General features: G+C 42.8%; 43 protein-coding genes (2 of these 43 cut by a window edge). 39 read left to right on the forward strand and 4 right to left on the reverse strand.

Features of this window, described 5'->3' with window-relative positions:
- The 3 genes from ACFSMW_RS16245 to ACFSMW_RS16255 all read left to right on the forward strand — a co-directional run.
- A protein-coding gene (locus ACFSMW_RS16245; protein WP_390357347.1) for a TetR/AcrR family transcriptional regulator crosses the window boundary here: on the forward strand, positions 1-720 show its 3' portion. 153 nt of this gene lie to the left of the window's left edge; only the last 720 of its 873 coding nucleotides appear in the window; its start codon lies beyond the left edge, outside the window; its stop codon occupies positions 718-720.
- Between the two features lie 255 nt (positions 721-975).
- On the forward strand, positions 976-1,611 hold the full coding sequence (locus ACFSMW_RS16250; RefSeq protein ID WP_390357348.1) for an HlyD family secretion protein: 636 nt from the start codon (positions 976-978) through the stop codon (positions 1,609-1,611).
- Positions 1,612-1,623: 12 nt separating this feature from the next.
- Positions 1,624-3,492: a DHA2 family efflux MFS transporter permease subunit gene (locus ACFSMW_RS16255; RefSeq protein ID WP_390357349.1), complete on the forward strand. Its 1,869-nt coding sequence runs from the start codon at positions 1,624-1,626 to the stop codon at positions 3,490-3,492.
- Positions 3,493-3,858: 366 nt separating this feature from the next.
- Here the strand turns inward: ACFSMW_RS16255 and ACFSMW_RS16260 are convergent, their stop codons facing one another.
- Positions 3,859-4,707, reverse strand: coding sequence for an MBL fold metallo-hydrolase (locus ACFSMW_RS16260; protein ID WP_390357350.1), 849 nt, complete (start codon positions 4,705-4,707; stop codon positions 3,859-3,861).
- A gap of 646 nt (positions 4,708-5,353) precedes the next feature.
- Here ACFSMW_RS16260 and ACFSMW_RS16265 point away from each other — a divergent pair.
- The 8 genes from ACFSMW_RS16265 (at position 5,354) to ACFSMW_RS16300 (ending at position 11,785) form a co-directional block, all read left to right on the forward strand.
- Positions 5,354-5,953, forward strand: a complete 600-nt coding sequence (locus ACFSMW_RS16265; protein ID WP_390357351.1) for a TetR/AcrR family transcriptional regulator — start codon at positions 5,354-5,356, stop codon at positions 5,951-5,953.
- Positions 5,954-5,964: 11 nt separating this feature from the next.
- Positions 5,965-6,435, forward strand: coding sequence for a DUF2269 family protein (locus tag ACFSMW_RS16270; protein ID WP_390357352.1), 471 nt, complete (start codon positions 5,965-5,967; stop codon positions 6,433-6,435).
- A 14-nt stretch (positions 6,436-6,449) separates the two neighbouring features.
- Positions 6,450-6,893, forward strand: a complete 444-nt coding sequence (locus ACFSMW_RS16275) for a DoxX family protein (RefSeq protein WP_390357353.1) — start codon at positions 6,450-6,452, stop codon at positions 6,891-6,893.
- A 382-nt stretch (positions 6,894-7,275) separates the two neighbouring features.
- Positions 7,276-7,695, forward strand: coding sequence for a cytidine deaminase (locus ACFSMW_RS16280; protein WP_390357354.1), 420 nt, complete (start codon positions 7,276-7,278; stop codon positions 7,693-7,695).
- A gap of 348 nt (positions 7,696-8,043) precedes the next feature.
- Positions 8,044-8,247: a hypothetical protein gene (locus ACFSMW_RS16285; protein WP_390357355.1), complete on the forward strand. Its 204-nt coding sequence runs from the start codon at positions 8,044-8,046 to the stop codon at positions 8,245-8,247.
- 289 nt (positions 8,248-8,536) lie between these two features.
- Positions 8,537-9,823 carry an ABC transporter substrate-binding protein gene (locus tag ACFSMW_RS16290; RefSeq protein WP_390357356.1) on the forward strand — a complete coding sequence of 429 codons (1,287 nt, stop codon included), beginning with the start codon at positions 8,537-8,539 and terminating at the stop codon, positions 9,821-9,823.
- 205 nt (positions 9,824-10,028) lie between these two features.
- Positions 10,029-10,970: a carbohydrate ABC transporter permease gene (locus ACFSMW_RS16295; RefSeq protein WP_390357668.1), complete on the forward strand. Its 942-nt coding sequence runs from the start codon at positions 10,029-10,031 to the stop codon at positions 10,968-10,970.
- On the forward strand, positions 10,967-11,785 hold the full coding sequence (locus ACFSMW_RS16300) for a carbohydrate ABC transporter permease (RefSeq protein WP_390357357.1): 819 nt from the start codon (positions 10,967-10,969) through the stop codon (positions 11,783-11,785). Before ACFSMW_RS16295 ends, ACFSMW_RS16300 begins: the two co-directional genes overlap by 4 nt.
- 266 nt (positions 11,786-12,051) lie before the next feature.
- Here ACFSMW_RS16300 and ACFSMW_RS16305 read toward each other — a convergent pair whose 3' ends face one another.
- Together ACFSMW_RS16305 and ACFSMW_RS16310 are read right to left on the reverse strand one after the other, a co-directional pair.
- Entirely contained in the window at positions 12,052-13,086 is a 1,035-nt protein-coding gene (locus tag ACFSMW_RS16305) for an aldose epimerase family protein (protein WP_390357358.1), read from the reverse strand.
- A 702-nt stretch (positions 13,087-13,788) separates the two neighbouring features.
- Positions 13,789-14,673: a fructose bisphosphate aldolase gene (locus ACFSMW_RS16310; protein WP_390357359.1), complete on the reverse strand. Its 885-nt coding sequence runs from the start codon at positions 14,671-14,673 to the stop codon at positions 13,789-13,791.
- Between the two features lie 475 nt (positions 14,674-15,148).
- On the opposite strand from ACFSMW_RS16310, the gene ACFSMW_RS16315 reads away from it, so the two are divergent.
- The 13 genes from ACFSMW_RS16315 (at position 15,149) to ACFSMW_RS16375 (ending at position 36,572) form a co-directional block, all read left to right on the forward strand.
- Positions 15,149-19,261, forward strand: coding sequence for an endo-alpha-N-acetylgalactosaminidase family protein (locus tag ACFSMW_RS16315; RefSeq protein ID WP_390357360.1), 4,113 nt, complete (start codon positions 15,149-15,151; stop codon positions 19,259-19,261).
- A 95-nt stretch (positions 19,262-19,356) separates the two neighbouring features.
- Entirely contained in the window at positions 19,357-19,947 is a 591-nt protein-coding gene (locus ACFSMW_RS16320) for a TasA family protein (RefSeq protein ID WP_390357361.1), read from the forward strand.
- 61 nt (positions 19,948-20,008) lie between these two features.
- Positions 20,009-20,593: a hypothetical protein gene (locus ACFSMW_RS16325; protein ID WP_390357362.1), complete on the forward strand. Its 585-nt coding sequence runs from the start codon at positions 20,009-20,011 to the stop codon at positions 20,591-20,593.
- A gap of 30 nt (positions 20,594-20,623) precedes the next feature.
- Positions 20,624-21,199: a signal peptidase I SipW gene (sipW, locus tag ACFSMW_RS16330; protein WP_390357363.1), complete on the forward strand. Its 576-nt coding sequence runs from the start codon at positions 20,624-20,626 to the stop codon at positions 21,197-21,199.
- Positions 21,200-21,403: 204 nt separating this feature from the next.
- Entirely contained in the window at positions 21,404-25,156 is a 3,753-nt protein-coding gene (locus ACFSMW_RS16335) for a beta-N-acetylglucosaminidase domain-containing protein (protein ID WP_390357364.1), read from the forward strand.
- A 54-nt stretch (positions 25,157-25,210) separates the two neighbouring features.
- Positions 25,211-29,596, forward strand: a complete 4,386-nt coding sequence (gene lacZ, locus ACFSMW_RS16340) for a beta-galactosidase, LacZ type (protein WP_390357365.1) — start codon at positions 25,211-25,213, stop codon at positions 29,594-29,596.
- Positions 29,597-30,193: 597 nt separating this feature from the next.
- Positions 30,194-30,808, forward strand: coding sequence for a TasA family protein (locus tag ACFSMW_RS16345; protein ID WP_390357366.1), 615 nt, complete (start codon positions 30,194-30,196; stop codon positions 30,806-30,808).
- A gap of 190 nt (positions 30,809-30,998) precedes the next feature.
- Positions 30,999-31,922 carry an amyloid fiber anchoring/assembly protein TapA gene (gene tapA / locus ACFSMW_RS16350; RefSeq protein WP_390357367.1) on the forward strand — a complete coding sequence of 308 codons (924 nt, stop codon included), beginning with the start codon at positions 30,999-31,001 and terminating at the stop codon, positions 31,920-31,922.
- Positions 31,888-32,481: a signal peptidase I SipW gene (gene sipW / locus ACFSMW_RS16355; RefSeq protein WP_390357368.1), complete on the forward strand. Its 594-nt coding sequence runs from the start codon at positions 31,888-31,890 to the stop codon at positions 32,479-32,481. The genes tapA and sipW (ACFSMW_RS16355) overlap by 35 nt, the downstream gene beginning before the upstream one ends.
- A gap of 33 nt (positions 32,482-32,514) precedes the next feature.
- Complete coding sequence (locus ACFSMW_RS16360) at positions 32,515-33,174, forward strand: hypothetical protein (protein ID WP_390357369.1); 660 nt, start codon at positions 32,515-32,517, stop codon at positions 33,172-33,174.
- Between the two features lie 170 nt (positions 33,175-33,344).
- A complete protein-coding gene (locus ACFSMW_RS16365; RefSeq protein WP_390357370.1) occupies positions 33,345-33,929 on the forward strand; it encodes a class D sortase in 585 nt (194 codons plus the stop codon).
- A 175-nt stretch (positions 33,930-34,104) separates the two neighbouring features.
- A complete protein-coding gene (locus ACFSMW_RS16370; protein WP_390357371.1) occupies positions 34,105-35,565 on the forward strand; it encodes an arylsulfatase in 1,461 nt (486 codons plus the stop codon).
- Positions 35,566-35,600: 35 nt separating this feature from the next.
- Positions 35,601-36,572: a formylglycine-generating enzyme family protein gene (locus ACFSMW_RS16375; protein ID WP_390357669.1), complete on the forward strand. Its 972-nt coding sequence runs from the start codon at positions 35,601-35,603 to the stop codon at positions 36,570-36,572.
- 65 nt (positions 36,573-36,637) lie between these two features.
- On the opposite strand, the gene ACFSMW_RS16380 is transcribed toward ACFSMW_RS16375, so the two are convergent.
- Positions 36,638-37,474, reverse strand: a complete 837-nt coding sequence (locus ACFSMW_RS16380; RefSeq protein WP_390357372.1) for an AraC family transcriptional regulator — start codon at positions 37,472-37,474, stop codon at positions 36,638-36,640.
- A 164-nt stretch (positions 37,475-37,638) separates the two neighbouring features.
- Here ACFSMW_RS16380 and ACFSMW_RS16385 point away from each other — a divergent pair, with 164 nt between their 5' ends.
- The 15 genes from ACFSMW_RS16385 to ACFSMW_RS16455 all read left to right on the forward strand — a co-directional run.
- Entirely contained in the window at positions 37,639-38,985 is a 1,347-nt protein-coding gene (locus ACFSMW_RS16385) for a carbohydrate ABC transporter substrate-binding protein (RefSeq protein WP_390357373.1), read from the forward strand.
- Positions 38,986-39,279: 294 nt separating this feature from the next.
- On the forward strand, positions 39,280-40,065 hold the full coding sequence (locus tag ACFSMW_RS16390; RefSeq protein WP_465332220.1) for a carbohydrate ABC transporter permease: 786 nt from the start codon (positions 39,280-39,282) through the stop codon (positions 40,063-40,065).
- A gap of 17 nt (positions 40,066-40,082) precedes the next feature.
- Positions 40,083-40,955: a carbohydrate ABC transporter permease gene (locus ACFSMW_RS16395; protein ID WP_390357375.1), complete on the forward strand. Its 873-nt coding sequence runs from the start codon at positions 40,083-40,085 to the stop codon at positions 40,953-40,955.
- Complete coding sequence (gene gnpA, locus ACFSMW_RS16400; protein WP_390357376.1) at positions 40,956-43,124, forward strand: 1,3-beta-galactosyl-N-acetylhexosamine phosphorylase; 2,169 nt, start codon at positions 40,956-40,958, stop codon at positions 43,122-43,124.
- Positions 43,124-43,291: a DUF6903 family protein gene (locus ACFSMW_RS16405; RefSeq protein WP_390357377.1), complete on the forward strand. Its 168-nt coding sequence runs from the start codon at positions 43,124-43,126 to the stop codon at positions 43,289-43,291. Before gnpA ends, ACFSMW_RS16405 begins: the two co-directional genes overlap by 1 nt.
- A 48-nt stretch (positions 43,292-43,339) precedes the next feature.
- Positions 43,340-44,245: an ROK family protein gene (locus ACFSMW_RS16410; RefSeq protein WP_390357378.1), complete on the forward strand. Its 906-nt coding sequence runs from the start codon at positions 43,340-43,342 to the stop codon at positions 44,243-44,245.
- 328 nt (positions 44,246-44,573) lie between these two features.
- Entirely contained in the window at positions 44,574-45,494 is a 921-nt protein-coding gene (locus tag ACFSMW_RS16415) for an ROK family protein (RefSeq protein ID WP_390357379.1), read from the forward strand.
- Positions 45,495-45,554: 60 nt separating this feature from the next.
- On the forward strand, positions 45,555-46,811 hold the full coding sequence (locus ACFSMW_RS16420; protein WP_390357380.1) for an ABC transporter substrate-binding protein: 1,257 nt from the start codon (positions 45,555-45,557) through the stop codon (positions 46,809-46,811).
- A 76-nt stretch (positions 46,812-46,887) separates the two neighbouring features.
- Complete coding sequence (locus ACFSMW_RS16425) at positions 46,888-47,745, forward strand: carbohydrate ABC transporter permease (RefSeq protein ID WP_390357670.1); 858 nt, start codon at positions 46,888-46,890, stop codon at positions 47,743-47,745.
- Between the two features lie 19 nt (positions 47,746-47,764).
- Entirely contained in the window at positions 47,765-48,592 is an 828-nt protein-coding gene (locus tag ACFSMW_RS16430; RefSeq protein WP_390357381.1) for a carbohydrate ABC transporter permease, read from the forward strand.
- A 25-nt stretch (positions 48,593-48,617) separates the two neighbouring features.
- Positions 48,618-49,880 (forward strand): Gfo/Idh/MocA family protein, encoded by a 1,263-nt coding sequence (locus ACFSMW_RS16435; RefSeq protein ID WP_390357382.1) that lies wholly within the window; start codon positions 48,618-48,620, stop codon positions 49,878-49,880.
- A gap of 148 nt (positions 49,881-50,028) precedes the next feature.
- Positions 50,029-51,021: a LacI family DNA-binding transcriptional regulator gene (locus ACFSMW_RS16440; protein ID WP_390357383.1), complete on the forward strand. Its 993-nt coding sequence runs from the start codon at positions 50,029-50,031 to the stop codon at positions 51,019-51,021.
- A gap of 113 nt (positions 51,022-51,134) precedes the next feature.
- A complete protein-coding gene (locus ACFSMW_RS16445) occupies positions 51,135-51,866 on the forward strand; it encodes a GntR family transcriptional regulator (RefSeq protein ID WP_390357384.1) in 732 nt (243 codons plus the stop codon).
- Between the two features lie 408 nt (positions 51,867-52,274).
- On the forward strand, positions 52,275-56,408 hold the full coding sequence (locus tag ACFSMW_RS16450; protein WP_390357385.1) for a discoidin domain-containing protein: 4,134 nt from the start codon (positions 52,275-52,277) through the stop codon (positions 56,406-56,408).
- Positions 56,409-56,507: 99 nt separating this feature from the next.
- Positions 56,508-57,671, forward strand: partial view of a discoidin domain-containing protein gene (locus ACFSMW_RS16455; RefSeq protein ID WP_390357386.1) — the 5' portion only. Its footprint extends 3,138 nt past the window's final position; only the first 1,164 of its 4,302 coding nucleotides appear in the window; the start codon lies at positions 56,508-56,510; its stop codon lies beyond the right edge, outside the window.

Here is a 57,671-nt window from a genome sequence, read left to right on the forward strand (position 1 = left end):
AAAAAATTGCTGCAAAATGCATTAAATGTCAATTTGGAATCCACGTTATCCCCAAAAGAGAAGCTGATCAAGAAAATGCTGATACAGATGGAGGGTTTTTTGGAGAACAAGCATTTTATCTCGATGTTGCTGCAGACCATTCCGGATCAGCATGACACACAAATCATTCATCTGATCAGACGAATAAAAATGACCATGTTGAATTGGTATAAAGAGTGCTTGACAGAGGCTTATGGAACCAAGGTGAAACCGTATATTTGGGATTTTTCCATCATGTTCCAGGGAGTGGTTCGGGAATATACTTCCTTGTCTTTAAAGGAGAATAAGGATATTGATTTTCATCGCGTTGCATATTTTGTCGTGGAAGCCTTCGAAAGGATGATTGATCATTCAACAGGTTTAACCCCTGTTTTAACATCACGCGAAATGGCAGATTACGAACACTTTGGGTTAGGCATGGAGCCGGCACCTCCTGTTGAGCAGTTCCGTGAATTATTGACAGAACTTCAAAACAAGATACGACAGTCACAAGTGGCTGCACAGACCAGGGAAGAGTTGCTCGCAGCGGTTGCATGTTTGCAGCAAGAAGTGCAGGCACCACATCCGAGGGGATTTTTAATACAATCGTTATTACTGTATTTGAAGAAAATACAAACCTATGAGCCGGTTGTCCGCCGTATAGAGGTGGTTTTACAGGCTGTGTTTACTGAAGAAAAGTGAATGCTTGGCAGCTGCGACTTGTAATCTGCTAATCTCGCAATGAACGTATTGCCAAGAGAGGTCTCCTGCATAGCAATACTTGGGCATGGCATTTGGCAGTATAGGAGATTGGCAAAATGACATGGTATACATGAAAAAATCCTGATGCAGAAATTAAAATGGGCCTGACGGTAAAAATTGAAAATGGCCTGCAAACTTTCTGCATCAATGATATATATGGAATTTAGCAAAAAGGAAATGAAGGGAATGGCGTGTATGAGTGCTAAGAAAATGATCATGATTAATATCATCGTATTAATCATTTTAATTGGTGGCGGGATCGCAGGCTACTATTTCTATTATCAAGCTGCCAATTATGTGAAAACCGATGATGCGAAAATCGAAGGAAAAATGATCACGATAGGTTCTCCAGCAGATGGGAAGCTGTCTGATTGGGATGCCGTTGTAGGTAAGAAATATGAAAAAGGTGAAAAAATCGGTGAAATAGAAGCTGCATCGGGAAATGGTGTCGCAAAGAAGGCTATTACAATACCACAGGATGCAACCATTGTTAAAGAGGATGGCGTGAAAAATGCGATGATCGGCGCGGGTACAAAATTGGCGCAGGCGTTCGATTTAAAAGATTTGTGGATTACAGCCAATATTGATGAAAGCGACATTGACCATGTGAAAACTGGTAAATCTGTAGACATTGTCGTGGATGCGTATAATGACACAACCCTGACCGGTAAGGTAGAACAGATTGGTCTTGCTACGAAAGACACGTTTTCTCTGCTGCCATCCAGCGGGGATAATGACGATAATGTCATTCCAGTCAAAATATCGATAGACGATTACAAAGGACTTCGCCTTGTTCCAGGAATTAACGCACACGTCAAGATTGACCGATAGGAGGGTGACTGCATGTCCTTCATGATGACAGGATACATTATATTTGCATTGCTTGTGCTTGTTTTGGTCAATATTGCTCTGCGTGTATCAAGTAAAAAAAAGGCGGCACATGCGAAACAACAAGAAATGAACCGCTTGATGGACGATGATCCAGCGAAAAATACGATACAAGAAATACAACAGGAAGATGAGCAAGAGCCGTTTTACAGGAAGACTGAGCGGAGAAATAAGCCTTCTGTAGAAAACGATTTGAATGATAAAAATCAGCGAGTAAATAAAGAAGAGGATGAATCTGTTTCAGACCCCAGAGCGATTAAAAAAGGTCCGCTGATGACGGTCATGCTGCTCGGGGCGTTTGCGGCAATTTTAAACCAGACGCTGTTAAATGTCGCAGTACCGAAAATTATGGAAGACTTCGATGTTTCCGCCAGCACTGCACAATGGCTGACAACGGCATATATGCTTGTCAATGGGGTATTAATTCCCGTAACAGCCTTTTTGATGCGGTCGTTTTCTACTAGGAAAATATTCATTACTGCGATGGGCTTGTTTGCGGTTGGTACGATCCTTTGCAGTTTTTCCCCGACGTTCTTCGTTTTGCTTTTAGGAAGGATTGTTCAGGCGTCAGGTGCAGGAATGCTGATGCCATTGTTAATGAATGTGTTTTTAACCATTTTTCCTCCCGAAAAACGCGGCGCAGCGATGGGAACGGTCGGTATTGTAATCATGTTTGCACCAGCTATCGGCCCGACGCTTTCCGGCTGGATTGTGGAGCATTATTCATGGCGTGTCTTATTCTACGTCGTGCTGCCATTTGTCATTGTTGACATTATCTTGGCGTATTTTCTATTGAAGAATGTACTGAAATTGACCTATCCAAAGATCGATATTTCGGGGATCATTCTTTCTACCATTGCTCTCGGTGGACTGCTGTATGGATTCAGCGAAGCTGGAAATGATGGCTGGGGCGCAACAAAGGTTGTTCTCTGGTTTGTCATCGGCGGGATTGCACTTCTGTTATTTATCTGGCGTGAATTAGTTGCAGATGAGCCAATGCTGGAACTTCGCGTTTTTAAGTACAATATGTTTACACTTTCAAGCATTATCCGCCTCATTGCTGTAATGGCGATGTTTTCAGCTATGCTGCTGATTCCGATTTATATGCAGACCATTCGTGGGTATACTCCATTGGAATCCGGATTGCTTCTGTTGCCAGGTGCAATTCTGATGGGGATTTTTCAGCCGATTACCGGGATATTGTTCGATAAAATCGGAGCGCGTCCACTGGCTTTGGTTGGTTTGGCATTGACTGTTTGGACAACATGGGAATTGCATGATTTATCCGCGACCACATCTTTTTCGTTCATCATGGTCATTTATGCACTTCGCATGGTTGGACTGGCCGGTGTGATGATGCCGATTATGACAACGGGCCTCAACCAGCTTCCACAGCGCCTAAGTGCTCACGGAACTGCCATGGCTAACACGCTGCAGCAGGTTGCTGGATCCGTTGGGACAGCTGTGATGGTTTCTATTTATACGGCGCAGACGAAAACGCATATGGGAATGATCGGCAACAAGATGACATCAGAACATACGCACCAACAGTTCTCAGATCTCGTCCACCAGCTGATGGGAGCGATGGGGATGTCAGCCGATGCTGCGGGTGCTGCCGGGCAACAGATGATTTACGGCCAGGCATATAAACAGGCATTGATTGAGGGAATGAACGATTCATTCTTTGTTGCCACCATTTTGGCTGCTATCGCGTTTGTTTTGTCGTTGTTCCTAAAGCGCACCTATCCGCCTGATGAGGATTTGGCAACAGATTCTCCGAAAGAAAAAGAAACAACTGACACACCAATGGCCAACGAAGGGTAGCACAACAGTGTTCCTGTGTTGGTAAATAAACGGGGCTCTAGCATTCATGATGCTGGGGCTTCTTTTTAAAATAATGATATATGTAGCAGTTCCTTTATACGGTTTTTCCAGGCGTAAAAGATGGGCAAGCGAGGTGTGGTTGGAAAAATGCAATGACAGGTTAGTTATCAGGATGATCTGACTGAATGACTGTAGGTGCAGTGAACCGGAGCCATGTCAATACAATGTATAAACAGTAACTCCAATCGTTTATGTACAGGGAGTTACTGTTTTTATATACAGTGCATTATTGTAGTTATGAAAGAAAGTGTGCATGAAAAGCCATCTCATGTTAAATGGAGATGGCTGCTGTGGAAATATATAGGATTAATCTAAGTGCATAACATGGTCATTCACAAATGCTTTTATGAAGAATAATTCATTATCATTTGGGTTTCTTTTATTTTCTAACTTAAAACACTGTAAAGCTTTCTCTAGTGATGAAGATTTTACAGCTTGACTGGATGCTGTTAACTCATTCCAATATATATTCATTTCATCTGAATCGCAAATAGATTCATGCCCAAGCAGGAACATGTCAGCATCATATTTTTGAATATCTTTAATCATGGGCAATAACTGTGATTGTTTAAAATGAAATAAAGAATTTGTGGTCGTCCCATATGCACAATCACCTAAAAAAACAACTTTTTCATCAGGTATATAAGCGATTGTAGCGTCTTCTGTATGGGTGCTTTTGATTTTTTCAAGCATGCAAATTTTATTTCCCAAATCGATAGTTAATGTATTTTCAAAGACTATCTCTGGGGATTTCAACTTGAAATTATCTCTGTTCGGTATATCAGCTCGTATTATCTTCATGCACATCGAGTTCATCTGGTTAGTATTCACGTACTTTTCCAGTGAACTGTCATCATAGGAATAGTTTTGCCATTCTTTTATTATTTCGTTTGTTTGACTGTTAACGATAACAGTTGCATCAAATTCATTCATACCTAGGAAATGGTCCCAATGAGCATGTGTTATAACCACGTATTTAACCGGCGGTACATTTAGTTTCTCAATTTCCAGTTGAAAATCTTTAGCATGTTGAGCTGAATTACCAGGGTCTATGATTAGACTATATCGGTTACCACATACCAATCCCAATGTTGGACGTTCCCTGTCATCTTGATTGGATAAATAATAAATAGTATCGCTTAATTTATTTAACATGTTATATCTCCTCATTCCATTAATAATAATTCCATGAAAGAGAAAATCTGCATGTGTATGCTAAAGCCAAAAAAGTAACATAAGATTTTCTCATTTTACTTTTTTACCATTGGACTTGTACCTCCCTAATTTATTAAAGAGAATTATAACATGCCAGGTATGCTATAGGTATCATTTTTATGAAAAATTTGAATTTTTTATTTCGAGCAGCAAACAAAGCGCGGCAGTAGTTTTAGTATTTTTCAACATTTCTTGTGCATATTATAAATCTTTAACATTGCAAAACCTCATTAAAAGGGATGGCAATGACCGTGCATTGCGTTTATGATGGCGTTGCCACTGCAAAGACTAATCGAATGGGAACTTAATAAAGTGTTTTAGCTGTCTCGGGTGCAAGGGAGAAATTGTCTAAACGGTAATCACTGATCTTGCTTGCCCAAGCGGGATTTCCCAACAAGGTACTGCCTGTTTGTAAGATCGTATTCTCCGCGTTACACATTTTCTGCGGTAATTAATGTTAAACAGGTAATCGGATAAGAAAAAAGATTTATTTCAATTTTTATTTTATTACTTTACAAACCGCCGGTCGGTATGTAATAATGACCTTACAAATTTAAAAAATGCTAGCAATAAAGGATGAAATGTATTGGATCGGGAATCGAAACGAAAAAGGACAAAAGAGTTACTATTGGACACAACAAAAGATTTAGTACAAGAAAAAGGGTGTAACAATATGACCCTGAACGACATTATCAAACGTACGAAACTTTCCAAAGGAGCTATATACCATTATGTAAGGAGCAAGGATGAACTATTGGCATTAGTTTTACAGGAGAGAATGGAAAAAATTAATGATCGTTTTTTTGAAAAAGTAAATGAAGGTAAAAAAGAATTTGAGGGGCCTATGAAAGAAATCGTTAGAAAACTGCCGTCACTTCAAGACCCCCTCGATGCGACAAATCGAATCTTTCTTTATTTGTTATCGAAGCACAATCAGCCAATTGTCAGTGAAATCATCAATAAATTTTACGACCAGGCCGTTCGGCTATCCAAACAATGGATTACAGCTGGTCAGCATGCTGGGGTCATCCCCTTATCAGTCAATGCAGATAGGACAGCAGAATTATTCATATTGATTTCCTACGGGTTCCGTGTGCGAAATTCCATTTCCAATGATTCTCATGCATTCAGTACAGATGATTTTTCAATACTTATGGCGGACTTGCTGGAAGCGAAACAAACATAAAAGAAAGGGGGGTGGACTCTTTGAACGTTTTGTTGTTTTTGCATATTTTTGGAGTAGTTATTTTTCTTGGGAACATTGTCACGGCAGCGTTTTGGAAAGTTAGAGCTGATATGAAAAGGGATCCTGAGTTTATCCATCACACTGTGAAAAACATTATGTTGGCTGATTTCCTCTTTACACTGCCTGGATTAATCTTAATCATTGTTTCCGGTATTCTAATGTCTGTCCAATCAGGCTATTCCATGATGACTTTCAATTGGCTAACCTTGTCAATATTCCTGTTCGTATTAACCGGCATCCTTTGGCTGGCGATACTCATCCCCATACAGCGAAGTATGATCCGTCACAGTAGCTGTGCCATAGACAATGGCATCATCTCGAATAAGTATAGAAGAGCATCTCGTTATTGGGCAATCTTTGGAATTGCAGCTACCTTATTACCTGTGGTTATTTTGTATATGATGGTTACAAAAACATTTTAATTTAACGAGAGGGGATGAATGAAATAGCTCCATTTATTGTTCTAATTGTTTCATTTCTGATGTTTAGTGTCATTGGTTTTTTTGAATTTCCTTTGGACGAATGGCAGACATCATTGCGCCTGGCCATTGCTGTTATGTTTCTATTTACGGCAATGGCTCATTGGGGAAAAAGACGTGCAGGTCTTATTAACATGGTGCCTCCATCGTTGCCAAATCCTAATTTCATCGTAACATTGACGGGAATACTAGAGATTATTGGTGCTATAGGTCTACTAATACCGCTCACTTCTAAAATCGCTTCGATATGCCTGGCAATTTTACTAATTGTTATGTTTCCAGCTAATATTCATGCTGCAAAGTTAAGTGTAAAGATTGGTGAAAGCCCCGTAACGTCTTTGTTACCTAGAACTGTCCTTCAAATAATCTTTGTGACAACGGTGATTTTAGCAGGAACATAATAAAAATAAATTTCAAATAAATGTTTAAAAACATACAGCATCTTTGGATCACAATGGTAAACTTGTATGTACAGATTATGGTATGACAAAAAGTTATATGAAGAGGAATGGGCTCCTTTGGCTGAAGCAGGCATACTTCCGCAGATATACTTTGATTGCTGCAACACTTGTGGTATAGAAAAGGAGCTGCGTATGTACGGTGATAACGATATAGACAAACAGTGCTTTGAGTGTGGAAAGGAGTAGGCGAGACAACTTGCTAATCAGACATCAACCTTGTATCAATCTGGTATGCCATTGGATATATAAGAGGTATTGAATTGAATAATATGTAGAATGAAAAGGAGTTTGAAGCAATTTTTTTTAGAAAGAGGGAGATAAAATGAACATTGAACAAAAACTCTATGATGAAGCAATTGATTTGTTGAAAAACAGATATCCTTCCGGTTGGGGTGGTGCAGCAGCAATGTATACTGAGGATGGTCAGGTACTAACGAGTGTAGCGCCAGATGTGATCAACGCCTCAACGGAACTATGTATTGAAACAGGTGCAATTCTCGAAGCACATAAGTTAAATAAAAAGATTACCCATTCTTTGTGCGTAGTGCGGGATGATGAGAATTCTGGGTTTAAAATTCTAACGCCTTGTGGCGTTTGCCAAGAAAGACTGCTTTATTGGGGAACAGATGTCAAAGCAGCGATAACTTCTGAAGATAAGAACCTAACGTTTAAAACCTTAAAGGAAATACAGCCATTTCATTGGACACGGGCTTATGATGATAAAGATTTATATGATGAATAAGTTCAGAAAACGGACGTTTTAACGGAATAAAGGGTTGCTCTCAGCCAAATTGCGAAGTAAGGTATATAACATACGAATAATCGGTTGGATAGAGGAATATCACAGTGTATTCGAATATGAAGGGGGAGCGTAAAATTGGGTGAGTGGAAGGGACTTATAAAGGATTCAAAACCCTGTTGGGAACAGAATGCTGCCCCCGTTATCCTCTTTCGTTTCAAAAAGATAAACCATCCATCTTTTTTATAAATGGTTCAGAGCATATTAGTAATAGCAAATGCCTTCTTGGGCCAATAAGGCCCTGCCTAAGAATCAGGTCAGATTATGTAACAAGGGTGTGGGGGTGGAGGTATGTCCAAGGGTTTAAAAATAATGTTGTTTTGGTCAGTAGCAGCCCCTGTTATGATTACAATCATTCGTATTATCAAAGATTATTTTATGGGCGAGGATTTTGATTTGATATCATATTCAGCTATTTTCCTGGGCTTTGCTTTCGGAGGGGTACTATTTATGGGACCGATAAATTATTTTATATCAAAATCTAAAGGAGACTGATTACATATTCGATTTTGGAATAAGACATCAACGCACGTTATTGAACAAGTGAGCTATATGATGGCAAGCTAAATATAAAACCTAGTTTGCTGTGGTTTTTTTGATCAGACTTTAGCCAGCCCAATTAACAATCCTCCTGGCTGAAATCTTAAAATAGTGAAGCAAATAGTAAAAAAGTACAGTAATTTTTCCGTCCAGGCTGGGCGGTTTTCTTTTATAATGATATTTGTAAGCGTTATCAGCAAAGGGGTACGTTTATAGAATCAGTAAACAAAAGGGGGAATATGCATTGAAAAAGCTTTATGGACTTATAGTATTGCTTGCCCTGGCGATGGTAGTGGCTGCTTGTGGCTCAGATGATGCCGGCGGAAAATCCGCTGACAAAGATAAGAAAAGCGGCGGCAAGAACCAGGTAGAAATTTTCAGTTGGTGGACAGGAGCGGGTGAAGAAGATGGCTTGCTGGCGCTGATTGACAAATTTCAGGAAGAAAACTCTGATCTGAAGGTCAAAAATGCAGCTGTTGCCGGAGGTGCCGGAACGAATGCGAAGGCAGTTCTTGCGACTAGAATGCAGGGCGATGATCCGCCATCGACTTTCCAGGTGCACGGTGGGGAAGAATTGAACAAGAGTTGGGTCGCGGCAGACAAGATGGAGACGCTCGATGGCTTATACAAAGAAAATGATTGGATGGATAAGTTTCCGAAAGACTTGATCGACTTGGTCAGCAGTGATGGCAAAATTTATTCCGTGCCAGTGGATATCCACCGCGGTAATGTCATTTTCTATAACAAGAAAGTATTTAAAGACAACGGTATCGATGTGCCAAAAACATTCGATGAGTTTGTTGCTGCGGCTGACAAACTGAAAAAAGCAGATATCACACCGCTTGCAATGGGTGACAAAGAATCATGGACGGCTACGATGATTTTTGAAAATGTGCTGCTTGCGGAACTTGGCCCTGATGATTATCAGAAGCTGTTCAAAGGCGATATCGCATTTGATGACAAGCGTGTCGTAAACGCTGCCAAAAAGTTTGGCAAATTGCTTGATTATATCAATGATGATCATGCATCACGCAACTGGCAAGACTCAGCACAGCTTGTTGCCAATGGCGATGCAGCGATGCTAAACATGGGTGACTGGGCAAAAGGTTATTTCGTCAATGATCTTGATTTGAAAACAAATGAAGATTTCGGTTACTTTGCCTTCCCTGATACAGATAAAGATTTCACCATTATCACAGACACATTCGGCTTGCCTAAAGGGGTAGACAATCCGGATCAAGTCAAGAAATTCTTGACTTTCCTGGGATCAACTGAAGCACAGGATATCTTCAACCCGCTGAAAGGATCCATCCCGGCACGTGTTGATGCGGATGAGTCCAAGTATGATGATTATGGCAAGGATACGATGAAAGATTTCAAAGAAACCACATTGGTTCCAAGTCTTGCTCACGGTTCAGCTGCATCAGAAGGTTTCCTGACAAAAGCGAACCAGGCAGTCAATATCTTCGTTACACAAAAAGATGTTGATACATTGATTCAAGCACTGAAGAACGCGGCACCGGAAATGTAAAGAATTACCGGTCGCCTCAAGTTGTACAATCGGCATGGCACTTGAGGAGACAGGGCTGAAGGTGCTGGTTGAAAAAAAGGTGGAGCTGCCGGCAAGCAAGGCAGCTCCTCGTTTTTTTAAGCGGAAAGAAGAGGGCAGCGCAGTAATTCACTTTACGCTTGGCGAACGCCAAATTTTCAAGCTGGCTATAGCAAGGAGGTTGTATATGGCTAAGGCAGTACAAGCAAAACGTAAAAAGAAAATCACCAAAGACCAATGGACAGCATTTGGCTTTTTAATGCCTTCATTCATTTTAATTCTCGTATTTGTGTACGGGTTCATCAGCTGGACCGGTTATGTATCACTTAGTAATTATAATACGATCGTACCGGATTTTTCATTTGCCGGATTGAAAAACTACATCTATTTATTCCATGATTTTCGCTTCCAGTCAGATTTGCGCAATACCGTTTTCTTCACGATCTTTTTCATCTTGATGGTCATTGTATTGGGGGGCGGGTTTGCCATCCTGATCGATCAGAAGCTGAAAGGGGAAAGCTTCTTCCGTAATATATTCCTGTTCCCGATGGCACTTTCTTTCATCGTTACAGGGGTAGTGTGGCAATGGCTTTTGAATCCTTCTACAGGTTTCAATAAATTTTTAAGTGTGTTCGGTATTCATCCGAAATGGTATACGGATACGAATATTTTGGCTGGATTCAAATGGGGGAGCATCGAATTCGGTGTTCCGGTCGCCATTATTGCTGTTGTCATTGCTGCTGTGTGGCAAATGACCGGCTTTTCGATGGCGATGTATCTTGCAGGTCTGCGCGGAATACCGGACGAACTTAGGGAAGCGGCACGCATGGACGGAGCGTCGGAATTTCAAGTATATCGCAAAGTCGTACTGCCAATGCTGGCACCGATAACGGTCAGCGTCATCATTATCATGGCACATATATCTTTGAAAATTTTCGACCTGATTTATGCAATGACCGGAGCAGGTGCGAATTTTGTCACCGATGTTCCCGGGGTTTACATGTTTGAAACGACTTTCCGCGGTAATTATTACGCCAATGGTGCGGCAATCGCGATCATTATGCTGCTGCTTGTAGCAGTGTTCATCGTGCCATATCTATGGTCGGCAAGAAAGGGTGATAAGGCATGAGGGCTTATATCGGCAAGCCAATAAAATACGGTATTTTGATACTGTTTTCCATTATATTCCTGATGCCTGTCTACGTCATCATTGTCACCAGTTTGAAGCCAAATAGCGAGGTTTCCTTGGAGAACATGTGGAAGCTGCCGACAGCGATTGATTTTCATGCATATGCGGACGCTTTTTCCCATCTGGCTCCGAATTTGCTGAACAGCCTCTACCTCGTGATTCCGGCAACTTTATTGTCGGCTTTGCTTGGCGCAATGAACGGCTATGTGCTGTCCAAGTGGCGATTCAAAGGCTCTGAAACACTATTTACGATCATTTTGTTCGGGATGTTCATCCCATATCAGAGCATTTTGATTCCGATGATCCAGTTTCTGCGCAACATCGAATTGTATAACACGATTCCAGGACTGATCCTGGTTCACGTCGTGTATGGAATCCCGATCACGACGTTGATGTTCCGCAATTTTTATGCCAATATCCCTGATGAAATGCTGGAGTCCGCACAGATTGACGGAGCAAATTTCCTTGGGATTTTTCGGCATATCATTGTTCCGCTGTCGATCACAGGATTCGTCGTGGTGGCCATCTGGCAGTTTACGAATATCTGGAATGAATTCCTGTTTGCTGTGACAGTGACCACATCAGATAATCAGCCTGTCATGGTAGCCCTGCAAAATCTATCCGGCAGTCAGATCGTTCAGTGGAACGTGCAAATGGCCGGAGCGCTGATTGCTGCCCTGCCGACATTGATCGTCTATATTTTATTGGGTAAATATTTTGTAAGAGGATTGCTGGCAGGATCCGTGAAAGGATAATGCTTGAAGTGTTGGGCGCTGGGATGGTATCGGGCAAAGCCTTTCGCAACAGCGACAGTCGATAGAATGGGTACTTCACGGGCGTCGAGCAATCGGGCGAGTTTCGAGCGGAATCGCGTTGAACTTAAGTAGTGAACATTGGAAAAAGAGCAGCGCTCAATAGAACCGGGAGAACTTTTAAATTAGAAACAGGCCATCTTAAAAACCATGCTGTTTACAAGCCAATAAAGATTTCTGGCTTTTAACAGCATGGTTTTTTTATTCTATTAATGTATTCCAAATTGAAAAACTGTCTGGTGCTGGTATGTTTCTTCCGGCCTCAGTAAAATTTCCGGAAAGTCTGTATGATTCAAAGCTGCTGGGTGGGCCTGTGTTTCCAAACAAAATCCTAAGTGCTTTCTGGAACGTCCACTCTGGAGCGGGAGTCCATCCTCCAGTCCGTTAGCAGTATACAAGACTACCCCGGGCTGCGTAGTGGTAACGGTCATTGTCCGGCCGCTGATTGGCTCCGTGACGAGCATTTCGTGGGCTGCATGATTATCAAAAATGAAAAAGTGATCGTATCCGCCGCCGACAATTTGATTTTGACTGTCCCCGTTCAACAAGCCGTCCTCGAAAAACTTTCCACTGCGAAAATCAAAAGGTGTGCCCTCAGTTGAGAGCAATTTTCCAGTCGGAATCAGCTCATTGTCGAGCTCCGCAAAGTTGTTGGCCGGCATTTGCACATGGTGTCTGCCGACTGTATCTTGCAAATTCCCGCTTAGATTAAAGTAGGAATGATTGGTAAGCGCCAGGGGAGTTGTTTTGTCTGTTGTTGCGTGATAGTCGATCGTCAACTTGTTGGCATTGTCGAGTGTGTATGTCACTTGAGCGCTAACTGTACCAGGGTAGCCTCCTTCGCCATCGGGGCTAGTATGACGGAGAGTGACTCCAACTTTGTCATTCTCCCGAAACGGCTTCGCGTCCCAAACGGTTTGCTGAAAGCCGTGTTTGCCGCTATGTAAATGATGACTTCCTTCATTTTGTTCGAGGCTGTAAGTTTGGCCCTCGATAGTGAATCTGGCGTCTTTGATCCGGCCAGCCACTCTGCCGATGGTCGCCCCGAAACAGTTCGGGTTTTCTTCGTAATCATGGTAGTTTTCATATCCCAGCACAACATTTTCGAGGTGTCCACGTTTGTCCGGTACAAGCATTTTAGTAATAATGCCGCCAAAATCCAGGACACCCACTTGCATGCCATGGTCATTTTCCAATAGGTATTCATGCCATTTGCCATTCATCAAGTGTATCGTTACATCCATTTTATGGCCTCCTTTTGTAGGTGGTTTCGTATTCTTTTATCTTTATTGTACACGGCGAGAAATACCGGTTCAATTTTTTAGTAGAAGTTGCGCTTTGAAGAATCGTGGAGAAATACTCAAAGCGATAACTTTCGTAAACTAGCATCCCAATTGTTGATAGAGCGCTTCTATGAGCAATAACTCTATGAAAACGGCGTTGCAGTTGATGATAGAGCCTTCTATAAGCAATAACTCTACGAAAACGGCGTTGCAATTGTTGATAGAGCGCTTCTATGAGCAATAACTCTATGAAAACGGCGTTGCAGTTGTTGATAGAGCCCTTCTATAAGCAATAACTCTACGAAAACGGCGTTGCAATTGTTGATAGAGCGCTTCTATAAGCAATAACTCTACGAAAACGGCGTTGCAATTGTTGATAGAGCCCTTCTATAAGCAATAACTCCTTCAAACTTGCATTCTAATTGCTGATAGAGCCCTGCTCAAAGCAATAACCTCTGCAAAACAGCATCCTAATTGTTGATAGCCCCTCGCTCAAAGCAATGCCTACCCCAAAACCCATGCGCCAATTGTTGATAGAGTCTCTGTCAGAACAATCCCCGCAAAAAAACACCCGCACTTCAATTTTCGCCAAAGCCCAAAAAAAACGCAAAAAAAAACGGGCTGCTTATCAAAACAGTCCGTTTTTCAATATGATCAATCCGATTAGATAGAAGCCTCATAAATGGATTGAACAGCTTTTTCCAATTCAGCATTGAATTCTTCTTCGCTTTGGTTGACGTTCAAATCCTGGCTCAACGCTCTGGAGAAGCTGGCGATCAGGCCGTCGTTTTCTTTCAATTTTTCGTTTGCCACGTCTGTGGAGTATCCGCCGGAAAGTGCGACAACACGTACCACGCGTGGGTGGTCGATTAATTCTTTGTAAGTGTTGGTTTTTGTAGGAATTGTCACTTTCAGCATGACATTCTGGTCTTCACTTAAGTTGTTGAGGTGGTCCAGAATTTCCGCTTTCAGCATTTCTTCGCATTTTTCTTTTTCAGGGCTGTTGATGTCTACTTCAGGTTCGATGATCGGAACAAGGCCGGCTGCAATAATTTGTTTGCCGACTTCAAACTGCTGATCAACGACAGCTTTAATGCCCTCTGCGTTTGGTTCTTTAATGACGGAACGCATTTTTGTACCAAAAATATGGCGTTCGTTCGCGCGCTTCAGCAGCTCGTCCAATTCTGGCATTGGTTTCATAACCTGTACACCGTTGGATTCTTCTGCAAGGCCTTTGTCTACTTTCAAGAAAGGAACGATGCCTTTTTTCTCTGCAAGATAGTCTGCAGTGTAAAGGCCTTCGATTTTGCTGTCCATTGTTTGTTCAAACAGGATAGCACCCAAAATGTATTTTGGATCAAATGCAGGGGACGTGATGATTCTTGTTCGCATTTGGTGTACGAGATCGAACATTTCCTCCTGGTTTGAAAATGCATCTTCTGAAACACCGTATGCAGCAAGTGCTTTTGGTGTACTGCCGCCGCTTTGGTCCAAAGCTGCGATGAAACCTTTGTCGTTTTTGATTCTGTCAAATTGACTTTGTTGCATCAATTCCACTCCTCTATAATAATTAAATGAATTTCATCCGTGCATAAAAATTATGCTGAAATGTGTGTAATACATCCTCACAGTGTTATTTTAGCATTAATTTAAGAAATAATGTAGTGTTCTGAACGAGAAAAAACAAGCAAGCGATTTCATTGTTGGATATACATAACTTTCATTTTTACATTTCTTTTTTATTTGACATTCTTTGCATATAATCATTAGGTCCTAAACGAAAATTCTTCAAGAGTCTTTTCCCCTAAATGTATCAATAAATCATGTGGGCCTTTTAACCTAATTTTTAGATTAGTCAATCAAAAAACAATATTAATAAAAAATAAAACAATATTCTTATTGTGAAAGCGTTTTATTTCATGTACGTTTGCCTTGTAGCGAAAAGAGAAGATGGGGGAAGGGGGTGCAGGTTTTTAATTTTGGAAACCGCATCAAGAAGCACATATTTTTGGGAGGGAATACGGTGAAAGGAATTTCCAAGAAAGTAATTTCACTGTTTTTTGCCTGTATGCTACTTTTCCCAAGCATCATGACTGGTAATGGCATAGCCCATGCTGAAGGAAAATCTGACACGAAGAAAATGACGTCGGTGGACAAGCATACAGAAAAAAGTGAAACAGCACAAACATTTCAAACAAAAGCAAGGACATCTTCCAAACAGATATCAACATTTCAAGATGGGGATGCAGAAGTCATCCAGGGTGACGGGAAACTTACATATAACGATGACGGATCAGTCACGTTCGGGGTCACCTCAACAGGTAAAAATAAAGTCATTTTTAACAGCATCAAGGAAATGAAAAATGGCATTTTTGAAGCAGATATCAAGTCCGACAAGGATTTGAATCGTTTCGGCTTCATTTATCGTGTACAAAGTGAATCTACTTATAAGTATGTTGGAACAGGGGATACGAATGAGCAGTATTTTAGTGAAATATTCGGCCCAGCCAACGAATGGACGAGCATGACAAAAGGAACGCCGTTGAAGGCGGACAAGACCTACCATTTACGCATCAAATTCGTTGATGATACGGCAACACTTTATGTAAATGACGAAAAAATCGGTTCCTGGGCCCAGCCAAATGGGGTCGATAAAGCAGGTTCGCTTGGTTTTGAGAAAAGCCGCGGCGCTGCCAATATCACCTTTTCGAATGTGCGTGCACAGGAATACACAACTCCTGAGCCGCCAGAAACGGAACCTATGGAAGAGATGCTTCAATCAGATTATATGGATGTCAAAATCGATAAGGTTTTCCCGCGCGTGATGCAATATCAGGTCGGCGATAAGGTGATGCACGGGCAGGAAACGCCAGTGTATGGTTTGTCAGTAAATGGGATGCTTTATTATCCTGAAGTGGCTTTTGAAAAAGTCAGTGATTCAAAAGCGTTGTACACCATGACTTTTAAGGATGATTTCGAGGACATGGATGCAACGGTGAAAGTGTCCTTGCAAGTGGCAGATAATAAAGTGATTTACCAATTCGAGGATATTAAAAATGCTGGAAAGGCACCGATAGAAACAATCGCATTCCAGGATATGGACTTGATTTCAGCTGATGCGAGCCAGGACGGTGCAGCAGCGAAATTGACCAAATTAAGCGGTGATGTGAACAAGCCGGGCGATACAGATGTCAGCATCAATGACAAGATGGACAATATCGGATCTTCCGCCAGCTACTATACCGCCTTTTTGACAACCGGTGAGCTTAGTGCCGGTGTTTGGACCAGCTCAGAGGTTGACGGATACGGCAATCTGCTTGCCAGCCGTTTTGAAAATGAAGCTGGTGATAAGGCGATGGGCGTACGCTCCAACAAGCTTTATTACCATCGGGATTTCATGCCGGAATCACCGGATGAGAAACCAACAATAAAGATCGCACTTGCTGAAGACATCAATAATGATAACAAAGTAGATTGGCAGGATGCGGCGATTGCTTACCGGGATATCATGCAAGATATCAAGGGATATGAAAATGTGAATAACAATGTTGGCACGCGCATTGCGATGAACTTCGGGTCACAGGCACAGCAGCCATTTTTGAAAACACTGGACAATATCAAAAAAGTTTCTCTTGCAACGGATGATCTTGGGCAGGCAGTTTTGCTGAAAGGATATGGCAATGAAGGGCATGACAGCGCCCATCCGGATTATGGCAATGTTGGGGAACGTATGGGTGGCGCAGCAGATTTGAAGACGCTGACTGACAATGCCCATCAATATAACACTGAGGTCGGTGTCCATATCAATGCCCAGGAAACGTATCCGGAGGCAAAAGCCTTCAACGATGATTTCATCGATGGCCCGGGTTCCAAAGGATGGGGTTGGCTGGATCAAGCTTACACCATTGATAAGATCAAAGATTTAGCTTCTGGCACACGTGCCAAGCGCCTGGATGAGCTGAAGACAGCTGCGCCTGGACTTGCTTTTATCTATCTGGATGTTTGGTACCAGGATCAGTGGGAGTCTGATAGAATCGCCGAACAGCTCATGGATCGAGGATGGAGAGTGTCCACAGAGTTCGGTACCGCTGTGCCGAATTACTCGACATGGCAGCATTGGGCGACTGACAAGAACTATGGTGGTACAGAGAGCAAGGGCATCAATTCTGATGCATTACGTTTTATCAGTAACCATCAGAAGGATTCCTGGGTCTTGAATTGGCCGGAGGCCGGCGGTACCGCAGACCATCCATTATTGGGCGGTTTTGAACTAGCTGGATTTGAGGGCTGGCAGTCGGATAAGAACTTTGATAACTTTATCAAAATGACTTTCGATACAAACCTGCCAACGAAATTTTTACAAAAGTATTATGTAACGAATTGGGAAACGACTGATGGAGACCCAACGAAAACGAATCTTGAAAAAGAAATCAAATTGCAGGATCCAAGCAACGGCGATCAAGTCGTTGTTGCAAGAAAAGCCGATTCCAGAGAGCGCACCATTAAGCTGAATGGTAACGTGATACTCGATGGCAGTCAGTATCTGATTCCTTGGGTCAAGCAGGATTTCAAACACAAGACCGAGGATGCGAAGAAACTGTACCACTGGAACTTAAAAGGCGGTACATCCACCTGGACACTGCCTGATTCACTCAAAGAAGCGAAGGAAGTTACGATGTATCAGCTGACTGATCAAGGCCGCAAAGATAAGCAGACGCTGACTGTAAAAGATGGCCAAATCACGATCAAAGCAGAAGCTGCAACGCCATATATCATTGTCGCAACAGATGATGCAGAAGTGAAAAAACAAGATTGGGAATCAGATGGTCATGTATATGACACTGGATTCAATGCAGGAACAGTAGATGATGCCTATACGGAAATAACCGGCGATGAAAAAGCAGTTACAGTAGATCGCACAAACCAAACTGGCGCTGCCAGAAACTTGAGCAGTGGTGACTACTACCTGCGTGTAGATAGCCCGGCAAAGAAAACGTCGGTATCCAGAACGATTTCTAACTTGGAACCTGGTAAGGACTATGTCGCTGAAGTATATGTGGAAAATGACAGTGACAAAAAAGCGACGCTTGAAGTGACTGGCGGCAAAAAAGATGTCAGCAACTTCACATTGCGCAGCTTGCAAAAGAATTACGTCAAAGCTGATTCGCATGCATCCAATGATGGCTACAACAGTAAAATGCAGCGTATGCAGGTCAGTTTCAAAGCGAAAAGTGACAGTGCAAAGCTGACTTTGAGCCGTGAAGCAGGTGAGGGCGCTACGAAGTTCGATGATATCCGTATCGTGCAGAAGAAGCTGGATAATGATGTATCTGATGATGTCTTCCAGCAGGATTTCGAATCAGTCGTACAGGGCATTTACCCGTTTGTCATCGGTAATACAGAGGGTGTGGAAGATAATCGCATTCATTTGTCCGAGCTGCATGCACCATACACGCAAAAAGGCTGGGCAGACAAAAAGCAAGTTGATGATGTGATTGACGGAAACTGGTCATTGAAAGTGAACACTGGAAACAAGGGATTGGTTTATCGCACGATCCCGCAGCATTTCCACTTTGAACCAGGTGAAAAGTATCAGGTTTCTTTTGACTATCAGACAACAGCTGATGGCTCATATCGATTCATCTCCGGTAATGAGGCTGTTGATGAGAAGAATATTGGTGATGTGAAAGGTTTGGAAGTTAATGAAAAACTTGGTGCTTCCACTGAGACGAAGCGGGCAGAATTCACAGTGAACGGTGCTGAAAACGGTCAGACATACATCGGTATTTTCAGTGACGGGGCAAGCTTGGACATGGATACTGGCGCAGGAACATTCATTTTAGATAACTTGCGCATTGAGAAAGTCCATCAGGCTGCTAATGCTGCCGATATCAAAGATCTAGTGAACACACTTGCTGCTGATGGTGAGATTGATGAGACGATTGTACGTCCGCTGACAGTTCATTTATCGGCAGTAGAGAATTTTGAAACAGCAAAGAAAGCAGATAAAGTGAACAAGCACCTGGAAGGTTTCAAAACATTGCTCAAACATGAAAAAAACAAAGAACATCTGACAGAAAAAGCCTATCAAACATTGTTAGATGCTGCCAACAGCGTAATGGAAAAGTGGCAATAAGATGGGACAGTCCCCCGTTACATTCAAATGATACAGTGATAAACGGCGGGGGACTGCCCTCGTTAAATATACCAAACTCTGGGGAGGAATTTACAATGGGATTGAAGAAACAATTAGGTATGGGGATTATGAGTGCGGCATTGGGATTGACTTTGATTGGTGGAGGAACGTATGCATATTTCAGTGACAGTGAAGAAACGTCCAACACTTTCGCTGCGGGAACACTGGATCTTTCGGTAGATCCGACAACAATTGTGGATATCGATAGTATGAAACCGGGAGATTCTGTAACAAAGGACTTTGAATTGAAAAACAGCGGCAGTCTCGATATTGAAAAAGTCCTGCTGAAAACAAACTACACTGTGACTGACGCAAAAGGCGATAACACAGATGATTTTGGTAAACATATTGAAGTCGAGTTTCTATACAATGCGGACAAATTCGATGAAGTCATTTATAAAACAACATTGGCAGATTTAAAGAATATGACACCTGAAGCAGTAGGCAATAAAGTATTCGATGAAATTTTGGAAAATGGTGGATTGCCAGCTGGGGAAGATGGGAATGACCTGGTCGTCAAATTCAATTTTCTGGATAACGGCGAAGACCAAAACCAGTTCCAAGGTGATTCTTTGAAATTGAATTGGACTTTTGAAGCACAACAAACGGATGGTCAGGAAAAGTAATAGATTTGCAAATGACGCTGAATCAACAGTGAGTTTTGTTATGGCAGGTGATCCAGAATAAATGATACATCGCAGAAAACAACCGAAATCCACTGCAGCAACTGTCATGAATGTGTTATGGAAGGTCGTTGCTTTGGGCTATTTAATGTTTTGGACAGTGTATTGGCTCAATGTTCCTACAGAAGCCACTTTTACGGATGAGACAGACACTAACATGACATTGAAAGCAGCTGAACATTTCGATTCGGAGGCAAAAGAGGAAGAAAAGGAAAAAGAAGATGATGCCGATGAATCCGATAAAAAAGCTGAAGGTGAGAAACAGCTGAACCAGGAAAAAACGGAAGATGGCGACGTGACAGGGGACAAAGAAGCAAAACAAGCGGATGAGAAGAAATCTGCTTCTAAGGCTCGAGCAAAAGAACAAGATTCCGAGCGGCCGGGTGCATCGCAGGGTGATGCAGATGCTAAAGCTGATGATAGAAAACAGACCAAGAAAGATACGGTATCTGAAGAAGACAAAGCAAAGCAGGATCAGAGAAACAAAGTTGCTGGGCAGGAAAAAGAGCATCCAGGCAAGCAAAAGGAATCCACTTCTGATGACAAGGAAGAGACAAGCGAGCACAAGCAACAGTCGGATGAAAAGTGATTTTAGGCCAGGAAAGAAGGCGGATGGTATATGAAACTATTACGTAAAACATTGCAAATAGTAAATAAGATATTGACAGTTTTATTGTTTGTCGTGTTCTGTACGGTAATTTTGATCGTTGTGTCAAATCGATTCTCAGGCGGTGAATTTCAACTCTTCCATTATCAGTTGAAAACCGTACTGTCTGGATCGATGGAACCTGAATTCAAAACAGGATCTGTGATTGCAATCGAAACAACTGATGGCAACAAGCAGTTCCATAAAGGGGACGTCATTACCTTTAAAAAGGATGATAATATGCTGGTCACGCACCGTGTGGCAAAGGTCTTGGAAAATGGCCAGGCGTATCAGACGAAAGGTGATGCGAATAACGGCCCGGATATGGAGCCGGTATCTGCGGAAAATGTTGTTGGTCAATATACGGGGTTTCGTATACCATACGCTGGATACGTGCTTGAATTTGCCAATTCCAAAGCTGGAGCATCCCTGTTGATGGTATTGCCAGGACTCTTGCTTCTCGGATATGCCCTATTCAGTATCTGGCGCGTATTCAAAGAGCTGGACAACATGAAAAATCAAAAAACAGCAAGCCAAACAAAAGAATAAAAAAATCCAGGGTACAGTCCCTTCACTAAACTAAATTGATCATGCATTCATGTCCGAACGTGGTGGGGGCTGTTCCTTACTGTAGTAGCACATTCATGTGATGAAGTGTTAAAGAAGGGGGAGTCTCCTGTTGCGTTATTGCATTAAAGCGATGCAGTGGTAAACAGTGGGGTTGCCCCCATCGTATGTATAAGGGGTGATGGAATGGGGAGAAGGTTGATTGTGTTGATGTTTTTGTGCGTGTTGCTGCCGGCTTCAATTGTTTCCGCTGGGGCGAACGAAGGCATGAAAGATACTACAAATGAAAATAATGACAGAGTATATGACATATACCCAATACCACATCAGGAAAAAGATTTGGAAACGGATTTTCAGATTACTGATAAAGTCAACATTGTTGTGGAAAGTGATGTCGACAATGAAACGGTCGGATTCCTTCATGATATCCTTGATAGAAAAAAACTGACATATACCACTTCCACATCTGTGAAGTCTGATCAAACCAATATTTTACTTGGTACGAAAGATTCTGATGGCTATGTGGATCGATACATGAAAAAGAATGTTACTTATGATCCAAAGCATTTTGACCATATCGATCCTTATGTTTTAAGCGTTGATAAAAGTTTGGAAGAAAAAGGATCGATTGCCATTCTTGGAAAAGATACAGAATCTGTCTATTATGGCTTGGCAAGCCTTCGCATGATGATGGACCAGCTAATTGATCGCAGTATCCATTCCGTGACATACGAGGACTATTCTGATACGAAATGGCGCGGGTTCATCGAGGGATTCTATGGTTTTCCATGGTCTCATGAAGAACGGATGAGCCTGATGCGATTTGGCGGAAAGTTGAAAATGAATGCATATATTTTTGGACCAAAAGACGACAAGTACCATAACAAGGAATGGCGAACGCCTTATCCAAAAGCGGAATTGAAAAAGATTGAAGAACTGGCAGCAGTCGGCAATCAAACGAAGACACACTTCATCTGGGCGATTCATCCAGGTTTCAGTATGATTGATTGGGATGATTATGATCATGAGTTGGAGACATTGTTAAATAAACTGGACCAACTATACAGTGCAGGTGTCCGTCAATTCGGGTTATTTATGGATGATATCAGCACAGTACAGGCCGTTAAAGATAAAGAAAAGCATGTGATGCTCATCAAAGACGTCGCAGACTGGATCAAGGAAAAAAACGATGTGAAACCATTAGTATACACACCGCCATTTTATAATCAATCCTGGACAGATGCTGCAGGACAGACATACCTTGAGGCATTAAGCAATGTCTCGGAAAACGTGGAAATCATGTGGACAGGGAGCGGTGTTGTCGGAACTGTCAATGAAAAAGATATGGCATGGCCGAAGCAATTTACGAGGCGCGATCCATTTGTTTGGCTGAATTGGCCGGTGAACGATTATGTTGACAGCAGGCTGATGCTAGGTAAGGGCGAAGTACTGAAAAAAGGGACGCACAACATTACCGGTGTGGTGTCCAATCCGATGGAACAAGCGGAACTTTCCAAAGTGGCATTGTTCGCTGTCGGTGATTTTGCATGGAATGTCGATGATTTCGATGAGGATCAAAGCTGGCAGGATTCATTTGATTATGTTGCGCCTGAGGTGGCTGAATCATTTAAAACAATTGCTTATCATTTGAGTGATCCATCTCCGAGCGGACACGGACTCGTTGTCGGAGAATCTGAAAATATCAAAGATCAACTGGACGCATTTTTGAAAAAGTTTTCAGAAAGAGAGTCAATCAAAGCAAGCGGCCAGGATTTGATTAATGAATTCGATCAAATTCTGAAAGCCATCGATGATTTTAACAAAAAAAGCACGAACGAAGAGATGAAACAAGAAATCAAACCATGGCTGAACAGTTTACATGATGTGTTGCAGGCGGATAAACATGCGGTGGAATCAGCCATTGCATTGGAGGATAAGGATACGTCTGCAGCGTGGGAAGGACTAGCCATAGCATCGGATGCAATGGCTAAATCCAAGCAATATACCGTAAAAAAATTGAATTATCCGGATGTTACCGTGGAAGCCGGGGCGAAAAGACTCGTACCGTTTGCTAACGATATGATCAATAAACTGGACAGTCAAATCAATACGGCTATCAACCCCGACGCCCCAGCAGCAGGCACTCCAATCTCTTCCTATGAAAATCAGGATTTCAGCAATATGGTTGACGGAGATGAGGACACCTATGCATATGTCCAAGTCGTCCAGGAAAATGGCGACTGGTATGGCCTTGATTTGGGCAAAACGACCAAAGTAGAAGATGTGCATATCCTTCAGGGAAGAACAGATGATGATCATGATATTTTTCAAAAAGGTGTTTTGGAATATTCCGGGGATGGCAAGGACTGGAAAGCTATTGGCGGGGAGAGAAGCGGCCATAAGGTAGATACATCAGATTTACAGATTGAAGCGAGATATGTCCGATACCGCTTGACACATGCTGGTGTACCGGGAGGAAAACCGGATTTATGGACAGCTGTCAGGGAATTCAAAGTGAATGACAGTCAACATAAAGCGAGCATTTACACCAATGTGAGCAAATGGAATGATGCAAGTATTAAAACAACGGAAGATTCAGTAAGCATTCAACATCTATCGGGCATCACCCTGCAGCCAAACCAATACATCGGGCTCGAGCTCCCAACCTTGGAACGCTTGCGAGCAGTTACACTGCATGCAGATACGAAAGGACTACAGTTGGAAGCCTCCGAGAATGGCGTGGAGTGGGAGAAAATAGCCACCGACGATGAGGCATATCCTGATGCGGCGTATGTACGGATCATCAATCTGACGAATAAGGATATCACTTTTGATTTAGGCAAATTGGAAGTGACGTTGAATAGATTTGCTGCACCAAAAGTGGCTCATAACTATGAAAGTGTTTATGAAGGCAAGGCAGACAATATGTTTGACGGAGATTTGAATAGCAAAGTCTGGTTTGGCGGCATGCAAGACAAAGGAAAATATGTCCAAGTCGATCTGGGCGGTGTTGTTAACGTGGAAAATGTTGCTGTTGTCATTGGCGATGGTGAAAAAGATTACTTCAGACAAGGGAATTTACAAGTATCTAAGGATGGAGAAAGCTGGAAAACAATCCATACGTTCGAGCATCCTGACGACCTGAGTAAGAATTTCCCGGATCATGAGGTGCCATATCGATATAAACGTGTGAAAACAGACGGAATCGGTGCGAGGTATGTCCGCCTGGTTTCCACCAGTGACAATAATGCCTGGCTGGCATTGAATGAAATCATCATTAACGAAGGCAGCGCACTGCCAGGCAACGAGCATCTTATTATCGATGCAAAGCCGTTAGGGTCTAAGGGGCAGGAAGCTGACAAGGCAATCGACAACAAATTGGCAACATTTTATCAGCCTGATACAGACGGATCGGGTGAACTCAGCTATAAGCTTGTGAAAAACACTGATCTTGCAAAATTGATCATTTTGCAAAGTCCGGCAGCGATTACCGGCGCAAAGGTTTCTATAAGGGATACCACAGGCTGGCATGATGCCGGTATATTGTCAGAATCGCTGCATGCAATCGACATGTCCGCATACGACCATGTGTTGGAATTGAAGCTTGTTTGGGATGGCAAAGTGAAACCGCAAATCCATGAAATCATCCCCGTGAAAAGTCAAGGGGTTGCCGTTGAAACCATAAAGGATATCAAGGCATTGGCTGATGAACTCCTTAAAGGGGGTGAAATCGCAAACGAGCAGACGTTGCATGCTTTGCAAATCCATCTCACTACGGTTCAGCACTTTGAGAAACTGCAACAAATCGAAAAAATAGTGAAACATATGGAAGGATTCAAAGCACTGCTCAAACAACAAAAGCAACAAAAAAACATCACAGACAACGCATATAACATACTTCAAAAAGCAACAGAAACCTATGTGAAAAAGTGGAAGTAGGAGGGTGACAATTCTACAAGGGGTGATTGTCGCCTCCAAAAAGGAGGAGATTGGGTGAAGAAAGCACTTATTGGGGCGATTGGAATGGCGGGTATGCTGGCGTTGGGGAGTTTTACGGGAAGTGAGACGGTATACGCCAAAGTGAATGAGGATTATCCGGAGTGGAATAACAACCCGGAAACGTTCCAGGTAAACCGCGAGCCAGCGCATGCGTCCATCATGCCATTTACAGACGTGGAAGCTGCTAAAAAAAATGATGAGAAGCAATCTGCATTCTACCAATCGCTTAACGGGGATTGGCAGTTTCATATTGCGGATAATCCGGACAAGCGGCCAAAGGACTTTTACAAAGATGATTACGATACGAGTGGATGGGATAAAATCGACGTGCCTTCCAATTGGCAGCTGAAAGGCTATGACTATCCAATATATACGAACGTGACCTATCCATGGACTGGTGTTGAAAATCCGGAACCGCCGAAAGCACCGACAAAATATAACCCTGTGGGTTCTTATAAAAAAGAATTCACTGTTCCGAAGGATTGGGATGATAAGCCAATCTATGTATCCTTTCAAGGTGTCGAATCAGCCTTTTATGTATGGGTTAACGGCAAGAAAGTCGGGTACAGTGAGGACAGCTATACACCGGCCGAATTCGATATTTCCAAATACGTTAAAAAAGGCGAGAAGAACAATATTTCGGTTGAGGTATATCGCTGGTCAGATGGCAGCTGGCTGGAAGATCAGGATTTTGTCCGGCTAAGCGGTATTTTTCGTGATGTATATCTGTATGCCACGCCAAATGTCCATATGCGTGATCTCAAAGTGGAAACAGATTTGGATGAGGAATATAAAGACGCGACATTGAAAGTGGATCTGGATCTCAACCAATATAAAAAAGACGATAGCAATGGTCAAACAGTAGAAATGGAACTGCTGGACGACAAGGACAAGCCGGTTTTTGAAAAACCACTCAAAAGCGATGTAGATTTCAAAGACAAACAAAAGCTGTCCATCAACCAAGAGCAACTGGTCAAGCATCCAAAAAAATGGTCAGCAGAGCATCCGAATTTGTACAAATTATTGTTGACATTAAAAGATAAAGACGGAAAAATCATCGAAACAACGAGTACCAACGTCGGTTTCCGTGAATTCGAACTGGATGGCAAACAGATGAAAATCAACGGCAAACCAATTACATTCAAAGGCACAAACAGGCACGAAATCGATCCTGAAGAAGGTCGTAACGTATCCAGAGAGCGGATGATTCAGGATATTAAATTGATGAAACAACACAATATCAATGCTGTGCGCACGTCGCATTATCCGAATCAGACGCAGTGGTATGACCTTGCTGATGAATATGGACTCTATATCATCGACGAGACGAATCTGGAATCACATGGCAAACGGGATGTACTGCCAGCAAGTGATCCGCAATGGCTGCCAGCTTCTCTGGACAGACTACGCAGTATGGTAGAACGGGATAAAAACCACCCATCCATCATGATCTGGTCTCTCGGAAACGAAGCGGGACAAGGAACAACTTTTCAGCACATGGCGGAACTGGCGCGTGAACTGGACGATACCAGACTGGTGCATTATGAGGGTGATACACGCTGGGCAGATATGGACAGTGTCATGTACCCGGCGGTATCTTCCGTGGAATCGTATGGCAAAACCGGCAAGAAACCATTTTTGCTGATTGAATATGCCCATGCGATGGGAAATAGTGTCGGCAACCTGAAAGAATACTGGGATGTCATCGATAAGTACGACAATTTGCAAGGAGGATTCATCTGGGACTGGGTCGATCAGAACCTTTTGGAACCTGTACCGGGAAAAGAGGACGAATATTATTTCGCTTATGGTGGTGACTGGGGAGACGATCCGAATGACGGCAACTTCCTGGCAAATGGATTGATATCTGCGGATCGGACTGTCCAGCCGGAATTGAAAGAGGTAAAAAAGGTTTACCAGGAAGTTGAAATATCAGATGTAGACATCAAAAAAGGCAAGGTCGCATTAAAGAATGAATTCCTATTTACCAACCTACAAGACTATGATGCGCAGTGGGAACTGAAGCAAGATGACAAAGTCATTCAACAGGGGGAAATCGCAGACTTGGATGTTGCCCCGCTGTCAACAAAAGAAATCACGCTGCCAATTGAAGAACCGGCATTACAGGCAGGAGCGGAATATTATGTCAATGTCAGCTTTTCATTGAAGGAAGATACGAAATGGGCGAAAAAAGGCCATGATATAGCCAATGAACAGCTGAAGGTTCCTTATGATGTACCGCAAGCGGATCCGGAAAACATCGGAGACATGCCGGCAATCAGCACGAAAGACGATGAGAATAGCATCGCGGTAAAAGGAAATGATTTCGAGCTGCAATTTGATAAAAAGAAAGGCACGATCTCATCCTTTAACTTCCAAGGGACATCATTGCTTAAAGATGGGCCTGCGCCTGATTTTTGGCGGGCACCGAATGAAAATGACATCGGAAATGGCATGCCGTCACGGACAGGTACCTGGCGTGATGCAGGCAAAAACAGGACAGTGACTGACGTGCAGATGAAAAAATATGGCGAGAACGCTGTCAGAATCAATGTGACAGGCACGTTGCCGACAACAAAAAAATCCGACTATCAAACAAGCTACATTATCTATGGTACGGGAGAAGTCGTTGTGAAAAACACGCTGGATCCTGCTGCAGGCCTGCCGGAAATTCCAGCAGTCGGCATGCAGTTAACATTGCCAAAAGAATTTGAGCAGATGAATTGGTATGGCCGCGGACCAGAGGATAACTATTGGGATCGCAAGACAGGCTATCCAGTGGGGGTATACAGCAGTACTGTTGATGACCAGTTTTTCCCATATGCCGTGCCGCAAGAGATGGGCAACAAAACGGATGTGCGCTGGGTCACTTTCACAAATGAAGATGGTGTAGGATTAATGGCGACAGGCCTGCCATTGATGGAAGTGAACGCATTGCATTACACGAAAGCAGATTTGGAAAAATCCGCACACCCATATGAGCTGGACAGAAAAGACGATATTTATGTCGATCTTAATTTCCATCAGATGGGTCTCGGTGGCGACGACAGCTGGGGGGCAAGGCCGCATCAGGAATACACGATGAATGCAGATCAATCATATAGCTACAGCTATCGTTTACAGCCAATCACCAAGCAGGACAAAGCGATGGATGTAAGCAAGCATGTGGTGACGGATGACCTTGTCAAAGATATCACGATTGACGGTAAATCATTGGATGGATTTGCTCCGGGAAAAACAGATTATTCCCTTTCCTATTTGAAGGGTACAGTCGATGGTGTTCCGAAAGTGGAAGTGACCCCGATAAGCAAAGATGTAAAAGTGACAGTCACGCCTGCTGAAAAGCTGCCAGGAAAAACCGTCATTGAAGTGACCTCAGCAGATGGCATGTTGTCAGCAGCTTATGAAATCCAATTCAACCTGGTTGATGAGCTGTTCGTAAGCGACTTGCCATGGAAAAGCGCAACAGCTGGTTGGGGCAGTATACACCGTGATGCAAGTATTGAAGGAAACAAAATCACACTCGCCAGTGAAGATGGGGAAAAAACATATGACAAAGGCATCGGCACCCATGCACATTCGGAAATAGTCTATGATATCGCTGATAAAGGCTATGACAAATTCAAAGCATTTGTAGGTCTTGATCGGGAAGCAAATAACACCGGTACAGTGAACTTCCAGGTGTTCGTTGATGGTGAAAAGCTGTTTGAAAGCGGCGTCATGAGACGAGACACTCCGGCGAAAAAAGTGGATGTCGATATTTCCGGTAAAAAGGAACTGAAGCTGGTTGTCACGGATGGCGGAGATGACAATGGAAATGACCATGCGGATTGGGCGGATGCGCAATTCACTGCGACTACCGGACCAGACATCGAGCTGCTGCTGAATGGCAAGCCGTTTGATGAAGAAAAAGCTTTACCGGATTCCGAATCAGTTGCATTCACCTGGGAATTGAAGGATACAGGAAATGGAACCGGGGAAGCTTCCGCAACCTTCGATGGCAAGGCGTATAAGTCGGGGGATGAAATTGATTTGGCAGGCAAGCCTGGCGAGCGCGAGTTGGTTGTCACTGCGACAGACAAGGATGGCAACAAAACGAAAGAAACCTATATCATCACTGTGACAACCAGTGCCACAGATATGTTGACATTGGTAGAACGGTTTGATCAAGACGGCGCCTTCTCTGGCGATGCGGCACATTTGCTCAAACTTCAGCTGACTACGATACAACAGTTTGAGAAAAAGGAAGCGGATGAAAAAGTGATCAAACACTTGGAAGGCTTAGACACATTGCTTGCACAACAAAAGAAAAACAAAATGATTTCTGAAAAAGCTTTTGACACGTTAAAAGCAGATACAGATTATTTGCTGAACCAGTAGAGGAGGCAACGGGGATAGTTCCTCGCTACTGCTATATAAGGTAATAAAGAGGAATCCCTCGCCTATTAAAAGACCGTCATCTGCCGTTTAAACGGTAAGGTGGCGGTCTTTTTGTCATCATTTACTTCTTATTTTCATTTCCTGAAAGAGGTTCCTTGGGGTGAGATCCTGCCCTAAATGAGAGGGTTATCCAACTACTGCAATACTCATTTACTGAAAGCATTTTCCAGATGCCTAGATCGAAAGATTCATAATTTAGCCTGTACTTATCAAAGTTCGTTCTCTGTATAGTACATTAGAATTATTTTATTCAAAAAATTAAGTAATTGACAGTTATTAAAAGAAAATGGAAGCAAAACGTTCTTTATAGTGAAAAAATGACTGAATTTGAGGTTTTTCAAGAGGGGGGAATTGTTATATACTGCAATCATGTTGTTCTCAATAAAGCACAAAATAGCTTTATGAGGAACGATTGGACTTTACATATGGGAGGGGGAGGTGTACCGATAAAACGAACAAAACGGTACATCAAGATTCACTTTACAAGTATGCAAGGGTAGAAAGAAAAAATGAGAGATAACGGGGAGGAAACGAGAAATGAGTATAAAAAAGAAATTGGGAATGGGTATCGCTACAGGGGTATTGGCAGTCGGGCTGATTGGTGGAGGAACGTTTGCTTATTTTAGTGATACGGAAACAAGTAATAATACGTTTGCTGCGGGGACGTTGGATTTGACTCTAAAACCGACAGAAATTATTAATGTTAACAATATCAAACCTGGAGATTGGATGAATCGTTCTTTTAAGTTGAAAAATGATGGATCACTTGATATTTCCAAAGTATTATTGTCAACAGATTATACTGTTACAGATGCAAATGGGAATAACAATGATGACTTCGGTAAGCATATTCGAGTAAATTTCATGTGGAATAAAGATAAATCGATTACTGGATCTTGGACAGGGCTTGACCAAGTAGTTTGGTATACTACACTTGATGAGTTGAAGGGAATGTCTCCGGATGCTGTTGCCAATAAAGTTTTTGTTCCACACTTTGAAGAAAAGGGTGGTTTGAAAGCCGGCGATAGTGACACATTAGATGTTCAATTCGAATTTGTCGAAAATAATCAGGATCAGAACGAGTTCCAAGGGGATTCATTGAATTTGACATGGAAATTTGAAGCAAAACAAGGAAAAGGTGTAAGTAAGTAACGTGCACATGAAAAGGGAGGAGATCTCTTCTCCTCCCTTTTTCACATATGCCGCAGCTTTCGTTTTCCAAAAGCAAGGCCAAACTTCAATAAATTATATACATTCCTAAACCTATAACTGCCGTTGTACTTTTAGGAATATATATAAAATCACTGGTTACGCATTATGAAAAAAACGGGAAGGCGGGGTCATGTTGAGAAAAAAGCGGATACGCACATTCAGGGAAAAAAATCGTGTCATGCTTCTACTTTTAAAATGTATCGTTGTTTGTTATGTAGCTGTATTCGGAGTCAGTTATATCACATCGGACACATCAGCATACTATAGCAAGCAGACAAAGGTTTCCCAGAAAATTACAGCAGGCACATGGGAGGAAGCAGATGAAAGCCTTTTAAAATTTATCGATAAAGGCAATCAGAATATCAAAGCTTGTCCGGCAAAGATGAAGGTCACACTGAAAAACACCGGCAAGGGGCCAATGCTGCAGACGAGCGTTTATGAAATCTATTATGTTGAAAATGGCAATCCAAAAAAACATGGGCAAAAAGTTCTGCTGAATAAGGGTGAAGATGTTGTAAAGGTACTGGATAAGGGGGAAAAGGTTGAACTGACATACCAAACCGATAAGCCGGGGCGCTACATATTCAAAGCATACCAGGCTGGCGATCATGACGAGAAAAAGGCAGTGTGGAGCAAGGAAATAAAAGTCACTTGCAAAAAGGAAACAGATAAAAAAGCAGAAGAAAAAGAAAAGGCTGTTAAGGAAGAAAAAACGGAGAAATCCACAGAAACGAAACACCCTGACAAACCAGCTCAGAACAACGCAGAAAGCAATACAGAAAAAACGAAAACCACCCCAGATGTAAACATGGAGAAAAAGAAGGAAAAAGTGGAAGACAGCAGTCAACAAGCTCCAGACCGTGAAAAGGAACAGGCAAACGAGTCTGCAGAAAAGAACAGCACAGAAGAAAAATCTGCTGAAAAGAAAACGGTAGAGACAAAGGCTGTAAAACCAGATGCAGAAACAAACAAAGTTCAGCAAAAAGTGAATACGACCCAGAATAAGGAAGGTGCTGTCAATGAAGAAGCGGAAAATACTGAAGTGGGTAAATAATATTGTTTCTACCATATTGATGTTGTTGCTGATCAGTGTAGCAGCGATCGTCATGATATCGAAATTTTCCGGGGGCGAGCCACAGGCTTTCGGCTATCAATTGAAAACAGTGCTCTCTGGATCTATGGAGCCGGGAATCCAGACCGGCTCGATTATCGCTGTGAAACCAGTGGAGGATAAAACCCATTTTAAAAAAGGGGATGTCATCACGTTTCAGGAAGAAGAGGGCATTTTGATTACGCACCGGATTGCAAAAGTGGAAAAAAATGGGGACGCTGTACTTTACCGGACAAAAGGGGATAACAATAACGCAGAAGATATGAACCCGGTCCTCCCCCAAAATGTAGTAGCGGAGTATACTGGCTTCACCGTTCCCTATGTCGGTTATTTTGTAGACTTCTCTCAGTCCAAGAATGGCGCCTTCCTGTTATTAGTACCGGGGATACTATTACTCCTGTATGCAGGATACACCATTTGGAAAGCTTTATCTGAAATAGAATTGACGCAGAAAAAGCAGGTAGAAACATTGCAGGAAGAGGGCAAAAGCAGTTCTTCCTGATGGACCTCTACCCTTTAAAAAGGGGGCAGCACTTTGATTAAAACGATACGGCTTTGTCTATTGTTTCTTGTCGCACTGGGGATTGGCATATTTCCTGTTTCAGTTGCGCTGGCTGATCAAGACAGCAGTTCCGACTCTGAAATCAGCATCACGCTTCTGCCAAAAGATATCTTGTTTGATATCAATAATATGAAGCCAGGTGATTGGGCGCCCCGAAAAATCACGGTCAAGAATTCGGGTATAAAAGATTTTGCCTATCATATGCAGCTGCGTAATGATGGCCAAAAGAAATTGTTCAACGAGCTATTGTTGGAAATAAAAACTGGGAAAGAGACGCTGTACCAAGGAAAGCTGGCCGCATTTGACAAGCTGCCGGCGCGATCGCTGGCAAGTGGGAGTAAAGAGGATTTAGATATAACAGTCCGTTTCCCAGAGCATCTTGGCAATGATTTCCAAGGACTGAAATCCACCTTCGCATTCATTTTTACGGCAGAAGGAAAAGATAAAGAAGCAGCACAAGCAATCTCGAAAGGTATGGTCGATAGCGGCGGAGGGCCGACATCTGCGGGGCCTCATTTGCCGGATACATCTACAAATCTGTTCAATATCATATTATTTGGCTCGATTCTGGTGATGGCTTCTATTTTGATGATGGTAGTCAGACACTTCCGAAGGCCGAGAATAGAAGAATAATCTCAAGGAATGCCAACTTTAAATGAGCATTTTCAAAAAAGCTGTCCATGCGGAACTATCGTCTTGCATGGGCAGTTTACTTTATATAGATGCAAGCGTGACAAACAAACAAAAATGATATAGAAGAAACGATGAATAGAATGACAATCATTGGAAGGTGGCAACGCGTAATGTTCAAAAAAATAGCTATCGTTTTGCTGCTCACTGGACTGGTTTGCATGGTATATGGCGGTTTTCAATTATGGACGGTCCATCAATCACAGAAAGCCGCATTAGCTGAGGCGAATGATGTGGTCAGAAAGAAAAAAACTGAAAAAAACGTGGTTGTCCCGCAATCTTCTTCCCACTTTAAAAAAGGAGAGTCGATCGGGATATTGCAAATACCTGGAATTGGCAAAGCGCTGCCTATCGTAGAAGGGACAGATGAAAAATCGCTAAAGCAGGGAGTTGGCCATTACTCCGGAACGGTCTATCCTGGTCAAAACGACCAAATTCTTTTATCAGGGCATAGGGATACGGTGTTCACGGGATTAGATAAGCTGAAACATGGGGATAAGCTGATTGTGAAAATGGGGCACGGCACCTTCACGTATGCGATCACAGATACCGAGATAGTCGAGGAGAACGACCAAACAGTCATCCACTCCACTGCGCCCGACGAGGTGTTGACATTATCGACATGCTACCCTTTTCATTATATCGGCAATGCACCAAAACGGTATATTGTCTATGCAGAGCCATTGGGTAAGCACTAAAAAGCTGGAGAACCAGCCCCCACATGGCTCTTTCCCCTGGACTTCCCAAATGGCAATATTATTACAAAAGAAAACAATATTTTTATTGCGAAATTGCTTCATATCCTGTACGTTTGCTTTAAAGATCCATAGAGGCCAGAGATTATGACCCTGGCTTTTATAAGGGGGAGGCCAATTGAAACCAAATATTTTACTGATCATGGTGGACCAGATGCGTGCGGATTGCTTGAGCATCATGAACCACCCTGTTGTAGATACGCCAAATTTGGACCAGCTTGCCAGGCAGGGTGTGCTATTTCGTAATGCCTATGCAGCTACGCCTTCTTGCATTCCGGCAAGAGCGAGTGTCATGACAGGAATGTCGCAGGTCTCCACAGGACGGGTTGGCTATGAAGATCAGGTACCATGGGACTATGAACATACATTACCGCAGGAACTTGCGCGGGCAGGCTACCATACCCAATGTGTCGGGAAAATGCATGTATATCCGACAAGGAATTTATGCGGTTTTCATAACGTTGTCCTCCATGACGGGTATATGCACTATAATCGGTTTCGTTTCAATACAGCATCCAATGCGTCTTTTGATCAAACAGATGATTATGTGCAATGGCTTCGTGAAAAAGCGGGAAGCGATACAGATATCACGGACATCGGTTTGGATTGTAATGCCTCGACTGTGGCAAGACCTTGGCAGCTTGCAGAATCGCTTCATCCGACAAATTGGGCTGTTACGCAGTCCATTGATTTTTTGCGCCGGCGAGATCCAAGGAAGCCTTTCTTTTTAAAAATGTCATTTGTCAGGCCGCATCCGCCGTTTGACCCGCCGCAAGTTTATTTTGATATGTATAAAGATATCTCCTTTGCAGCTCCAAAATCTGGTGATTGGGCCGAAACGGAAGATCCGGACAGGGAAGGATTGAATCCGGTGACTGCCAAAGGAAATGTCCCTAAGCACCGCCTCGATCGTGCGCTGGCTGCTTATTACGGATTGATCACACATTTGGATCATCAGCTCGGGCGGTTTCTGATCGCCATGCAAGAGTACGGCGTATATGACAATACCGTGATATTATTTGTTTCCGATCATGGTGAATTGCTCGGCGATCATCATTTATACCGGAAATCTCTCCCATATGAAGGCAGCGCGAAGATCCCGTTCATCCTTTCAGACCCAGGCAATATCCTGCATGTACAGCAAAACAGCCAGAGTGAGCGGGTTGTAGAGCTGCGTGACATCATGCCAACACTATTGGATGCAGCACATGTACCTATACCAGATACAGTGGAAGGGCGCAGTGTATTAGGATTGTGCAGGCATGAAGATGGTGACACATGGCGCAGTTATTTGCATGGTGAGCACGCATTCGGTGAGAGAAGCTATCAATATATCACAGACGGATATGAAAAATATATCTGGTTTTCCCAAACGGGAGAGGAGCAGTTTTTCGATTTACAGGCGGATCCGTCGGAATTGCATAATTTGATTGAAGATGATCGGTTTCAAGCCCGCATAGCATTACGGAGGAAACAGCTGATCACCGAGCTTACAGGCCGTGAAGAAGGCTATGTGCAAAATGGGAAGCTGACGCTTGGGAGGACGGTCAATCCAACGCTGCGTCACCAACGACAGTAAAGCGGGTACAAAAGAAACAAAGGGGAGTGGCTACAATCAAAAATCATCATTGCTGTACGGCCAGCAGGCAGGCATTTGCCAGTACGCAATCATCTAAACAACGGAGTACGTATGCTGCTGAGACGCCCAACCAACTACATGCTGCTTCTTCAGAAGAAACGATCTACCTTCCAGGCGGCAGTTTTTTGATGGGAACTGATGATATGGAAGGTTTTCCGTCTGACGGGGAGGGACCAGTACGCAACGTACGGATTTCTCCGTTTTATATAGACCGAACAACTGTAACGAACAGCGAATTCATGACATTCATCGAGTCGACCGGTTATCAAACCGATGCAGAAAAATTTGGCTGGTCCTTTGTCTTTGCACCCTTCATCGCTTCTGAAGAAATAAAACAGCAAGCCCCATCTCCTTCTGAAACACCTTGGTGGCTTGCAGTCACTGAAGCCTACTGGAAGCAGCCGGAGGGGAAAGGATCAGATATAGCAGAACGGATGGATCACCCAGTGGTGCATATTTCCTGGAACGACGCCACGGCTTACTGTGACTGGGCAGGTAAGCGGCTGCCAACTGAGTCGGAGTGGGAATTTGCGGCCCGTGGCGGACTGATACAGAAAAGATACCCTTGGGGTGATGAATTGGCTCCGGGCGGTATCCATCAGTGCAATATTTGGCAGGGGGAATTTCCGTATAAGAACACAATGGATGATGGGTATGCAGGGACTGCCCCCGCTGGGCATTTTCAGCCAAATGGATTTGGACTGTATCAAATGGCTGGCAATGTCTGGGAGTGGTGCAAGGATTGGTTTACAGTCCGGGCAGACGAACGCGGAGGAACAGTCAATCCGACAGGGCCTGTTACGGGACAGGAAAAAGTGATACGAGGCGGATCCTATTTATGTCATCATTCCTACTGTAATCGTTACCGTGTGGCCGCTCGCAGCAGAAATACAGCAGACAGCTCATCGGGAAATATGGGATTTCGCTGCGCGGCTGATGCCCGATGAGCTAACGGCCGTCAAAAGATACGATGCGTTCGTTCAGACGATTCGATAAGCTTATGGCACTATGATCAAGTACTTTTAACAGCTTCCTTCCGATATCTGGTCGGTGTCGTGCCAGTCTGGCGTTTGAAGGATTGGGCAAAGAAAGATTGTGACGAAAAACCGATGAAAGCCGCGATATCCGCAATGCTGTAATTGGTCGTCTCCAGCAATTTCCTCGCTTCTCTGATACGTACTTGGTTCAAATATTCTATTGGAGAAACGCCGATATCCTGTTTGAAAATATGCCCAAGATAGTATTTATTCAAATGTCCTGCTTCAGCCAGCTTATCAAGTGTAATATCATCGCGATAATTTTGGTTGATATAGTACTGAATGAAAGCCGCAGATTTGTTGATTTTTTGCGGCTGTACCTTTCCAATAGTGAAGTTCCTGTCCCTGCGCAGCTTGATGATGAGAATCTCGATGATATTCTGGCAAATGATTTCATATCCATTTTCGTTCTGCTGTACTTCTGACAAAAGCTTGTGCAGGTAAAATAAAATATCGACGCGATCCCCTTGATATGTGTAAATCCCCAACTCGGAATTTTCCTCATCCGGCAATGAAAATGTCAATCCCTCTATGCCGAGCGCAATATATTCCAAGGAATCCTGCCAGTTGGATTTCTCGGTATGTTCGATGTTCGGATTAATGATAACCAAATCGTTTTCTTTTACGGGGATTTCCTGACCTTTTAAGAGAAAGGACCCCTTTCCCTTCACAATATAGAAGAGTTCCGTGAAATGATGTGTGTGTTGTGTGCTATGCCAGCCCTTGTCATATGCAGAATGTGTGACATATAAAAGCTTCAAAGGAAGCTTCTCGGCTGTGAAGTTGTCCATTTGGTACAGTTCATAAGACATTGGCTCCACCCTCTCTATACACTTTTCATACTATTACAATTTTATCTGCGTATCGACAGAAAAGCAAGATTCATAAAAATCATAACAAGATGTTTGTTGTGAAAGCGTTTTATTAAATATAGGATAAAAAGTATGAAAGACAAAAAGAATAGGGGGCACTTCTTATGAGGAAAAAGCGTCTTTTAATGTTGGTAACCTTGGCTATCCTGACTCTCGGCCTGGCTGCCTGCTCGGGCACAAAAGAGGGGAGCAGTAAATCTGGCGGCAGCGATGACGGCAAACAAGTGACACTGCATGTCGCGGCACTTGAATCAGCATATGGAAAAGATATGTGGGACCAGATTGCCAAATCGTACGAGAAAGTAAATAAAAATGTCAAAATCGAATTGACAATCAAAAAGAACCTGGAGGAAGTCATTCGTCCAAACATGCAAGCCGGCGAATATCCAGATGCAGTACTTTTAGCAACAGGCAGAGAGGAAGCTTTGACAGAAACACTGATCAAAGAAGATGGCTTGGAAGAGATTACAGACATTTTGGATGAAAACATTCCGGGTGAGGACACCAAGGTGAAAGATAAAATCCTTGATGGATTCACTGATACCCTTGCTACCAACCCGTACGGCGGGGATAAAACGTATATGGCACCAATGTTCTACAGTCCGACAGGCTTGTTTTACAACAAAGCTTTGTTTGAAGAAAAAGGCTGGGACGTGCCAAAAACGTGGGATGATATGTGGAAATTAGGAGATAAGGCGAAGAAAGAGGACATGTCTTTGTTCACATACCCGATTGCAGGGTATTTTGACACTTTCATCAATTCGATGCTCTATAATGCCGGCGGACCTGAGCTTTTCAACGCCACGATGAACTACGAAAAAGATGCTTGGAAATCTCAAGAGGCTACAGAGGTTTTTGATACAGTAGGTAAACTGAAGGATTATACCCAGAAGAATACAGTTGCTAACGCAAATCCGAACGACTTTACGAAAAACCAGCAATTGGTGCTAGATAATAAAGCGTTGATGATGCCGAATGGCAACTGGGTTGTGGATGAAATGAAGGATGCGCCAAGGGCAGATGGCTTCGAATGGGGCATGATGCCCATTCCTGCAGTGAAAGATGGCGGCGATCGTTATGCATATACCTTCTTTGAACAAATGTGGATTCCGAAAGCTGCTGAAAACAAGGATGCAGCAAAAGATTTTATCGCTTATATGTATTCAGATGATGCAGCTGATATTTTTCTGGAAAATGGCGCAGTTCAGCCGATCCAAGGCATTACAGATAAACTGGATGACCAGAAGAAAACGTTCTACAGTATCTATGATGATGAAGGCGTCCTCCCGGCAATGGGCACATTCGCGTCAACCAAACCCGTTGCAGGGGTCAACATTGGCGATACACTTTACAAAACGATTGATAGTGTCATGAGTGGTAAAAAGTCTGTCAGCCAGTGGCAGGATGAAGTGGAAAAAGCCAGTGACAAATTGAGAGATGCCAAGCATTAAGCAGGCGTTTTGTCCTGGCAAGAAGTGTGCAGAAGACGTTGGCCGCAAAGACATACAGAAGAATAGTAAACCGGCTGACTGCGTCACTTCCCGTTGGCTGAATAGACGCTTGCATTTTTAGAAGTAGATATCCTTGAACAGAACGGCGGGAGAGTTCTCGTCGTTTTGTTCCATGATGAGGTGATAGCATTGCAGAATAAAAGATCCCGCAATATATTCATTACCCTTTGCGTTGCGCCGGCCTTCCTGTTGCTTGTTCTTTTTCTGGTGGTCCCAACCGTTGAAGTGTTCCGGATGTCACTGTATCAGTGGGGAGGTTTCTCCAATACGAAAGAGTTCGTTGGACTGGAGAATTTTAAAACATTATGGCATGACATGAGTTTCATCCGATCTTTCCAGAATTCTGTCCTGCTGATTGTGCTGGTAGCATTGGTTACAATCGTGCTGGCCATCTTCTTTGCAACAGTTCTGACAAAAGAAAATGTAAAAGGGAACAATTTTTTCCGCATCATTTTTTACATACCGAATATTTTGTCCATCGTAGTCATCGCGGGTATTTTCTCCGCTGTGTATGATCCTTCGAAAGGTCTGCTCAACAGTATCCTGCACGGCTTCAGCCTGGACAGTCTGCAGCAAATGTGGCTGGGGAACCAAAGCATTGTTATTTACAGTGTGGCTGCGGCGCTTGTGTGGCAGGCGATCGGCTATTATATGGTGATGTACATGTCCAGCATGGCAGCCATTCCAGCAAGTTATTATGAAGCAGCTTCATTGGAAGGGGCTAGCAAATTGAAGCAATTCACCAGTATCACCCTGCCATTGATTTGGAATAATTTGCGGACAACCTTGACATTTTTCATCATCAGTACGATCAACTTAAGCTTCCTTCTCGTCAAAGCGATGACTGGCGGCGGTCCGGATGGCTCGACGGAAGTTTTCTTATCCTATATGTACAGCCAGGCATATGGCAACTCGACATATGGATATGGCATGGCTATCGGTGTCGTCGTTTTCTTGTTTTCGTTCGCCCTTGCTGCTGTGGTCGGCTGGGTTACGAAACGTGACGTGCTGGAATATTAGGGAAGGAGGAGTAGTTGATGAAGCATAAAGATACAGATAAACTTGTAAAAATTTTCATTTACGTTGCCATGATTGCATTGGCTGTATCCATCATCATCCCGGTGGCCTGGGTGTTCCTTGCTTCCATCAAAGAAAACAAGGAATTCTATGAAAACCCTTGGGCATTTCCAAATGGATTTCATATTCAAAATTTCATCGATGCGTTTCAGGAAGCGAAAATGGGTGAATATCTGCTGAATTCGGTGATAGTCACGATACTCGCTTTGGCGATTTTGCTCGTAGTGGCATTGCCAGCGGCCTATGTATTGTCACGGTTCAAATTCAAAGGGAGCGGGCTGATCAATGGTCTGGTCAAAGCCGGCCTGTTCATCAATATCAGCTATATCGCTGTTCCGATATTCCTGATGCTGCTAGATTGGGATACGATATTGAAAACATTCATGATGGATGGCTTCTTTTTGAATAACCGTTTTATTTTAGCAGTAGTGTACGCCTCTTCGGCCCTGCCATTTACCATTTATTTACTATCAAGTTATTTTGTAACACTGCCGTCAGATTTTGAAGAAGCAGCAAGTATTGATGGCGCAGGGTATTACCGGACGATGTTTTCAGTCATGCTTCCAATGGCGGCACCGAGCATCATCATCGTCATACTGTTCAACTTCCTGCTGTTTTGGAATGAATATATTCTCGCGCTGACATTGATGCCAGCCGGGAATCAGACGTTGCCGGTAGGTCTGCTGAATCTGATGGCAGCCGAACGCTCGGCTACGAATTATGGGCCGTTATATGCGGGCATGGTGATCGTCATGCTGCCTACATTGATACTATACATTATTGTACAAAAGCGCCTGACGCAAGGGATGACAGTAGGAGGAGTGAAAGGATAAATGACAGACTACAGCAAGACGACAGGAAGAGTGACGCTTCCGAGCGAACAGCATTTTTTACAGGAGACGAAGGAATTGATGAAACGCTGGGGAGCGGATGCGTTACGCGATAGTGACGGTACAAAACTCGATGCCGAAACGAAAAAACTGGACGCAAAAATCTATACGACGTATTTTGTTGCGCGCGGCCATAATGCGTTCGCCGAGAAACACCCGGAAGAGACACAACAATTGTATCTGATGTCACGGCACCATACAGCGACAGAAGCTCCACTTGAAATAGCATTCTTACATGGTTATTTTGAGGAACAGATCGAGGCGGATTATATACATGATCCGAAAAAATGGTGGGAAGTTATCGACAGGACAACTGCCCAAGTCGTACCAGCTGACGCATGGGAAGTGGATGTCGAGAAGAATACACTCACGATTGCTGAACCGGTCGCTTGGCATGAATATACGGTTTCGTTTTTGGCATTCATGAAGTGGGATCCGACGCAGATGTATAACCATATCACGAATGATTGGGGAGACAAACCACATGAGATTCCATTCGATGTGCGTCAGCCTGCATCGAATCAATTTATGAAGGAATATCTGAAGAATTGGCTGCAGGAAAACCCGGATACGGATGTTGTGCGGTTCACCACGTTCTTCTATCATTTTACATTGGTGTTCAATCATCTTGGCAAAGAAAAATTTGTGGATTGGTTTGGGTATGGCGCCAGTGTCTCTGTAGCCGCGCTCGAAGCTTTCGAAAAAGAGAAAGGTTATAAACTGCGTCCGGAAGATATTGTCGACGAAGGCTATTACAACACAACTTTCCGAGTGCCTTCCAAAGCATACCTGGATTATATGGATTTCATCAGCAAGTTTGTAGCCCGTGAAGTCAAAGAACTGATCGATATGACACATGAGGCCGGTAAAGAAGCGATGATGTTTCTGGGAGATAACTGGATCGGAACAGAACCTTATGGGAAATATTTTGCAGAAACGGGTATAGATGCCGTTGTCGGCAGTGTAGGCGATGGAACAACATTGAGGATCATTTCTGATATACCTCATGTGAAGTATACAGAGGGCAGATTTTTGCCATATTTTTTCCCGGATACATTTTATGAAGGAAATGACCCGGTCATTGAAGCGAATCAAAATTGGCTGACGGCAAGGCGTGCTTTGCTGCGCAAACCACTTGACCGTATCGGATACGGGGGGTATCTAAGCCTTGCGTATAAGTTTCCGGAATTCGTCGCATACGTGGAAAAGCTGACAACGGAATTCCGTACGATTTATGACAAAATCAAAGGTACCCAACCTTATAGCGGCTTGAAGGTCGCTGTACTAGATGCATGGGGGAAACTGCGCTCCTGGCAGGCCCATACGGTGGCACATGGCAAGTGGTATCAGCAAACCTATTCCTACCATGGCGTCCTGGAAGCACTTAGTGGATCAGCAGTCGATGTGTCTTTCATCAGCTTTGACGATATCATTGCAAATGGCGTACCCGAAGATGTGGATGTCATCATCAATGCGGGAAATGCCGGCACAGCTTTTTCCGGCGGAGAAAAATGGCTCGATGAGCGGCTGGTAAGCAAGCTGCGGAGCTGGGTCCATCATGGCGGCGGTTTTGTCGGGATAGGGGAACCGACAGCGTGTCATCACCAGGGACATTATTTCCAACTGGCAAAAGTGCTCGGTGTCGATAAGGAACTTGGCTTTGGTTTGTCAGAGAACAAATATTTTACTGAACCGGCAGCAAGCCATTTCCTAACGCAAGACATGGACACATTCGATTTCGGGGAGAGCCAGAAAAATGTGTACGCGCTGGATGAACATACCGAAATCCTGGCATTTGCCGATGGCAGTGTGCATCTCGCGGGCAATTCATTTGGCAAAGGACGCGGTGTGTATATTGCCGGCTTGCCATTCTCCATGGAGAATACGAGACTGCTCATGCGCGCACTGTATCATGCAGCAAATAAGGAAGACGTATTTCATATCTGGCATGCTGACAATATCGCTTGTGAGGTCCACGCTTATCCGGAAATCGGCCAGTATGCAGTTGTGAATAATTCAGCTGAGAAGCAAGAAACGAACGTTTATGACGGTAAAGGAACCAAACATCGGCTTATATTGCAGCCAAGTGAAATGATCTGGGAGGAGATCTGATGAGTGAAAATATTTCCCGTATCATCAAAATCATCTTTTTTCTCATTTGCTTGTTTTTAGTCGTTTACTTTCAAAGAACGGTCGGACGCTTCGACTTGTTCATGCAGCTAGTTGGCCTGGCGGGGATGCTCTTCTTGCTATGGAATTACAATCGGAAGTTCACGTAAAAAAAGAGCCAGAGGGTCTGACCTCCTGGCTGAAAGGGGGGAGAGCGAATGAAATATGCCATCGGTATCGATATTGGCGGGACGAAAGTGTCTTCGGGGATAGTCAATGAAAAGGGAGATTTGATTCAAAAAGAAATGGTACCAAGCGATCCTGCAAGTGCTGATAGGATGTTTGGCCAAGTGAGGGCGTGTGTAGCAAGGCTGCTGGGTCATTCCAGTATCCCGATTGATGAGATTTGCGGATTCGGCGCCGGGGTACCTGGGAAAGTCGATCGAAAACAGGGCATCGCAGTTTACCAGAACAACCTGCCGTGGCGCAATTTCCACTTCAAGGACCGGATGCGAGAAGCCTTCGGGGTTGATACCGTGGTCATCGACAATGATGTATATATGGCTGCATTCGCAGAGTGGCAGGCATCAGGTATCGATGCGGAGGATTTATTCGTCTATTTGACTATCAGCACCGGCATATCCAGTGCGATCATTCAGGGCGGTGAATTTATCCGTGGCGCTGGATTCGCAGGGGAAATTGGTTTGGTGCCAGTACGCACTGCCAATCCTGAGCAACCTGCCGAGCGGCTGGAGTGGCAGGCTTCCGGGCCGGCAATTGAACGACGGGCGAGAGAGCTGTTGAAAAATGAACGTGTGACGACAGAAGAAGTTTTCCAGATGTTCTATGACGGTGACAAGCAGGCGGCACAGGTGATGGAAGAGGCACTTGAAGCACTCGCTCACGGCATCTATATGATGGCCAGTGTGCTTGATCCGAATAAATTGGTGTTTGGCGGCAGTGTTGCCGTCAAGAATCCGCTTCTATTGGACTTGATCAAAGCCAAAATGAAAAATTATTTGATAGCAGAACAGCAACATGTATTAGGCAATATGGAAATAGGACGGCTTGGGAATGATCAGGGGATTATTGGAGCGGGATTACGAGCATTAACATTTGAATAATATTTTCTAAGCGGTGCCAAAGTTTTGAAAAGACTGATGGTACCGCTTTTTTATGTGAAATTCCTGGGGCTTGATTGTACGATAAAGGTTTCTTGCGCGTATGACTTGCTGCTCCGTGTTTTCCCAAGTCTAATAATTGATACCTATATTTAGTAGTGCTTGAATGAAACAGATTCTTTCTAAAATAGTTAAGATTTTTATGGACATCAGCAAGATGAGATGGTAATCTTAAAACAGTTATAAAACTATTTATTAAATCATTTAGTTTTAATTTATCTTCAAATTGAAAGCGTATTCCTGAAAAATATATCAGGGAGGTGAAATGGTTATGAAATATTCTTTAGGAGTAGATGTGGGAGGTACCAAAATTGCTGCTGCCCTGATTGATGAGCACGGCAAAGCATTCTACCCTTCTCAAGTGAAAAGCGTTACGACAGATAAAGAAACGATGTTTCATAAATTGATAGAATGTATTGAAACTGTTTTTTTGAAATCAGGTTTCGATCCGGCTGAAATTACCGGAATGGGAATCGGTGTGCCCGGAAAAGTGGACCGTAGCAATGGCATAGCCGTCTATCAAAATAATTTACCCTGGTCAAACTTTCCGTTGGTAAGTCGTTTAAAACAGTATTTTGCTATAGAAAATATCGTGATAGATAACGATGTATATATGGCCGCATACGCTGAATGGAAAATGTCAGACGTGAAGGAAACTGATACATTTGTATTCTTCACAATTAGCACAGGGGTGTCATGTTCGATTATACATAATGGCGCATTTTTGAGAGGAATGGGATTTGCAGGAGAAATCGGATTATTTCCAGTTCAAAATAAGTCCTCACTCAATGGGATGAAAAGCTTGGAAGAATCGGTCTCTGGCCCCGCTATTCAGCAGGTGGCTGCTAAAAAATTAGGCACAAATCTTATTACCACAGAGGGATTTTTTAAAGTATACCAGCAAGGCAATGCAAGGGCAGTTGCGGCACTGGGAGAGATCATCGAGTCGCTGACTCATGGTGTATACGGCATCATCAGCTTATTGGACCCGCACAAAATCGTTTTTGGGGGAGGGGTGATGAACAACAACACGTACCTATTGGAATTACTCAAAAAGGAACTGCAGCATTATCTCATACCTGAACAAAAAAAATCACTTCCAAACATTGATATAAGTAAGTTAAAACAAGAGGCAGGTGTGATAGGCGCCGGATTACGGAGTTTGGAATACGATCTGCAGCCAATGAGCTGAAAATAATCTGCGTCACGTTCATACGGGGTACATCACTTTATAACGCAAGGGGAGAAAACAATGAAGAAGCTTTTAATATCTGTGAGTCTTTTATTATTGATGATAACAGCAGCATGTTCTTCAGGAGATAAAGAACATGCTGATGGGAAAACAACTATAAAATATGCCTATTGGGATAAGAAACAAGAAAAATTAATGAAAGATTTAGTAAAAGAATTTAATAAAGAAAATCCTGATATTCGGGTGAAACTGGAACTGACACCATATGATCAATATTTTACAAAACTGGATGCAGCTGCGACCGGTGGGAGCTTACCGGATGTTTTTTGGATGAATGGTCCTAACTTCGTGAAGTATGCATCGAACAGCATGATTGAACCAATCGACGATTATCTCACTAAAGATAAGGTAGATGTGACTCCTTATCCTGATGGTTTGCTTGGTTTATATAAATATGAGAATAAGAGATATGCGCTCCCTAAGGATTACGATACGATCGGTTTATGGTATAACAAAAAATTGTTCGATGATGCCGGTGTTAAATATCCTGATCAGTCATGGGAGTGGGATGACTTGGTGAATGCAGCGAAAAAATTAACAGATTCCTCTAAAGGAATATATGGCATTGCGGCTTCCATAAAAGATTCACAGGCTAGTTATTTCAATACTATTATAGCAAATGGCGGTTATGTGATTTCAAAGGATAAGAAAAAAGCAGGATTTGACGATTCTAAAACCAAAGAAGGCTTACAAAAGTATTATGATTTAATAGATAAGTACAAGGTTTCCCCTACGCACGCTCAAATGGAAACAACAGAGGCAAATGAGATGTTTGAATCAGGGAAGGCGGCCATGGTATTTCAAGGTTCTTATATGATTCCTGAATTCAAAGAAAATGAATATACGCGGGAAAATGCAGACGTTGCTGTATTGCCGAAAATGGAAAAACGCTCCGGAGTGATTCATGGTCTTGGAAATGTGATTTCCGCAAATTCGGATAACAAAGATGCGGCATGGAAGCTGGTTGCTTTTTTAAGCTCGAAAAAAGCAGCCGAAATACAAGCTGATGCGGGAATTATCCCAGCGTATGAAGGAACCCAAGATGCATGGGCAGAAGCTACACCAGAGTTCAATTTACAGGCGTTCCTGGATATGTCGACTGTATCAGAGCCATACCCTGTTTCTGAGGATACCGCAAAATGGTCTAAATCAGTAGATGACAATCTTGCAAAGGCTTGGTCCGGTCAAATATCGATTGATGAAGCCTGCAATATGATAGATAAAGAAGTAGAGAAGGTTTTGGCGGATGAAAAATAAAAAGCCGCAAGCCAAGGGGTGAATTTGATTGAAGCTTGGAAAAAGTAAGAGAGTCGGTACTTTAAAAGGAAATGATATGTTTTGGGGCTATTTATTTATAGCCCCCATGCTGATAGGATTATTAGTGTTTTATATATTTCCGGTATTTCAAACTTTTTATTACAGTTTTAATGACTGGGGAGCATTCGGAAATTATTCATGGACAGGACTGGATAACTATCGTGAAATTCTAAAGGATCCAGCTGTGCTGTATTCATTCAGGAATACTTTTCTTTATGCAGTGGCCATGGTGCCGCTCAGTATCGCTGTTTCCATTATCGCAGCTGTACTATTGAACCAAAAAATCAAAGGTTTAACAGTTTACCGCACACTTTACTTTCTGCCTGTGGTCACGATGCCAGCAGCAATCGGAATGATATGGAAATGGCTCTACAACTCTGACTACGGTGTGATTAACCATGTGTTAAATTGGTTTTCCATTGCTGGTCCACACTGGTTGACAGATTCGAATTGGGTGCTCATTTCAGTTATTGTCGTTGGTGTCTGGAGTGTGATTGGAACGAATATGGTCATTTTACTATCGGGATTGCAAGGTATACCAAAAACTTTATATGAAGCTGCTTCCTTAGATGGCGCCGGGCCAATTTATACTTTTTTTCGCGTAACATTGCCGATGCTTTCACCCACCATATTTTTTGTGACAGTTACTACGTCTATTGGTGCGTTTCAAGTGTTCGACTTCATCTTTATGATGGTGAGTCCGACAAACCCTGCAATTGATAGTGTCCAATCAGTGATCTACCTGTTTTTCCAGTATGCCTTCGTTGTGGGTGATAAGGGAATAGGTGCAGCAATGGCGTTTATATTGTTTATCATTGTGTTGATATTAACGATCTTCCAATTCAAATTACAGAAAAAATGGGTGAATTACTGATGGGAGGAAAAAAGATCTTATGGATACTGTTAGTAAACCACGCAAATTGCTGATCCATATCATATTAATACTCGGTGCCGTTGTCATGGTTGGTCCATTTCTATGGATGATACTGACATCATTGAAATCCTTGGCAGAAGCGGTTCATGTCCCGCCGGTCATTTTCCCTTCCAAATTCCAGTGGGCGAACTATATTGATATATTCCATTCACTGCCTTTTGGCCAGTTTTATTGGAATACATTCATCACAACATTGATCAAGACCGTTGGGCAACTGTTCTTTTGTTCGCTGGCAGCTTATGCGTTTGCCAGAATCAAATTCCCTGGCAGAAACTTTTTCTTCATTCTGTTTTTGTCCGTGCTGATGGTTCCACCGCAAGCGTTTCTGATTCCGCAATACCAGATTATTTCTAATTTGGGCTTGCTGAATACGTTGACGGCACTTGTGTTGCCAGGCCTGTTCAGTGCATTCGGAACGTTTCTGTTAAGACAATTTTTTATGACGATGCCTGATGAGCTGGAAGAAGCTGCAAAGCTGGACGGCTGTAATCATTTTCAGATTTATTGGAAAATCATGCTGCCACTTGCCAAACCAGGCCTGATCGCATTAGCGATTTTCACCATCATTTGGTCTTGGAATGATTTATTGTGGCCGTTGATTGTCAACAGTTCGCCTGAAAAAATGCCATTATCTGCTGGCCTGGCATCTTTGCAAGGGCAGTATAGTACCAACTATCCGATTTTGATGGCTGGAACCTTTCTGGCGTCTTGGCCATTGATCATTATATTTATCGTTTTCCAAAGATCTTTTGTGGAAGGTATTGCTTTGAGTGGATCGAAAGGATAATCAAATATTTTAATGGAGTGATCTTATGCAACCCAAAACTGCAGTTGTTATTGGAGCCGGAGACCGTGGTGCCAGAGCATACGCGCCATATGCTCTGGACTATCCTCATGAGTTGAAAATCGTTGCCATAGCAGAGCCGAACGATGAAAGAAGAATGAAATTCCAGCAGAACTTTTCTATTGCAAAGGAGCGATGCTACACAGGTTGGGAGGAAATGATGAAAGATGGGAAGTTAGCTGATATCGCCATTGTGTGTACAATGGACCGTTATCATTTCGATCCAACCATCAAAGCCTTGGAATTGGGGTATCATGTGCTCCTGGAGAAGCCGATGTCACCAGATCCCAAAGAATGTGTCCAGATGGAGCGTGCCGCGGAAAAATATCAGCGGCAGCTGACCATCTGTCATGTATTGAGATATACCGATTTTTGGTCAACCATAAAAAAAGTAGTTTCAGAGGGGCAAATAGGCGAGATTGCCTCCATACAGTTGAATGAAAATGTTGAATACATGCATATGTCTCACAGCTTCGTTAGAGGCAACTGGAATAATAAAGAAAAATCAAGTCCAATGATATTGCAAAAGTCTTGTCACGATATGGATATTATCAGCTTCATTATGGATAAAACATGTGAAAGAATCAGTTCTTATGGTTCCTTGAAATATTTTAATGAGGCGCATAAGCCTGAAGGTGCACCGTTGCGATGTCTGGATGGCTGTCCTGCAGAAATGTCATGCCCGTTTCATGCTGGACGATACTATCTTGGTGAAGGAAAAGGCTGGGCTAAGAAGTTTACAGAAGATCATACAAGAGAAGGCATTATTAAGGCATTGCAAGAAACACCTTATGGTAAATGTGTTTTCCAATCTGATAATAATGTTGTTGACCATCAAGTTGTCAATATGGAATTTGAGGGTGGCGCAACAGCGACATTCAGTATGTGCGGATTCACCAGGGAACAAACTAGAATTGTACAGATCATGGGGACAAAGGGAGAAATCCGCGGGAAAATGGATGAAAACAGCATCTCTATCTATGATTTTTTGACTAAGCATGAAACGGTAATTCATTTGGACAACCCAATCGGCGGCCATGGCGGTGGTGATCAGGGCATTGTACGCACATTTTTAAGAGAGATCGATCAGGATGATGTGAAAGAAAGTGTTTCTTCTGCAAAGATTTCTCTGAGAAGTCATTTAATGGCATTCGCAGCAGAAGATTCAAGGTTGAATCGTGGGGAGTCTATCGAATTAGATGCCTATTATCAAACGTTGGTAAATGTTTAATTTATTTCAAATTATAGAGTTGTAAGGGAGGTGTCTCCAGTAAGGAAAGCACGACAGCGTTTTCCTTACTGGAGAAAAAAGAAGCTTTTTCAATGAAAATCATGTAAAATAATGCGTAGCGAATAGTCTGGAAAAAGGGTGGTTTTCATTGGCAACAATTAAAGACATAGCTAAGAGAGCAGGTGTATCTTCTGCAACGGTATCCCGCGTATTGAATTACGACGCAACATTTCCAGTGGCAGATGAAACGAAAAGAAAAATATTCGAAGCCGCAGAAGAGCTTTCTTATAGAAAACGAGCAACAAAACGGTATGCCAACAAGGCAATAGCAATTGTCCACTGGTACACGGAAAAAGAAGAACTCAATGACTTATACTATTTATCTATCAGGCTTGGAATTGAAGAAAGATGTAAGATGTTGGAAATGAATGCCCAAGTTTATTTTTTTGATAATATTGACCAAATTGTCGCCAATGAGGTAGAAGGAATCATCGCCGTCGGGAAGTTTAGCGATCAGCAGGTGAAGGCTTTAACTGAGATCAACCCTTTAGTAGTGTTTGTGGATTCATCCCCGGACGAAGATAAACATGATGCGGTCGTCATCGATTTTGAAAAAGCTACAGAAAAGGTAATCGATTATTTTCTTACAACGGAACATGAAAAAATCGGATTTATTGGGGGCAGGGAACTTCTGAAAGCGCAGGAGAAACCACTGGAAGATCTGAGGGAAAGGTCCTTCCGCCGTTATATGAAAGAGTTGGGATTATTTCATGAAAACTTTGTTTATATTGGGGCTTTTTCTGTGGATGAAGGTTACCGTCTGATGAAGGAAGCCATTACAAATTTGGGAAACGACCTGCCAACCGCCTTTTTTATCAGCAGTGATGTACTGGCAGTCGGCAGCTTGCGTGCATTGCATGAGGCAGGAATCCCCATACCCGAGCGGGTGAGCATTATTGGCCTGAACGATATATCTGTTTCCAAATACATTTATCCCTCCTTAAGCACCATAAAGGTGTATACAGAGGTAATGGGAGAATCAGCGGTTGATGCCTTGGTGGAAAGATTCGAGGGCAGGAAAATCGCCAAAAAAATACTTGTTTCAACCAAATTAGTCGTTCGAAAAAGTGTCAGAACTTAACCGTCTGGCACTTTTTTTGTTTCCGCAACGCAACTTTGTACCAATTTCATGGACAAGAAAGGGTTTTAGTGGTTAAATAATCGTAATATTGTTTACTAAAGGGGGAGGACACGATGGAAAAGAAAATCAATCATGAGAGCCCGGTTCCTTTTTATTATCAATTAAAGGAGATACTTAAAGAAAATATTATTGCTGGCGAATGGGTTCCTGGGGATAAAATTCCATCCGAAAATGAGCTGCGATTCACCTATCAAATTAGCAGAAATACCGTAAAGAAAGCGCTGGATGACATGGTTCAAGAAGGGCTGCTGAATCGTGTGCAGGGAAAAGGGACTTTTGTTTCCAAACCAAAGCTTGAGCAATCATTAACAGGTTTTTACAGCTTTAGTAAAGTGATTAAACAACAGGGAATGGTACCGAAAGATATTGTGATCAGTATCGAAGAAACGGATGCAAATGCGACTGTCGCCAACCAACTACATATTGAACCGGATGAACAAGTTATTGCACTGAGAAGGTTGCGCTGTGCTGATGATGAACCGATTATTTTGGAAACCTCCTACATACCAAAAAAATTGATAGGGGCAATACCTCAAGATATGCTGAAGCACTACTCCTTATACGACTATATGGAAAAGGAAGCAGGCATTGTCGTCGTCTCCGCAAAAGAAATATTTGAGCCAGTGCTCATCCGGGATTACGAAAGTCATTATCTGGAGGTCAAAGAGGGGTTCCCTGCATTGCTGCTTGATAGAATTGCTTACAACGCAGCCGGGAACCCTGTTGAATTTTGTCGTTCGATCGTCAGGGGAGACCGATGCCGTTTTTACACAGATTTGATGTAAGAAAAATTGGTGCAAACATCCCGCATCTTTCAGTGGTAGGGATGATTTGCACAAACACATCAGATGTACAAATTTACCCCCTCTTTGGAAATTCTCCTTTCCTTAAATAGAAATAAATCATGCTTGATTCGGAAAATCTTCGTTTCTTATTTCTTTCTAAAATCAAGTTGACCCAACAACCCAACATGGGTATAATTAGCACTATATATAAAGGTAAACTCAGTCATGAGTTTTGCTACTATCATAGGGTAAAAGAAGAGATATGGCTGCTGTAAAATGACAGAATAGTATATTTATTATACTTCTGTAGAGTGATTGACGTGAGAGGTCCTGTTATCACAGGACTGAATTACCTGGCATACATGCTAGGTACACAAGGTGATGGAACCAAATTTAAAGGAGGATATTATGCCGAAAAAAAACCATCAACATGTCAAGCTCAGCACCATCATATGCCTATCTTTCATGATTTTATTATTATCAGCAATAGCCGGGGGAGCTTCACAGGCAGAAGCAGGCAGCAAGGCAGCTAAAGAAAAACTGAAAAGTATTGGTACAGTAACGAAAATTACCAAAGACGGCAATGACGTTTATCTGGATTTATCGACTAATGAAAGGATCAAGATCAATTTTTTGAAAGAAAATGTGTTTCGATTGCATTTGGATCCAGAAGCGGATTTTCCAGAATATCCAACCCCGAACAGTCCGGATCATAAGACAAAAATCATCGATAAAAATGTTAACGCATACAAAGATGATTACGGTGACATTAAAGTGAATGTTGATGAAAGTGATGCCAAAGTCTATGAGATTTTCACGGATAAGATTTCACTAAGAATCGATAAAGAAACATCCAAAATGAGTCTTTATGATAAAGAAAAGTCGAAGCTGCTGTGGGAAGAAGCAGAGCCGCTGCAGCATGAAAAAGGGAAAACAGTGCAAACGCTGAAAACCAAAGACGATGAGTATTTTTATGGCGGCGGCCAGCAAAACGGCTACTACTCGCATAAAGGCGAGTCCATCAACATTAAAATCGGCGGCGGCTGGGATGCAGGCGCTGCATCGAGCCCGGTCCCATTTTACTTAAGTACCGAGGGTTACGGGGTGATGCGTAATACCTTTAAGCCCGGAAAATATGATTTTAAAGAAACAGCTACTTTTGAACACGATGAAAATAGATTTGATGCGTATTATTTTGTAGCAGATACGATTCCGAAAACCATAAACGAATATACGGAGTTGACAGGAAAGCCCGCATTGCTGCCTGAATTTTCGTTTTACCTGGGGCATGCTGACTGCTTTAATGGTAAACATAATGGCCACGGTGACCAAAGAACGCTGCTTGAAGATGGTGTCGATTATTTGAACAGATACGTCGATAACGACATGCCATTAGGGTGGTTTTTGCCAAATGATGGCTATAGCTGTGGTTATGGTGGACTGGACAATTTGGAAAAATTTGTTGATAAAGCGAATGAAAAAGGGGTTGAGGCTGGTTTATGGACACAAAGTGATCTGAAGCCTAATCCGGATTTGCCAGAAGATGACCCACTGCGAAGGGATCTTGATGGTGAAGTGAAAGCTGGGATTAGAGGAGTCAAGACAGATGTAGCCTGGGTAGGACATGGTTATTCCATGGCATTGGATGCTACCCGTCAGGCAGCAGAGGGATTACAAAAAGAGGAGAATTCCAATGGGGCACGTCCATTTATTATTTCACTTGATGGGTGGGCAGGAACACAACGCTATGCATCACTATGGTCTGGTGACCAATACGGCGGAAATTGGGAGTACATCCGCATGCATATTCCGACTTATATTGGTGCCGGTTTATCAGGAAATCCGAATGTCGGATCAGATATGGACGGAATTTTCGGCGGGGATAAAACTGTCCAGACAAGGGATTTTCAATGGAAGGCATTCACACCAATTCAAATAGACATGGATGGCTGGGCGTCCGGCGGGGATGATTACAGTAAAGAAAAAAATCCATGGAATTACGGAGAACCTTATACATCAATTAATAGAATGTATTTGAAAATGAAGTCTGAGATGATGCCTTATATCTATTCCAATGCGGCCGAATCATCAGAAACGTCAATGCCGATGATCAGAGGAATGATGCTCGCATACCCCGATGATCCATATACGTACGGCACGCAAACACAGTACCAGTATATGTGGGGGCCGAATCTGCTCGTTGCGCCGGTGTATAAGGAAAGTGAAAATGATGCTGGCATCCGGAACAATATTTACCTGCCGGATAAGGATCAGGTTTGGATCGATTACTTTACAGGAGAGCAATATAAGGGTGGAGCAGTAATAGATCAATTTGATGCACCATTATGGAAAACGCCTGTATTTGTGAAAAATGGAGCGATCATACCGATGGCGCCAGAAAACAATTCTATCAATCAACTGGATGGTTCTGAAAATCGTATTTTCGATGTCTACCCATCAGGTAAATCAGATTTCACCTTATATGAAGATGATGGGAAATCGGTAGCGTATAAGGATGGTAAAAATATAAGCACCAAGATCACTTCTGAAGAGGCGGATGGCAAGGCTGTCATCACAGTTAATGAAGCAAAAGGGCAAGGATATAAAGGAATGGTGAAAGAAAGAGGTACCGAATTTTTCATCAACACACGTCAACATCCAGACAATGTTACTGTTCAATCAGGTGATAAAGAAATTGAATTGAAAGCAGTCAAGAGTGAGAAGGAATACGAAGAAGGAGAAAATGTTTATTTCTACAACGAATCTCCTGATTTGAATAAGTATGCAACCAAAGGTTCTGAATTTGAGAAGAAGGAAATCATTACAGCACCAAAACTGCAGGTCAAAGTCGGTAAAACGGATGTTACAAAAACTGCCGTGACATTGACAGTAGATGGCTACAATAATAATCAAGAGAAAGAAATAGTGGATGAACAAGTACCAGATATTCCTGAAAAGCTTGGTGCTGATCAAGAAAATGTGACAGATCAGGAAATAAAGCTGAACTGGGAAAAGGTTGCTGGAGCACATGTTACCTATGATTTGAAGATTGATGGTGTCATTCATAGAAATGTTTTCGATACAGAAAGTAAAAAAGAACCATTCTATATCCATGCTGATTTGGAAAACGATACATCCTACACATATCAAGTCAGAGCAGTGAATACGAAGGGAGCTTCCGATTGGAGCAAGGAAATAACCGTGAAGACCAAGCAAGACCGATACAGAAATGTACCGAGAAATATGACCGCCAAGGCAAGCAGTGAAGAGGGCGGGCAAGAGGCTGTCAATGCAGTGGATGGTAAGGAGAATACTGTATGGCATACAGATTGGAATTCCGGAAATAAACCGCCGCATACGTTTGAAATTGATATGAAATTGGCATATCAACTGGATAAATTCGAGTATCAGCCTAGAACAGATGCGGGAAATGGAACGATTTTAAAGTATAATCTGGATGTAAGTATGGATGGCAAAACGTACAAAAATATTGTGAAAGATGGCACATTCGATAGAAATGGTCATTTGAAAACCATTGATTTCGACGAGCCTGTAAATGCGAGATATATCAAGCTGACCATCACAGATGCTGTCGGGGGATTTGGCTCCGCGCAGGAATTCAGACCGTTCAAAAAGGATAAAACGGAAGGTTGGGTTGTTGGGAAGAATATTTCTGACGGTTCAGGCGGTTCGATCGGTGAAGACGATTTGAATTTCTTTGCGAGCTATCTTGGTGTTGATGAAACCGACACAGCTTGGAATCAAGTTGCCAGGGGCGATATCAATTATAACGGTGTTATCGATGCCTATGATTTGATGTATGTCGCAGCGCAGCTCGGGGAAAACCCATTGGAAAGTACTGGTAAATCAGTGAAAGGATCCATTGACATCAGACCTGATAAGCAGCATGTGAAGAAGGGCGAGAAGGTTGATGTTGCCGTTATCGGATCAGATTTGCAGGATATCAACGCTTTCGGTTTGGAGATGTTGCTTCCTACCAATGCATTCAAGGTGGAGAAAATGTCACCTGGTGATGCAACGAAGGATATGGTGAACTACGCGAAGGTCAATGGCTCCAAAGCTTCAGCGAAGCGATTCATGTTGGTGTTTTCCAATAAAGGGGCACAGCCAACATTGGACGGTAAGCAAACACTGGCGACTATTACATTGGTAGCGAAGGAAGATGCAGATTTTGCTACTGAAATTACCAGATCTTTGCTGGTCAACACAGACTTTGAAACGATTGATGATATTGGGGATGTGTTGGAACCGGAAACAGCAAGCATCGCCCAGCTGCAGTCACTCGTGGAACACTTGAAGGAAAATGGCGAAATTACGAATGCTTCAGCAGCTCAGCAGTTGCAAACGCATCTGCGAGCAGTAGCACATTACAAAGACCAAGATCAAACAGAAAAAGCTGTGAAGCATTTGCGAGGCTTTAACGTATTGCTTAAACAGCAAGTAGAAAAGAAACACATTTCCGAAGAGGCGTACAATACCCTGAAGGAAAATACAGATCGTTTGCTGGAAAAATGGCAATAGGCTTTAGATGATTTAGATGAGCCCTTGGGTGACACTGTTGCCCAAGGGAAATTACTATCCATATTCAAGTTCTATCACATTTGATCGGAGGAACTTAGGATGAAGCGGAAAAGCTATTGGCTGTCGACAGCAACATTGATCATTTTCCTGATAGTTTTAATAATGGGAAACCGACATGTGGATGCAGATGCAGCCGCTGTAAATGCTGGAGCAGCTGATGTACACATTACAAAAGAAAAAGTGGAAATTGGGAACGATGCAATGAAACGAATCATTGATGTTTCCGATTCCAGTCTGGGAACGACAGAAGTTTTGAACAAGCGGATCGACAAAAAATTAATTCCTCAAAAAGGCTCAGAGGATTTTTCAATCCATTTGGTGTCAGAGGAAAACGATGTCATAAAGGCCAGCGATCTCACAATTAAAAACGTAAAAGAGCAGGCCTGTCAATCTGGCAAAAAAGTGCAATTCATTTTTGAAGACTACAAGAAAAATGATGCAATCTGGTCCATCAAATATACCATTTTCACAGAAGACGGCAAGCCATATTTGCGAAGTCATGTGGACATTTCATCTACCAAAAAAGATGTGGCCATCGACTATATCGATGTCGATTCCTTTGCATTGCCAGATGACGTGGAGGGGCTATTCCACCATCCCCCGTTGGATGATATCTCATCCATGTGGATTGGAAAATATGAATTGGTCCTCGGACAGCCGATTTATGCGAATGGGATGTTTTTCGGATCCGAGTTTCCAGCGTCGGATACGGATGTAAAAGACAATCAGATGCAAATCAGGTATTATTCCGGAAAGGACTTCAAACAGCTGAAAAAAGATGGTCAGCTGAACAAGGATGGAAGTTTCACGACCTGGAACAGTGTCATGGGAGCTGCGGAAGGGACGGACCAAGATGTCGTTCAAACAGCTTTATTTTCCTATATCGATGATATCGCAACGAAAACGGAATTCCGCAAGCAATACAATTCCTGGTACGATAACATGATGGACATCACCGATGAAAGTATTGCGGATTCCTTTTATGGAACAGAAAAAGAACTGAGTAAAAATGGGGTAAAACCACTGGATTCCTATGTTGTGGATGATGGCTGGAATGCATATGAAACAGTTGACGAAAATGGAAATGAAACCGGCAGCCCATACAAAAACAAGACAGGTTTCTGGGAGTTCAATAACAAATTTCCGAATGAATTATACCCTGCCAGTGATATGGCCCAAAAGTTCGATTCCACATTCGGACTA

This window comes from Tigheibacillus halophilus, from assembly GCF_042683165.1.
GTDB classification, from domain to species: Bacteria; Bacillota; Bacilli; order Bacillales; family Amphibacillaceae; genus Tigheibacillus; species Tigheibacillus halophilus.

Excerpts from the sequence above, each read along its gene's own strand:
- ACFSMW_RS16255 (WP_390357349.1), top strand. The coding sequence starts at position 1,624 with ATGTCCTTCATGATGACAGGATACATTATATTTGCATTGCTTGTGCTT.
- ACFSMW_RS16435 (WP_390357382.1), top strand. The coding sequence starts at position 48,618 with ATGCAACCCAAAACTGCAGTTGTTATTGGAGCCGGAGACCGTGGTGCC.
- tapA (WP_390357367.1), top strand. The coding sequence starts at position 30,999 with ATGTTGAGAAAAAAGCGGATACGCACATTCAGGGAAAAAAATCGTGTC.
- ACFSMW_RS16430 (WP_390357381.1), top strand. The coding sequence starts at position 47,765 with ATGGATACTGTTAGTAAACCACGCAAATTGCTGATCCATATCATATTA.
- ACFSMW_RS16310 (WP_390357359.1), bottom strand. The coding sequence starts at position 14,673 with ATGCAACAAAGTCAATTTGACAGAATCAAAAACGACAAAGGTTTCATC.
- ACFSMW_RS16295 (WP_390357668.1), top strand. The coding sequence starts at position 10,029 with ATGGCTAAGGCAGTACAAGCAAAACGTAAAAAGAAAATCACCAAAGAC.
- ACFSMW_RS16445 (WP_390357384.1), top strand. The coding sequence starts at position 51,135 with ATGGAAAAGAAAATCAATCATGAGAGCCCGGTTCCTTTTTATTATCAA.
- ACFSMW_RS16345 (WP_390357366.1), top strand. The coding sequence starts at position 30,194 with ATGAGTATAAAAAAGAAATTGGGAATGGGTATCGCTACAGGGGTATTG.
- ACFSMW_RS16415 (WP_390357379.1), top strand. The coding sequence starts at position 44,574 with ATGAAATATTCTTTAGGAGTAGATGTGGGAGGTACCAAAATTGCTGCT.
- ACFSMW_RS16425 (WP_390357670.1), top strand. The coding sequence starts at position 46,888 with ATGTTTTGGGGCTATTTATTTATAGCCCCCATGCTGATAGGATTATTA.
- ACFSMW_RS16335 (WP_390357364.1), top strand. The coding sequence starts at position 21,404 with ATGGGGAGAAGGTTGATTGTGTTGATGTTTTTGTGCGTGTTGCTGCCG.
- ACFSMW_RS16390 (WP_465332220.1), top strand. The coding sequence starts at position 39,280 with ATGTCACTGTATCAGTGGGGAGGTTTCTCCAATACGAAAGAGTTCGTT.
- ACFSMW_RS16365 (WP_390357370.1), top strand. The coding sequence starts at position 33,345 with ATGTTCAAAAAAATAGCTATCGTTTTGCTGCTCACTGGACTGGTTTGC.
- ACFSMW_RS16320 (WP_390357361.1), top strand. The coding sequence starts at position 19,357 with ATGGGATTGAAGAAACAATTAGGTATGGGGATTATGAGTGCGGCATTG.
- ACFSMW_RS16300 (WP_390357357.1), top strand. The coding sequence starts at position 10,967 with ATGAGGGCTTATATCGGCAAGCCAATAAAATACGGTATTTTGATACTG.
- ACFSMW_RS16385 (WP_390357373.1), top strand. The coding sequence starts at position 37,639 with ATGAGGAAAAAGCGTCTTTTAATGTTGGTAACCTTGGCTATCCTGACT.
- ACFSMW_RS16410 (WP_390357378.1), top strand. The coding sequence starts at position 43,340 with ATGAAATATGCCATCGGTATCGATATTGGCGGGACGAAAGTGTCTTCG.
- ACFSMW_RS16305 (WP_390357358.1), bottom strand. The coding sequence starts at position 13,086 with ATGGATGTAACGATACACTTGATGAATGGCAAATGGCATGAATACCTA.
- ACFSMW_RS16395 (WP_390357375.1), top strand. The coding sequence starts at position 40,083 with ATGAAGCATAAAGATACAGATAAACTTGTAAAAATTTTCATTTACGTT.
- ACFSMW_RS16405 (WP_390357377.1), top strand. The coding sequence starts at position 43,124 with ATGAGTGAAAATATTTCCCGTATCATCAAAATCATCTTTTTTCTCATT.
- ACFSMW_RS16250 (WP_390357348.1), top strand. The coding sequence starts at position 976 with ATGAGTGCTAAGAAAATGATCATGATTAATATCATCGTATTAATCATT.
- gnpA (WP_390357376.1), top strand. The coding sequence starts at position 40,956 with ATGACAGACTACAGCAAGACGACAGGAAGAGTGACGCTTCCGAGCGAA.
- ACFSMW_RS16280 (WP_390357354.1), top strand. The coding sequence starts at position 7,276 with ATGAACATTGAACAAAAACTCTATGATGAAGCAATTGATTTGTTGAAA.
- ACFSMW_RS16275 (WP_390357353.1), top strand. The coding sequence starts at position 6,450 with ATGAATGAAATAGCTCCATTTATTGTTCTAATTGTTTCATTTCTGATG.
- ACFSMW_RS16260 (WP_390357350.1), bottom strand. The coding sequence starts at position 4,707 with ATGTTAAATAAATTAAGCGATACTATTTATTATTTATCCAATCAAGAT.
- ACFSMW_RS16380 (WP_390357372.1), bottom strand. The coding sequence starts at position 37,474 with ATGTCTTATGAACTGTACCAAATGGACAACTTCACAGCCGAGAAGCTT.
- sipW (WP_390357368.1), top strand. The coding sequence starts at position 31,888 with ATGAAGAAGCGGAAAATACTGAAGTGGGTAAATAATATTGTTTCTACC.
- ACFSMW_RS16325 (WP_390357362.1), top strand. The coding sequence starts at position 20,009 with ATGATACATCGCAGAAAACAACCGAAATCCACTGCAGCAACTGTCATG.
- ACFSMW_RS16420 (WP_390357380.1), top strand. The coding sequence starts at position 45,555 with ATGAAGAAGCTTTTAATATCTGTGAGTCTTTTATTATTGATGATAACA.
- sipW (WP_390357363.1), top strand. The coding sequence starts at position 20,624 with ATGAAACTATTACGTAAAACATTGCAAATAGTAAATAAGATATTGACA.
- ACFSMW_RS16285 (WP_390357355.1), top strand. The coding sequence starts at position 8,044 with ATGTCCAAGGGTTTAAAAATAATGTTGTTTTGGTCAGTAGCAGCCCCT.
- ACFSMW_RS16450 (WP_390357385.1), top strand. The coding sequence starts at position 52,275 with ATGCCGAAAAAAAACCATCAACATGTCAAGCTCAGCACCATCATATGC.